Here is a 57,671-nt window from a genome sequence, read left to right on the forward strand (position 1 = left end):
GCGAGCCCGCTTCAGCGAGGCCACCGCGAAGGCGCGAGACGGACCACCCGCAGCCGGGCGTCGTTGCTGGCGCGCTCGCTGCCATGCACCCCGGAATCAGTCGGACGCCATCGAGCTACGCGGCTTCAGCCGGTAGTCGACGAGGGCTTCATGCGCTCCGCTGTTGAAGGCCGGGCTCAACCTCCGACGAAGCGTGACACAAACCAGCGAACCGCCTCCAACACGGACAAGGGGCCGCGAACGCAGCATCCGATTGGCAGCGCTGATTCGACTTGACGCGGGCGCGCTTGGGTTGCTGACTCGCGAATCAGCGGCACATGCGGTGGGGGCGTTTAGGCTCGCAGGACTTTGGCGGTTTCGAATCAGTGCATGTTGGACCCGAACGGACGCGCATTGCCTCGAGATCGTGTTCGCGATCGGACGCGCCGCTCCCCGATGCTCGGGTTGGGACCGCGCAAGACGCTTGGGCCTTCCAGCGTTGCGCGCCGCCAATCTTCATCTCTCCGGGCATGTTGACGTCAGTTCGATCTTCAGCGCCCACCTCACAACGCGTCGACTCCGTCGATGACGACATTGCTTGAGTACGTCGATTGAGCGCCGTTTTCTTCGATGTATGGAAGCCCGCGACCGACGAACACGAGCGTATCCTCGCGTCCGATCTCCGTAGTCGCGTCCAGCGAGGCCAGCGCAGCACGCCGCTGCAACTCGACGAATCACTCAGAGACCCACGCTCCGGCAGGAGCCTGAGGTAGGGCCGCGGCCACCGGCGCGCGCTTCCCGCGCAAGACCGCACACTGAGCCGTAGCTGCGAACACCGACCGGCTGCGACGGGCCGCTTCATCGTCCGTATGTGTCCGCTAACGGCGTCGTTCCGCGATGATGTCAGACGACGGTGCAACTATTGAGGAAACTGAACGGAGCCCTTGATGCACATAGAACGAGTCCAAGTTGAAGCGGAAGGGTTTCTGTCCGGGCTCGACGTAAGTTTCGACGCGGGCCTCAACGTCATTATCGGCGCGCGCGGCACCGGGAAAACGTCACTTCTGGAGGTCATTCGATACTGCCTCGCAGCGGATTCGTTCACGGAGGAGGCCGGGCGCAAAGGCGAGCAACAGGCGCGTGCGGTGCTCGAAGGGGGCGCGGTCACTGTCACTTTCCGTGACGGGGACTCACGGCTCGTGCTGACTCGGTCTAGTTCAGGATCAGTGGTTACCACCGCAACGACATTGCCGACGGTCACGGTCCTCGCGCAAAATGAGGTAGAGGCAGTCGGAAACCAGGCACGCGGGCGCATGCACCTGGTCGATCGCCTGCGCGCGGATAGGACGCTCGCGTCGGCACAGTTGAAGGCGTTGCAGGCAGACGTCCTGTCGTTGTCAAAGGAAGTGGATTCGCTGATCCGAGACCGAGACAGCGCGGTGGCTCTTATCGAGGAACATGCTGGCGTCGCTGGCGAGCTCGAAGCGGCCTTGGAGGTGCAAGCCGCACTCCTCCATGCAGCCGAAACGGACATCTCGGACCAAGAACGCCTTGCTCAACTGCAGACAGCGCTGCGCATTCTGAGCGTGCGAGAGAGTACCGCAGGTGCTGCGACCGAAGCGCTCGAGCAGTTCACAGCGGCTCTCGGGCATCTGAAGGCCGAGGCCGCCGAGTTGGTGCCGCCGTGGCCGCCCGAGTCGGGCGAGGACATCCTCGTGAGCGCGCGCACGGAAACAGACACGATTGTCGACCTCCTCGCGAAGGCCGAATCTGCCGCCGCGCAGCTTCAAACCCAACTCGCCACCGTTGCGAAATCGAACAGCCAGCGGCGGTCCGACGTTCAATGCGGCAAGCCGCGAACTCCGGCAGCGCCTGGACGCGCAACAAGCCGGAGTCGGTGCGGCCGCGCGACGAGTCGCTGAAGTCCAAGAACGCGCAGGACAGTTGACCGCATTGGTGTCTAGGCGAGTGCTACTCGACGACCAAATCGCTCGTGTCTCTGCGAGCCGCGACGCCAAGTATCGTGAACTTGACGATCTGAGAACGCAGGTCTTCGAATCGCGCTCAATGATTGTTGAAGGCATAAATGAGGCGATGTCGCCGACGATACGCGCGACCGTGTCTAGATCCTCACTGAATGCGTCTTACGCCGACGCAATTGTCGGCGCTCTTCGCGGAAGCGGGCTCCACTACAACGCAATATCCGCTTCCGTCGCCGAGAACGTTTCACCACTGGAACTCGTCAACTGGGTTGCATCGGATGATGCCGAGGCTCTCTCGAAAGCCGCCGGCATCACTCGCGACCGCGCGTATGCGGTCCTCGGCGCCCTCCGCCAATCCGGAGTTGCCGAAATCGCCGCAAGCACAATCGAAGACACCGTAGGGTTCGATCTGCTGGATGGAGCCGACTACAAGTCAATTGACCAGCTTTCGGTAGGTCAGCGATGCACCGTGGTCTTGCCGCTTCTATTGAGCAAGCACGGAAGCGAACCGATCCTGATCGATCAGCCCGAAGACCATCTGGACAACGCGTACATCACATCAACTCTGATCAAAACGCTGCGCGAACGGCTAGATGGCGACCAGTTCATATTCACTTCCCACAACGCGAACATCCCCGTCTTAGGCGGCGCCGACCGCGTGGTGGTGATGAAGTCGGACGGGGAATCCGGACACGTCTCGCGTGCAGGTTCACTCGACGAACCCGACATTGTCGACGCCGTTAGCAGCATCATGGAAGGCGGCGCGGCCGCCTTCGCGGCCCGAGCGGAGTTTTATGGTCGCCACAGAACCTGACATCGGAAAAGTCACGGGTCTTCTGCGTTCTCCGAGCGCGATCGATCGGCTCCGCGGAGCACGACTGGTTGCCGAGCTTGCGCCAACCGATGCACTTCCACTAGCTCACGAGGCCAGGCGCACAGAAGGCGACTCATGGGTACGTCGCGCGCTCGACGCCTCGATCGCTAGCCTTGCTGGCATTGATCTGCTCTCGCCCGCGGAATTCGGCGATGTCTCGATCGAAGATGTTCGTGCCGATGCGATCGAGCATGTTACGAAAACCGTTCTCCATGAGCTGCGCACGTTGATCGGCGAGTTGGGCGCAGGTGCGCAGGACGATCTCGGCCTCGACTTCGAAACAACGCCAACCGGACTTGCTATCGTCCGCATTCGGGAGTTCCTCGAGGTGCTGGCACGTCTCAATGAAGCGTCAGCGTCGCCGAGGTCCGACGAATTCGATCTAACTGAGCTCATCGCCTCGTCGGCCGCACATGTGGGCGTGGCCGGACTCGTCGAGGTCATTAGAAGTGAACCGGAGGTCGTGACCGGAGACCCCGGTTTGTTGCGGCTGGCGGTCGACAACGCCGTCAGAAACGCAGTCGAAGCTACCCCTAAAGGTGCGCAACCAGTGACGATTACGTGTGGATCGTCGCCTGCAGAGGCATGGGTCTCGGTGCTCGACAACGGCATCGGGCTACCGCCTGGCGGTCCTGCTGCTGCGTTCACGCCGGGACGCACTTCAAAGTCGAAGTCCACGAACTTCGGCTGGGGGCTCGCTATTGCAGCACGCGCGATTCAGTCCCTGGGGGGAACAATGGTGCTTTCGCCCCGAACCCCCGAGGGGACCGCGTGCAAGATCACCTGGCCGCAAAAGGACGTAATGAACGAGGCATCGTAGCGTGAGAGTTCTACTCGTTGAGGATGAAGATGTCAGCAGGAATCGAGCTCTCGCGTCGATACGCGAAGTCCTTGCGTCGGCTGATGTCGAGGTCAGGGAGAGCCGAGATTCCGCGATTGCAGCGATCAGCACTACGGAGTTCGACCTCGTCGTCTGCGATCTGCGGATCCCCACCACCGACGGCGCGATCAACGTTTCGGAAGACCACGGATTTGCCGTCCACGCCCACGCGCGAGCCTCGGCACCCGGCACACCATTGATCTTCTTGACAGCCTACGCAACGACGCAGAACATTCGGTCCGCGCTGGCGGATGGCGAGGTCGGTCTGCTCTTTGGCTTGGAGCATTCTGGGATCGTCCAACTCGCAAACAAGGAGGACCCCCGCGAGTTCGTTCAAGCATTCCAAAAGGTCGCAGGCCCCTTCACGCAACTCATGGCGAATGATTTCGTGGCCGCACCCTCGGAAACCGCGGCTGAGGTACGTCGGGCTGCCGCAATGTATGGCAGGCAATCGCAGGCTGACCGTGTCGAAGTTGTGCCTCGCGACGGTCTCTCGGGCGCAAGGTCAGCACAGGTGAACTTGACGCACGAAGGACTGCCAAACTCCTCGGCCTTCTTAAAGGTCGGAGCCCATCGCTGGATGGACGACGAGTACAAGCGATACCGGAGCCATGTTGCGCACCGGTTGAGCCCGGGGGCTTTTGCGCCGATGGAGCCACCACTCGTACTCGGCTTGAACAAGCACGCTGCCCTGGTGTCAACACACGCGCCCGACGTCCGGACGATGTTCGAGTTGGCCAGCAGTTCGCCGCAGGCCGCTCGCGCAGCGCTAGTTCAGCTTCGGGAGGCGACTCAACCGTGGGCGCAATCGCGGCAGTCACACACAACAAGTTTGGGGGATCTTCGACGTGAGGTGATCGACGACGAGTCGCTCATCGCAAGTGGCTTGACCCGCGAAGAGTTCGAAGATGTCGAGTCTCGTTGCGTGACATTGACACGGTCAATTTCTCATGGGGACCTTCACGGGGACAACGTGTTGGTCGGCGTTAATGGCAACCCCGTGCTGATCGACTTTGCCTACACTGGCCCGGGCCTCGCCGCATCTGATCCCGTGGCGTTCGAGCTAGGCTTGCTCTTCCACCCGCACAGCCCCCTCGCCGAGAGCGATGCTCTCGACCGAATCATCGAACAATGGTACGAACCGAGTTTTCTCGCGGATTGTCCGATCGATCTACTTCTCCTGGCAGAAGCTCGAGATTGGGCCTCCGCGATCGCGGGCCCCGACGAAGTCGCTGTAACAACGTATCTTCGTGTCGCACGACACCTGAAGTTCGATGTCAGATCGAAGTCACAAGTCCTGCAGCTCTTGCGCGCAACGTTGCGAGTGCTCAGATAGGCCGATGGGCCCAAGTCGACCCGACGACGCAACCGTTGCGCTGCGCTGCCACGCTCTGGCTACTGCCCGGCGCGCTCCAACACGAGCTCGCGCACGCGGGCCGCGTCGGCCTGGCCGCGCATCGCCTTCATGACGGCGCCGATGACGGCACCGGCGGCCTGCACCTTGCCGTCGCGGATCTTCTCCAGCACGTCGGGCTGGGCGGCGAGCGCCTCATCGATCGCGGCGATCAGCGGGCCGTCATCCGAGACGACCTTCAGACCTCGCTTCTCCACCACCTCGGCAGGAGTCCCCTCCCCCGCGATGACACCCTCAATGACCTGGCGCGCGAGCTTGTCGTTCACGACGCCCTCATCGACCAGCGCCACCACACCCGCCACCTGGGTGGGCGAGATCAGGGATGCCGGCTCGGCATCCGCGGCGTTCGCAAGACGGGCGATCTCGCCCGTCCACCACTTGCGGGCCTGCGCCGGGGACGCGCCCGCGGCGACCGTCTCCTCGACCTCGACCAGGAGGCCTGCGTTGTAGACGTCCTGGAACTCGAGCTGCGTGAACCCCCACGAGTCGCGCAGACGGCGACGCTTCGCGGCCGGCGGCTCGGGCAGTGCGGCGCGCAGGCTCTCGATCAGCTCGGCGGACGGCTCCACCGGAAGCAGGTCCGGCTCCGGGAAGTAGCGGTAGTCATCCGCGTCGCTCTTCGGGCGCCCCGCGCTCGTCGTGCCGGTGTCCTCGTGCCAGTGGCGGGTCTCCTGCGTGATCGTGCCGCCCTTGGCGAGAATCGCCGCCTGACGCTGGATCTCGTAGCGCACCGCGCGCTCCACCGAACGGAACGAGTTCACGTTCTTCGTCTCGGTGCGGGTGCCGAGCTTCTCCTGACCGCGCGGGCGCAGGCTCACGTTGGCGTCGCAGCGCAGGTTGCCGCGCTCCATGCGCGCCTCGCTGATGCCGAGGCCGCGCACGATGTCGCGGATCGTCGACACGTACGCCTTGCCCACCTCGGGCGCGCGGTGCTCGGCGCCGAAGATCGGCTTCGTCACGATCTCCACCAGCGGCACGCCGGCCCGGTTGTAGTCGACGAGCGAATACTCGGCGCCCTGGATGCGTCCGGTGCTGCCGCCCATGTGGGTCAGCTTGCCGGCATCCTCCTCCATGTGCGCGCGCTCGATCGGGATGGTGAAGACGGTGCCGTCCTCCAGCTCGATCTCGACGCTGCCCTCCATCGCGATCGGCTCGTCGTACTGGCTGATCTGGTAGTTCTTCGCCAGGTCGGGGTAGAAGTAGTTCTTGCGGCTGAACGTGGACCGCGGCGCGATCTCGCAGCCGAGCGCCAGCCCCAGGCTGATCGAGTACTCGACCGCCGTCTGGTTCACCACCGGCAGGCTGCCCGGAAGCCCCAGGTCGACCGGCGTGATGTACGTGTTCGGGGTCTCGTCGTGGCTGTCTCGACCCGCGGCGGCCGGGTTCGGCGCATCCGAGAACATCTTCGTCTGAGTACCGAGCTCGACATGCACCTCGAAGCCGAGCACCGGCTCGAACATCTCGAGAGCTTTGTCGTAGTCCATGAGGTCGGGCTTGGCCATGCCCCCAGTCTATTTGGCGCGAGTCGACCAAATTGCCGCGGCGATGAACAGCGGCTGGAACGGCAGCCGCGCCAGGCGCTTGGCATCCGTGTCGAGAGTGAAGCCGTCACGGCGGTTCGCCCACTGCGAGATGTTGCCGGGGAAGATCGCCACGAAGAACGCCGCCACCGCCGCGCCCACCCACGGGCGGGCCTGCGCCGGCGCGACCACCAGCGCGCTGCCGAGCGCGATCTCGGCCACCCCGGATGCCACCACCGTCGTGTCAGGGTCGAGCGGAACCCACGGCGGCACCTGCGCCTGGAACTCGCGGCGGGCGAACGTCAGATGCGCGACGCCCGCGAACGCGAGGGCGGAGCCGAGCAGGATGCGGGTGGTGGTGCGAGCGGCGGTCATGTTCCCATCATCGGGATGCGGCTGGGCGGGGGCTGGATGACGCGGGGGTGGATGACGCTGGGGCTGGATGACGCTGGGGCTGGATGACGCTTGGGCTGGATGACGCGGGGGCTACGCTTCCGATGGACGACCTCACCTCGACCGCCCGCCGCACAGGAGTTCCGCGTGACCGACCCGTCGCATCCCGACGCCGCCGCGAGCTCGCTGCGCGCCGTGCGCGCCTTGCGTGCCTTGCCGAAGGCGCACACCCACCTGCACCTCGACGGCGGCTACCCGCTGGCGGCCGTGCAGCGGCTCGCGCGGGCGCAGGGCGGCTCGTTCGAGCGGCCCGCGCGGTTCCGCGACGCGGGCGAGTTCTTCAGCGCTTACGGCACCGTGCCCGCCCTCGTGCGCGACCTCGACGACCTCGCCGCGCTCTGCGTCGCCCTCGTGCATGCCGAAGCGCAGTCCGGGGTGCTCTACCTCGAACCGTCGATCGAGCCGCAGCTCTACAGCCCGCGGCTCGGCGACCTCGACACCGTGACTCGCACCATCGTCGACGCGCTGCAGCGCGGGGCCGCCGACACCGGCATCGAGGTGGGCGCCAACCTGACCGTCAACACCGGGCTGGATGCGCCACTCGCCGAAGAGCTCGCCCTGCTCGCCACCCGGTTCGTCGGCGCCGGGATCACCGCGTTCGGCACCGCCGGACCGGACGACCCGACCGGCCCGCAGCGCTTCGCGCGCGCCGCCGGCATCGCGCGGGATGCGGGACTTCAGGTGGTCATCCACGCCGGGCAGACCGGCGGTCCGGTCAACGGGCCGGCGAGCGTTCGCGCGGCCCTCGACGTGCTCGGCGCCACCCGGATCTCGCACGGCGTGCACGCCATCCACGACTCCGAGCTGCTCGCCCGGCTCGCCGACGAGGGCATCGTGTGCGACGTCTGCCCCACCTCCAACGTCGCCCTCGGCGTCGCCGCATCGCTCGAAACTCACCCCGCGCCCGCGATGCTCGCGGCGGGCGTGCCGATCACCCTCAACGCCGACGACCCGCTCTGGTTCGGCGCCGACATCACCGCCCAGTACAAGGCCGCGCGCCGGGTGTGGGGTGTCGACGATGCGGGGATTGCGGCGATCGCGCGGAACGGGTTGCGGGTGCCGTCGCTCAGTGCGCCGGTGCGGGCGCGGTTCGAGGCTGCGCTTGAGGAGTGGATCGGCTCGGTGGCGGATGAGTCGGTGCGGGGCGAGTCAGTGCGGGGCGAATCAGTGCCGGGCGGGTCAGTGCCGGGCGCCTCCGCCGGACGCCCCTCCCACGAGCGTCGAGGCATGACCGTCAGCTGGGCCGGGATCGCCGCCGACTACGACCGTTCGTTCGGGCGGATGTGCGCGGGCGCGGTGCCGGCGCTGCTGGATGCGGTGGGGGCTGCGGCCGGTCCCGGGGACGCTCTCCTCGACGCGGGATGCGGCACCGGCGTCGCCGCCGCCGAAGCCGTCGCTCGCGGCTTGCAGGTCACCGGCGTGGATGCGGAAGAGAGCATGGTCTCGTTCGCGCGGGAGCGGGTGCCCGGGGCGCGGTTCGAGGTGGGTGAGCTGGCGCGGCTCCCCTACGGGGATGAAACGTTCGCCGCGGTGGTGGCGAACTTTGCGGTGAACCATGCGGGGCATCCGGATCGATGTGTCGCGGAGCTGCGGCGGGTGGCCAGGCCTGGCGCGCCGATCGCGGTCACGGTGTGGCCCTGGCAACCGACCGAGCTGAACCAGCTGTGGGCGGCGATCATCGACGAGACCGGCACGAAGCCTGCGGGCGGGTTCGTGATGCCGGAGGCGAGCGACTTCGCGCGCACCGAAGACGGGGTGTCGGGGCTGCTCGCGGCCGGCGGGTTCGCGGTGCGGGAGGCGCGGCGGGTGTCGTGGGAGTTCACCGTTTCGGCGGACGACCTGTGGGCGGGCGTCGCGGCCGGGCTCGGCACGATCGGGCAGGCGTATGTCGCAACGACGGATGCGGGACGCGCGGCGATCGAGCGGTCGTTTCGGGAGCGGGTGGCCGGCCTGGGGCCGGTGCTGCGGTTTCCAGTCGAGGCGGTGCTCGTGGCAGGGGTTGCGGCGTAGGGGCTGCCTCCCGTCACTACTTCGCCGCTTCGCCACCTCGCCATCTCGCCACCTCGCCACCTCGCCACCTCGCCACCTCGGCACCTCGGCACGATCCCTAGCTAGCCGTCACGGCACGATCCCCCGCCGCGTCGTCTCCTCCACAGGCCCGGTTTCCCGAAGAACTTGTACTAGTACATATCTTCGAATCTTGGAAGAATTGCCGCATGACGACGACCACCTTCCCCGCCTTCGCGGACCCGACGGTGCCCTTCGTCGCCCCCACGCCCTCGTCCTTCGGCGACCTGAGCGACGACGCGGTGGTCGACCTGCAACGCACCCTCGGCGAGCTGCGGCGCCGCGTGGACGCGGTGTCGTCGGCGGTCGCCGGAGAGCTGGCCCGCCGCTCGCGGCACGACCTCGGATTCGAGGGACTCGCACAGCGCCTCGGCGCCCGGACGCCCGAGGCGCTGATCGCACGGGTCACCGGAGCGTCAACGCGCGAGGCCGCGGCGCTCGTCCGGGTCGGTTCTCTGGTCGCCGACGCGGAGCAATTCGAGTCGCGGCCCACCGGCGACGGTGAGAGCCCATCCGGGCTGCTCGGCGACGCGGAGCCGACGGCCGACGGTGGCACGGGCTCGGGCTCGGGCACAGACTCGGACGCGGGTTCGAGTTGGTGCTCCGGCTCAGGCTCGACCCCGACGCCGTGGCTGCATCCGGTGGCCCACGCCGTCAACGCCGGGCGACTCTCGGTCGGCGCGGCCGACGCGATCCGCACCGCGCTTCGCGCGCCGGGTCCCGAAGTGAGCGCAGCGGCACTCGACGACGTCGTGGCCGCGCTGATCGCCGAGGCAGGAACCCTCACCCCCGAACAGCTCGCCGCGCGTGCGCGCGATGCGCGGGCCGCGCTCGACGAGGCGAGCGTGCAAGACCGCGAAAGACAGCTCCGCGAGCGCCGGTACCTGCGGTTCGTGCCGCAGCCCGACGGGATGACACGGGTGCACGGCCTGCTCGACCCTGAGTCGGCGGCGATCGTCGTCGCCTCGGTCGATGCCGCCACGTCTCCCCGGCGCGGCGGTCCGCGCTTCGTCGACAGCGCCTCGATTGCCCGCCGCGCCGGGCGAGATGGCGGCTGGGGGCATTCAGAGCGCTCAGAGCGCTCGGCCGCTGATGCCTCCGCGACTGAGGCGACCGCAAGTGGACCCACCGCCTCTGACCTCACGGCGGCCGAGCGCGCCGAACGGCTCGTTCGCGACCCTCGCGCGACCGACCAGATCGCACTCGACGCGCTCGTCGAACTGATTCGTCTCGGAACGACGGCCGACGACGGCACGGTCCTCGGCGCTCGCACCCCCGCCGTGCGGGTGCTCGTCACCGACGCCGATCTGGCCCGCCGCCGCGGATCCGGACACCTCGAAGGGCAGAGCGCACCGATCTCGATCCCCTCCGTCGAACGCCGCATCTGCGCCGACGGCACGGTGCCGATCCACTTCGACTCCGGCGGCCAGGTCGTCAACGTCGGGCGCGATCAGCGGCTGTTCACCGCCCGACAGCGCATCGGCCTTGCCGCGCGCGATGGCGGATGCCGATTCCCCGGATGCGAGAGACCGCCCACCTGGTGCGAAGCGCATCACATCGTGCCCTGGCATCGAGAACACGGGCGGACGGACATCTCGGACGGTGTTCTGCTGTGCCGGCACCATCACCTGCTCGTGCACGACAACGGCTGGCGCATCACGCGCGACGGAGCGAACTACTCGGCGATCCCGCCACGAACACTCGACCCCGCCCAGCACCCGATCCCGATGCCGTCGCGCAGCCCCGTCGCACGCCGCCTCGCGGGGTGAGGTGCTGCCGCGCACGCTGAGTCGCGATCTCGCTGGTTGAGCCGCCGCGCCGCGGTCTGAGTCTCCGCCGCGCACCATCCAGCCGAGTGAGCTCCCACCTCGCGAGCTGATCTACCGCCCCGCAGGCTGAACCTCCGCCACGCGCCGTGCCGCCGGGTGAGCTGCCACCGCGGGCGGACGTGCGGGTGGCGATCGGGTCGGCCGCCTAAGGCGCGCGCAGATGACGGCCGCGGGCCGCACCGCGGGACTTCGGTCCCTATGCGACAGGGTGAGCGTCCCTCAGAGTGGGCTCATGCTGATTCCCGCCATTGTGCTCATCACCGCCGCGCTCATCTTCTACTCGATCGGAGTCTGGGCCGAGCGGATCCGTCGCGACCTCCGCCCCTGGCACGCCGTGTTCTTCGGACTCGGCCTCGTCAGCGACGTCACCGCGACCCTGATGATGACGCAGATCGCCGCCAGCAGCCCCGACACCGACACCGGCGTCGCGGCCGTGCTCGGCACCGTGATGGCGATCACCGGCACAATCGCGATCCTGCTGATGGCCGTTCACCTGGTCTGGGCGATCGTCGTCCTCGTGCGCAACCGCCCCCACGAGCGCCAGAGCTTCCACAAGTTCTCGGTCGTCGTCTGGGCGATCTGGCTGATCCCGTACCTCGCCGGCGCGATCGGCGCCAACATCGGCTGACCCCGCCTGGGGGCCGGCGGCCGGGCGCGCCCCGAGCGGAATACGCTCGGGCGCTGCTCGACTGCTCGGCTGCTCGGCTGCTCGGCTGCTCGGCTGCTCGGCCGCTAGCCGTTAGCCGTTAGCCCGGCAGCGTGCCCGCGACGACCTGACCGGCCGCGACGACGGCGACGATGTTCGACGTGTGCAGGTCGTCGATGCGCTCCCACGGCCGACCGCGCAGCACCACGAAGTCGGCGGCCGCGCCCTCGCGCAGCGTGCCGACGGTGTCGCCCCAGCCGATGGCGGCGGCAGCCCGCGAGGTCGCCGACTGCAGGGCGCGCTCCGGCGACCAGCCGAAGATCTCGGTCATCCGCCGGATCTCCTCCATCTGATCGCCGAACGCGACGTGAGCACCGTTGGCGTCGGTTCCGAGTACGAAATCGACACCGGATTCGGCCGCGGCCCGCAGCAGCGCGTCGCGCCGCACGACGAGTTCCTGCGCCTTCTCCGCCTGCTCGGCGTTCGCCGCCACACCCTGCGCGATGCGGTTGTTGATCAGCAGCGTCGGGGCGACGGTCACGCCGAGCTCCACCAGCCGGGATGACTGCGCGGGTTCCAGCAGCGTGCCGTGCTCGATCGAGTCGACACCGGCATCCAGCGCGCGGTCGACGCCCGCCGCCGTGTGAGCGTGGGCGGCGACCCGCATGCCGAGGGCGTGCGCTTCGTCGACGATCGCCTCGAGCTCGGCGTCGGTGTGGTTGCGCCATTCCGCCTTGTCGCCCACGGAGAGCACCCCGCCGCTCGTCGCGATCTTGATGCCGTCAGCCCCGGCGCGCGCCCAGTGGCGCACGAGAGCGCGGCAGGCGTCCGGACCGTCGGCGACCGGCTTGCGGTCCGTGACCGCGGGAGGCGTGAACAGGTCGCCGTGACCCGCCGTCATGCTGACCATGCCGTGCGCGAGCACACGCGGTCCGGTGACGAGCCCCGCACGCAGCGCGCGGGCGAGCGAGAACTGAACCTCGTCGGCCGACAGGTCGCGCACCGTCGTCACGCCGCCGCGGAGGGCGCGCTGCGCGTGGGCGAGCCCGTGCAGCACCTGCTCCTCCGGACGCGTCGTGAGCGGCCAGCTGAGGAAGTCGGCGGGCTGATCGGAGGCGTTGCCGACCAGGTGCACATGCGTGTCGATGAGCCCCGGGATGACCGTGAGCGCCGACTCCTCGACTTCCGCGGGCCCCGCGGACGCCTCGACCGCGGTGAGCCGACCCGACTCCCAGCCGACGCGATTCACGCCGCGGTAGGTGGTGCCGTCCCAGAGGTGAACGCCGTCGAGGGCGCCAGTCGTCTCGCGGGCGGTGTCGCGGGTTTTCATGCTGCTCATAGTCATATCCTCTCGTGGCCGGGTCCGGGCCGGCAGTTGACGACGGCGCGGTGTTCCGCGCGGGCAAGGGTGGGGCGCACGGCCAGCGACGAACACACGGCGAACACGGGGCGCACGACCAGCAGCGGACACGTAGCGAAGACGGCGCGCGCGACCAACGACGGACACGCGGCGAACGCGGCGCGCACGACCAGCGACGGACGCGCGGCGAGCAACGGACGTGCGGCGAACGACGGGCGCGAGAGCCCCCGCCCCACGGCGCCGCCACGATCACCCGCGCTGGGTACTCTGGAAGCGCGCCGCACCGTCGGGGCGAACACCCCGACCGCCGGACTGGAGCTCCCCTGATGATCGACGCCTACCGCACCCCCGGGACCGACGTCGCCGCCCACCTGCGCGCCGGAAACGGTCTGGCGCTGCTGCCGTTCGGCGCGCTCGAGATGCACGGCGCGCACCTGCCGCTCGGAACCGACACCGCCGCCGCCCTCGAGGTCGCACGACGTCTGGCCGAGCAGTTCGATGCGGTGCTGCTGCCGCCGGTCCACTACGGCGAGACCTGGCTGACCTCCGGGTATCCCGGCACGGTGTCGCTGGCGCCCGACACCGTCACCGCGATCGCGACCGACATCGGGCGCTCGCTCGCCGCGACCGGCGCGCGCCTGTACGTGATCGTCAACGGCGATTTCGGCAACCGCGCCCCGCTGCACGCCGCCGCCCGCACGCTCACCGACGAGGGCGTCATCCGCGCCGTCGTGCTCGACTACCCGGGCATGGATGCGGCGATCGCCGAGGTGCGCGAGGCCCCGTCGGCGCACCCGATGATCGCGCACGCCGAAGAGGCCGAGACGAGCACGATGCTCGCGCTCGACCCCGAGACGGTGCGCACGGATCGCTACGCCGCCGACTACCCGGAGTTTCCCGACGACTTCGGTCAGCGCCCGATTCGCCTCGACGAGATCTCGACGACCGGCGTCTTCGGCGATCCGAGCCACTCGAGCGCGGCCAAGGGCGAGCACATCCTCGCCGGCACGGTCGCCGGCTGCGCCGCCGAGATCGAACGGCTCCTCGCCGACGACTAGCCGCGCCGGAGCGCCGCGGAGCCGTCCGGTTCGGCAACCGGCGACGGCGCGCGACCCGCTCGCGACGGGGCAGTGACGCCCACGGCCCGCGCGGTCACGTGGCGGCGCGCCGGCCAGGTGGCGTGGGGGCGGGCTGTCCAGGTGGCGTGAGGGCGGGCCGGCCAGGTGGCGTGGGGGCGTGCCGGCACGCGGGCGCACGCGGTCGCCGCCGAACGTCGACCCGCGTCTCGCTGGCCAGGATTCTGGCGCGCTGGCCTGTTGGTGTGAGCGGCCGCCGTCGAACGTGAGTCCGCGCCCCGCCGGGTGGCGCGGTGGCGTGCCGGCAGCGGGCCGAACCCAGTCGCCGCCGGACGTCACGCCTGATAGTCCTGGATGCTCGTGCCGTGGCTGCGGTCGGTTAGGCGCGCGAGCCGCGGCTGCAGCTCGGCGACGATCGCCTCGACGTCGACGGTGAGCAGTTGGCGATCGCGCATCAGCACGCGTCCGTCGACGATCGTCGTCTCGATGTCGTCGCTGCGTCCGCTGTAGACGAGCGCCGCCGCCAGGTCGTGGATCGGCTGCAGACGCGGCGCCCCCAGATCGACGACGAGCAGGTCGGCCCGGTAGCCGGGCGCGACACGACCGACGACCCCGGCGAGCCCGACGGCGGCCGCGCTCTGCGTGGTCGCGTGATCGAGCACCGCACGAGCGGTCAGGTACGAGGGGTCGGCCTCGGTCGCCTTCTGCACGAGCGCGAAGTACGTCATGCTCTCCCAGACGTCGAGCGTGTTGTTCGACGCGGCACCGTCGGTCGCAAGCCCCACAGGCACCCCGGCGGCCGCGAGCAGCCGCGCCGGCGTGGTGGCGAAGCCGTGCTTCAGGTAACCCTTCGGCGCACTGCCGAAGCCGACGCGACCGGCCTCTGCCGCCGCGCGCAGCGCCGGAACATCCTCGGGGACGACCCCGATTCCGTGCGCGATCAGCGTGCGCGCCTCCAGCAGTCCCGAGCGCTCGAGCACCTGGATCGGGGTGAGCCCGGTGCGCTCCAGGCTGTGCCGGGTCTGCTCGCGGCTCTCGGCGGCGTGCACGTGCACGAGCAGGTCGTGCTCGATGGCGGTGCGAGCGGTCGCGGCGAGGTCCTCATCGGCGACCGTGTACGGCGCGTGCGGCGCGAGCGCCGTCGTGATGCGCCCCTCGGCTGCCCCGCGCCACTCGAGCGCGAAGTCGAGCGAGCGCTCCGAGCCCCGCGGGACCGTCGGTCGAGAAGAACGTGTCGCCGAGCACCCCGCGCAGGCCCGTCTCAGCGGTGACCTTCGCGATCCGGTCCATCGAGAAGTAGTGGTCGGCGAACGTCGTCACCCCGGCGCGGATCATCTCGGCCGCTGCCAGCCGGGTGGCGAGCTCGACGTCGTCCGGGGTGAGGTTGACCTCCATCGGCCAGATCAGCTCGTTGAACCAGCGCTCGGCGGGCACGTCTTCGGCGACCCCGCGGAACATCACCATCGGGGCATGGCTGTGGCAGTTGATGAACCCGGGCATGACGAGACGCCCGCGCCCGTCGATGACCTCGGCCTCGGCCTCGGCGCCCGCGGCGATCTCGGCACCGGCCGTCGGCTCGACGGCGACGATCACGCCGTCGCGAACGACGACGTCCTGATGCTCATCGAAGCGGATGCTTCCCTCGGCATGACCCAGGACGGTCGCGTCGCGGATCAGCAGGTCGCGTCCGCCCGCGGGCGCGGCGACGTCGCGCGGACTGAGGCGAGCGGACGCGTCGCTCATCAGGCGAGCGAGGCGAGCGCGAACTCGACCATGGTCTGGAAGGTCTTCTCGCGGTCCTCCGCGCTCATCTCCTCAGTCTTCAGCACGTGGTCGCTGACGGTTCCGAGCATGAGCGCCTCGACGCCTTCCGCCGCCGCCACGGCGTAGAGCGCCGCCGCTTCCATCTCGACCGCGACCGTGCCGTGCGCCGCCAGCTTGATGGCGAGCTCCGGGTCGGGCTGGTAGAAGGCATCCGTCGTGAAGACCGGGCCCACATAGAGCTGCGTGCTCTCGCGCTCACCGAATTCGACGGCCTTGCGCAGCAGCGGGAAGCTCGGCGCGTGGCTGAAGTTCACACCCGGGATGCGCGCCGCGGTCATCGCGGAGTCGGTGTGAGCGGCGGAGGCGGCCACCACATCCCCGAGCTTCAGGTAGTCCTGCGCTCCGCCCATGGTGCCGACGCGCACGATGCGCTTGACGCCGTAGTGGCGGATCAGCTCGGTCGCGTAGATCGTCATCGACGGCATGCCCATACCGGAGGCCATGACCGAGATCGGGCGCCCCTGGTAGGTGCCGGTGTAGCCGACGATGCCGCGCACCTCGGTGACCAGGCGCGGGTTCTCGAAGTACTGCTCGGCGATCAGGGTCGCGCGGCGCGGGTCGCCCGGCATGAGGACGTCGGGGGCGAAGTCGCCGTCGGCAGCGCCGATGTGAGGAGTAGGCATGGGGTGTTCCTTTCGATGGGGCGCTCAGGCGAGCTGAGTGGGGGCGAAGCGCGCCAGCACGGCGCGCTCGGCAACACTGACGAGGCTGTAGAAGACGAGCGAGACCGCGGTGAGCACGGCCGCGCCGGCCCACAGTCCGGTGTAGTCGGAGTACACGCGCGAGACGACGATGTAGTAGCCGAGACCGTCCCCGGTCGCCAGCCATTCGGCGAGGGTCGCGGCGAGCACGGCGGTCGGCGCGGCGATGCGCGCGGAGGCGAAGATCGCGGGCAGGGTCGCCGGCAGCTGCAGGCGCCACAGGGTGCTGAGCCGCGACGAGTCGTAGCTGCGCAGCAGCAGCATCGCGTCGCGCGGCACGCGGTCGAGGCCCGAGCGCGTGTTGGCCAGGGTCGGGAAGAAGGTGACGATCGCGGTGATCACGACCACTCCCCCGAGCCCGCGGCCGAAGGCGAGGATCAGCACCGGGATCAGAGCGATGATGGGCACCGAGCGCAGGGCGACCGCGACGGGCGTGAACACCGTCTCGACAAGCGGGAAGAGCGCGAACAGGATCGCGGCCCCGACTCCGAGCACCAGCCCGGCGATGTAGCCGACGCCCGCGTGCAGCAGCGTCTCGCCGAGAGCGGTGAGGAGCACGTCGCGGTTCGCGGCCGCCTCGGGGATCGTGACGAGGTAGTTGAAGACGTCGACCGGGGTCTTGCCGACGAAATTGGAGACGTCGAAGACGATCAGGTAGAGCCACCAGGCCGACAGCACGACGACGATCGAGCCGAGCACCCACGCGACCGCGTTCACGAGTCGGCGAACGGGCGTGCCGGTCACGGGCTTCGCCACAGCCGTCGATGCCGTGAGACTCGTCGACCACGGCACCAGCACCCGACCGAGCATGCCCAGCAGGGCATACGGCACGGCGGCCATGAGCGTCGCCACGACGGCGACCGCGTAGACCTGGGCCTGGTTGAGCATCTGCAGGCCGTTGATCAGCACCACGCCGAGTCCGCTGCTGGAGCCGATGAACTCGCCGAAGATCGCGCCGAGCGTCGCGGCCGCGGCACCGATCTGAAGGCCGGTGATGACCGCCGGAACCGAGGACGGCAGGCGCACGAAGCGGAGCGCCGCGAACAGGCCGCCGCCCCAGGCGCGCACCATGGTGAGCGAGCCGCCCTCGGCCGAGCGCAGCCCGAGCATGGTGCCGACGAGCGTGGTGAAGAACACCGCGAGCGCCGCCAGGATGACCTTGGCGAGGTCGGGCTCGAAGCTGAGCTGCAGCAGCGGCATCACCGCGACGAGCGGAAGCACGTGGATGGTGAGCGCGAGACGCAGGAACAGGTTCTCGGCCGCGCGGAACTGCACGAACAGGATTCCGGCCACGATCGCGGCAAGATTGCCGAACAGCCAGCCGCGCACCGCCACCCACGCCGTGGTGGCGAAGTTGCGCAGATACAGCTCGGGGCGCTCGAAGAACTCGGCGACGATCTCGGTCGGCGGCGCGAGCACGCCGAGGCGCGCGAGCCCCATGCGGGCGGCCGCCTCCCACACCACGAGCAGCGCGAGACTGATCAGGGCGGTCGCGGCCCAGCGCGGGAACGGCGCTCGGCGGCCGGTCGGTCGCGGCGAGCGGCGCGCCGAACCCGCGATGCCGGCGGCAGCGGGATCCGTCGTCGCCGGCTCGGCCACGTCGCGGGGCCTGCTCGAGCTCACGCCGCGCTCCCCGCAGAGTCGTTCGAGGCGCCGTGCAGCATCACGCTGAGCTGATCGCACACCTCGTGGAACTCGGGGCTGGTGAGCAGTTCGCGGCGACGCGGCCGCGGGAAGTCGATCTCGACCTCGCCGACGATCCGGCCGGGGCGCGGCGACATGACGACGACGCGGTCGGCGAGGAACGCGGCCTCGGAGATCGAGTGGGTGACGAGCAGCGTCGTGGCCGAGGTGGCCGTCCAGAGCCGCTGCAGCTCCTCGTTGAGGCGCTGCCGGGTGATCTCGTCGAGCGCGCCGAAGGGCTCGTCGAGCAGAAGGATGTCGGGCGAGGTGGACAGCGCGCGAGCGATCGCGACGCGCTGGCGCATGCCGCCGGAGAGCTGACCCGGGCGGGCATCCGCGAAGTCGTCCAGCCCGATGAGCGAGATGAGCGCATCCACGCGGGCGGAGGAGATCGGGGTGCCCATCACCTGTCCGGGCAGCCGGATGTTGTCGCGGACCGAGCGCCACGGCAGCAGCGAGGGGTCCTGCAGGGCGAGCCCCAGGCGGTGCGAGGTGCGGATCGCGTGCGGCGTCTCGCCGTGGATCGTCGCGGTGCCGGAGGACTCCTGCTCGAGATCGGCGAGGATCCGCAGGATGGTCGACTTGCCGCAGCCGGAGGGGCCGAGGAGCACCGTGAAGGACCCCCGCGGAACGGAGAGCGAGACGTCGTCGAGTGCGAGCACATCCGACTTTCGACTCGTGAATCGCTTGCTGAGCTGGGTCAGCTCGAAGCCGCTCTCGTTCACGCGGGGGTCCTCCTCGGTTCAGGGGTGTGATTCGGTGGTCGTCGGGCGACGACCTGTCAAGCCGGACGACTCGACGGGGTCAGGCGGCGCGCCGGGTCGACGCGCCGCCTCGACGCGACTACTCGATGGTCGACGCGCCGTCGTAGATCTCTTCCAGCAGCGAGGTGTCGAAGACGCTGTCGTCCATCTCGATGCCGAGCGCGTGCACGGTCTCGACGTTCGATGCGATGTCCTCGGCGCCCATCCAGAGCAGACCGTTCGCCTCGGTCACCGGAGTGATGAGGATGTCGTACTGGCGGATCGCCTGCTTGGTCTGCGCCTCGATCGTGAGGCCGGTGTCGGCACCGTACTCGTTGACCGCGAGCTCGACCGCGAGGGTCGGGTCGGCGACGAAGTCCTGCCAGCCCTTGATCTCGGCGGTGAGGAAGCCGATGATCGCGTCGCGCTTGGTCTCGAGCGTGTCGCGGGTGACGACGTACACCTGCGCGTAGATGTTCAGGTTGTAGTCGGCCAGCAGCATGGTCTCGGGGACGAGGCCCGCCTCTTCGACCGCGATCGGCTGCTCGGTGTAGAACACGTACTGCGCGTCGACCTCACCGCTGAGCAGCGGCGAGACGTCGAAGCCGATCGGCACGATCTCGGTGGCGGAGACGTCGATGCCGTTCACGTCGACGAAGGCGTCGTGGGTGGCGGTGTCGCCGAGCGGCACGCCGATGCGGGCGCCGGCGATGTCGTCGGGCTCGGTGACGGGGTTGCTGTCGAGCGAGAGGAGCGCCAGCGGGCTCTTCTGGAATCCGGCCGCGACGATCACGAGGTCGGCGCCGGCCGCGTTGGCACGCGCCACGAAGTCGGTGTTGGTCACGGCGATGTCGGCCGCGCCGGACTCGAGCAGGGCCATGCCGTCGACCTCGGGGCCGCCGGGCAGGATCTCGAGGTCGACACCCTCCGCCTCGAAGTAGCCCTCCTCGGCGGCGACGTAGGTGCCGCCGAACTGGACCATGGGAATCCAGGAGGTCTGGTAGCTGAGCGAGGTGAGCTCGGCGTCGTCATCGGTCGCGGTCGCGCAGCCCGCAAGCAGGGCAGTGGCGGAGACGACGGCGGCGGCGGCGAGCCCGGCGCGCCGAAGTCGGGAAGAGGTGCGGTGTGTCATGCGTACGGTCCTTGTCATCGGGGACATTGTCAGGGGTGTGATGCAAAACGTGTTGCGTGGTTCTTGCGCCGAACCTATGTCGCCGCCGTGTCGACCAGATTTCTCAATGTTTCCGGCGCGTAAAATGAGCCTCGCTGATACAAAACCGTTTTGCAAATTGGGCAAGTCTCGCCTCGCGCTGCGGTAATCTCGCAGCGTGGAGAGCCCGACCCCGAGACGCTGGACGATGCAGCAGATCGCTGACGCCGCCGGCGTCAGCACCACCACCGTGTCGCACACGATCTCGGGCAAGCGCCCGGTGAACCCCGAGACGGCGGCACGCGTGCGGCAGCTGATTGAGCAGTTCGAGTACGTTCCCAACTCGGGCGCCGTGCGACTGCAGTCCGGCCGAAGCGGCGTGATCGCTCTCGCCGTGCCGGACATCGCCCACTGGTATTTCGGGCGCATCGCGCGCGGCGTCGAACTCGCCGCGGATGCCGCCGACTACGGCCTGATCGTCTGCTCCACCGTCAACGCGGATCCGCGCCGCGAGAAGCGCTACGTGAACCTGCTGCGAACGCGCGCCGCCGACGGCCTCGTCTACACCTCAAGCCGCTCGAACACCGACATAGACGACCTGGTGCGGCACGCGCGGACGGCTCCGCTGGTCTTCGCCGACGAAGCCGTGCCCTCGCTCAGCGAGGTGCCCTCGGTGAGCTCGACCCTCGCCGAGGGAGCGCGCACCGCCGCGGCCCACCTGGCGGCACTCGGACACACCCGTGCGGTCGTCATCGCCGGCTACCCGAGCCTCGCCTCCACGGTCGAGCGTCGCGACGCGTTCCGCGAGTTCTTCCCCCGCGCCCTGACCCTCTACGGCGACTTCGAGCACGAGTCCGGCTACGCGATCGTGTCGGACCTGCTGGCCAACGGGGTCACGTTCACCTGCATCTTCGCCCACAACGACCTGATGGCCCTCGGGGCGATCCGTCGCCTGCGCGAGGAGGGGCTGCGCGTGCCGGAGGACGTCTCGGTCGTCGGGTTCGACGATGTGGACGTGGCCTCGCTCGTCTCCCCCGGCCTCACCACGGTGCGCAAGGACCTCGTCGAGACCGGCCGTCAGGCGGGCAAGCTGCTGATCGCCCAGCTCGAGGGCGAGCCCGAGGTGGAGTCGGTCGTGCTGCCGGTGGAGCTCATCGTGCGCGAGACGACGGCGCCCGTCGCCGGGTAGCCGCGGCTCCCAGCGCACCCGACCGCTCCCGCGGCGGGGATCAGCCATCGACCCGTGCGCCGACCGCGCTCGCGGACCCGCTAGCCGAGGCTCGGCGCGCGACTCAGCAGCGGCGCACCCCAGCTCTCGACGAGCGACTGCTCGAGCGCCGCGCCGACCGTGTAGAGGCGGGCGTCCTGCCGTGCCGGCGCCATGAACTGGATGCCGACCGGCAGCCCGTCCTCGGGCGCGAGCCCGGCCGGGATCGAGATCCCGGGCACGCCGGCCAGGTTCGCCGGAATCGTCGTCAGGTCGTTCAGGTACATGGCGAGCGGGTCGTCGAGCTTCTCACCCAGTTTGAACGCGGTGGTCGGCGCCGACGGCGTCGCCAGCACGTCGCACTGCTCGAAGGCGGCGTCGAAGTCGCGCTGGATCAGCGTGCGCACCTTCTGCGCGCTGCCGTAGTACGCGTCGTAGTAGCCGGCGCTCAGCGCGTAGGTGCCGAGGATCACGCGGCGCTTCACCTCGGGGCCGAAGCCCGCCTCGCGCGTCGCCGCCATCACGTCCTCGACGGTGCCTCCGGGCACCTCGACGCGCATGCCGAAACGGACCGAGTCGAACTTGGCGAGGTTGCTCGACGCCTCCGCCGGGAGGATCAGGTAGTACGCCGAGATCGCGTACTCGAAGCTCGGAGCGCTCACCTCGACGAGTTCGGCGCCCTGCGCCTCGAGCGCCGCGAGCGACTCGTGGAAGCGCTGCAGCACACCCGACTGGAAGCCCTGCGACTCCTGCGACATCTCCTTCAAGACGCCGATCTTCAGGCCCTTGACGGCGCCCTCGCGGTGTCCGGCGCGCGCCGCGTCGGCGAACGAGGGCCAGGCATCCGGAATCGACGTCGAGTCGCGCGGGTCGTGCCCGCCGATCACGTCGTGCAGCAGTCCGGCGTCGAGCACGGTGCGGGTCACGGGACCCACCTGGTCGAGCGAGGAGGCAAGCGCGATCGCGCCGTAGCGCGACACTCCGCCGTAGGTGGGCTTCATGCCGACGGTTCCCGTCACGGCGCCCGGCTGACGGATCGATCCGCCGGTGTCGGAGCCGAGCGCGAGCGGAGCCTCGAAGGCGGCGACGGCCGCGGCCGAGCCGCCGCCGGAGCCGCCGGGGATCCGGTCGAGATCCCAGGGGTTGCGCGTCGGCCCGTAGGCGGAGTGCTCGGTCGAGGAGCCCATCGCGAACTCGTCCATGTTGGTCTTGCCGAGCGGCACCAGTCCGGCGGCGCGCAGGCGCGCGACGACCGTGGCGTCGTACGGCGGAACCCAGCCCTCAAGGATCTTGGAGCCCGCGGTGGAGGGCATGTCGAGGGTGCAGAGCACGTCCTTGATCGCCACCGGCACGCCAGCGAGCTCGGGCAGCGTCTCCCCCGCGGCACGGCGCGCGTCGATCGCGGCGGCCGTCTCGAGCGCGGCGTCGTTCACGTGCAGGTAGGAGTGCACGTCGCCCTCGACGGCGGCGATCCGGTCGAGGTGGGCCTGGGTGGCGTCGACGCTCGACACCTCACCGGATGCCAGCATCCCCGCGAGCTCGGCGGCGGTCGCGCGCGTCAGATCGGCGGCGCTCACTGCTCTTCTCCCAGGATCGCGCTGACCTTGAACCGGGATCCGTCGTGCGCGGGTGCCCCGGAGAGAGCCTGCTCGGTCGTGAGCGTCTCGCCGACGACGTCGGGACGCGTGACCATGCCGAGCGCGATCGGGTGGCTCGTGGCGGGCACGTCGGGCGTGGCGACCTCGCTGACCTTGGCCACCGAGTCGACGATCGCACCGAGCTCTTCGGTCAGGTGACCGATCTCGTCTTCGGTCAAGCCGATCCGGGCGAGGTGGGCCAGATGGCGCACCACCTCGGGGGTAATTTCAGACACAGACAACTCCGGACGATCAACGGCGGATGCGCTTTGCGGGACGCCTCCAGTCTATTCGGGCGCGGGGCGCGCCTCGCGCCGCCGGCCGCGCCTCACCGGCGCCCGACCGGGCTCAGAGCGAGCCGACCTGCTTTCCGACCGCGTACTCGGTTCCATCGGAGCCGGCCGCGATCACCAGATCGGTGCGGTCGATGCCGATGAGGGCGAGATTGCGGAACGACTCACCGCCCGGGGTGAAGTAGTCGTTGTGGCTGAAGGCGCTGCCGAGCGCCTCGCCGGTGATCGGGTCGGTCGCGCCGTCGACGGCGAAGTGGTTCGCCCCGTACGCCTCGCTCGCGGGCTGACTTCCGAAGACTCCGGTCGACGGGATCGGGTCCCAGGGCGCCACGCCGACCCACACGTTCGCGTTGCGCACGTGGAGCTCGCTGACGGTCTTCGCCGGGCTTCCCGGCGAGCCGAGCAGCGCCAGTGCGTCCACCGTGACGTCGTTCTCCTCGAGCGCGAGCAGCGCCGCCGTCGAACCGTAGGAGTGCGCGAACACCGAGACGAACGCGCCGGTCGGCCGCAGTGCGTCGAAGCCCTGAAGCGCCGAGGTGAGCGTGTCGCGGCCTTCGCGGGCCAGATCCATGGAGGCCACGTTGAGCAGCGACGGGGTGCGGTAGCCGATCCAGGAGATCGTGGCGGCCTCCTGCACAGGCCCGGCTCCCTCGACGAAGGCGTCGACCGAGCCCTCGGCAGCGGTGCTCCCCGAGTCGGCGAGGCGCGACAGCCACTCGTTCTGCTCGACGGCCAGCGCATCCGCCATCTCGGTCCAGGCCACCAGCTGCGCGTCGACGCCGAAGAACATGCCGGGGACGAGGTAGCTGACGTAGTCGGCGCTCTCGAGCGAGCCGATGCCGATCGCGGCCCGGCCGTCGTCCATCGTGTCGAGGAGGATGAGCGTGCGCGGCAGCCCCGAGTCGCCGGGTTCGAGCGCGGCGACGATCTGCTCGAGCATGTGAAGACGGGTCTCCAGCTCGGCGGCCTCCGCGCGACCGGGCTGCTCGGCGAGGCGCGTCTCGATCTCGTCGACGGCCGCGCTCAGCCGCGCGCGGTTCGCGGTGTCGCGCGCCGCGTATTCGATGCCGTCGAGCCCTCCGACCAGCTCGGGGGCGACGTCGATGAGCGCCGCGCGCTCCGTCTCGGCGGTCGACTCCCACCAGAGCACCACCTCGCTCGCGCGCGGGGGCGCGGCGAGCATCTCGGCGATGACCGTCGGGTTCTCGGCGACGAACAGCTCAAGCTCGACCTTGGGGAGTGCGGACAGCTGGCTCAGCAGGGCCACCCCGCGCAGGTTGGCGATCGAGGTCGACTGCCCGACCCCGACGACCGCGCGCGGTCCGATGAACGGGTCCGGCGAGCCGATCCACGGCGAATCGGATCCGACGCCGGCCGCGGTGGGCGCGGCGCCGGTCAGCATCGACTCGAATGCGAGCCGGTCGGCCGACGAGGCGGCGGGGGCGACCGCGGAGGTGACGGCGGATGCCGGGGAGGCGGCAGCGGCACGGTCGAGCATGCCGAATGCCTCGGCGACGCCGGTAACGGCCGCCGAGGTAGTGAGGATTGCGGTGATCTCCACCAGCAAGACGGTTGTCCCCTCGCCCCAGCGTGCGGTCGGGTCCCTAGAAATCTTCTATGACCGCACGGGTGCATTCTATGGTCCGAATGCACCCCGAATGGGGGCCGAATGTGTCCGATTTGTGAATTTGTTCGATATACCCGCGTTTGTACCCCAAACGGGGGGCAGAAAACCGTGTCTTGCCTGGGAATCCCTGGTCAGACTGCCCCACGCGACACGCCGTCGGGCGCCCGGTGTCCTCCGAAAGGAGGAGGGACTCCTCGGCTACGGGGCCTCGTCGAGCGCCGCGGGGCCGCCTTCGACCAGCAGCGCGAACTGGGCGGCATCCAGGACGCGGATGCCCAGCTCCTCCGCCTTCTGCAGCTTCGAGCCGGCGCCCGGCCCGGCCGCCACGAAATCGGTCTTCTTGCTCACGCTCGAGGCGGCCTTGCCTCCGGCGCGAATGATCGCCTCCTGCGCCCCCTCGCGGGTGAATCCGTCGAGCGATCCCGTCGCGACCACCGTGAGACCGGCCAGCGGCCCGTCGGCCGACGCGGCATTTCCGGGGCCCGGATGCCCGGGCACCGCGAACGGCACACCCGCGGCCGCCCAGCGCTCCACGATCTCGCGGTGCCAGTCGACCTCGAACCAGGCGAGCACGGCCTCGGCGATGATGTCGCCCACGCCGTCGACCGCCGCGAGCTCCTCGCGCGAGGCCGCCCGGATCGCGTCGAGCGAGCCGAACCACCCGGCCAGCGCGCGCGCCGCGACCGGCCCGACGTGCCGGATGTTGAGCGAGACGAGGAAGCGCCAGAGGTCCTTCGACTTCGCCGCCTGGATGTTGGCGAGCATCTCGCCCGCGACCTTCGACGGCACGTACTCGGCGTCGCCGAACCAGTCGTCGCCGCTGGCGCTCGGGTCGAACTCGGGGTCGGCGCTCTTGCCGCCTTTCTTGCGCTGACGCCGGAACGGGGTGTCGGTCTTGACTCGGATCACGACCCCGTCGGCGGTCGTGATGTCGCGGCCCGGCTCCCCCGGGTCCACCTGCTTGGGCAGGCCCGTCTCGGAGTCGCGCACGATGACCTCGATCGGGAAGATGTCATCGATCCGCAGGTCGAAGAGCCCCGCCTCGGTGGGCAGCGGCGGCGCGGACGGGTGCAGCGGCTGGGTGAGCGCGGCGGCCGCGACCTCGCCCATCGCCTCGATGTCGAGGCCGCCGCGGCTGGCGATGTGCTCGACCCGACCGCGCACCTGCGCCGGGCAGGTGCGGGCGTTCGGGCAGCGCAGGTCGACGTCGCCCTCCTTCGCCGGGGCGAGCGGCGTGCCGCACTCCGGGCAGTTCGCGGGCATGACGAACTCGCGCTCGGTGCCGTCGCGCAGTTCGACCACCGGGCCGAGCACCTCGGGGATGACGTCGCCGGCCTTGCGCAGCACGACCGTGTCGCCGATCAGCACGCCCTTGAGCTTGACCACGTCCTGGTTGTGAAGGGTCGCCTGGCGCACCTCGCTGCCCGCGACCCGCACCTTCTCCATGACCGCGTACGGCGTCGCGCGGCCGGTGCGCCCGACGCTGACGACGATGTCGAGCAGCTTCGTGTTGACCTGCTCCGGCGGGTACTTGTAGGCGATCGCCCAGCGCGGCGCCCGGCTGGTCGCCCCCAGCTCGTCGTGCAGCGCGAGCTCGTCGACCTTGACGACGATGCCGTCGATCTCGTGCTCGACCGGGTGCTCCTTCGTGCCCTGCCGGTGCTCGCCGTAGTGCGCGATGAAGTCGGCCGCGGCCTCGGCCGTGTCCCGCACCTCGAAGTGACGGCTCGTCGGCAGCCCCCAGCGCGCGAGCAGCGCGTACACCTCGCTCTGGCTGCCCACCGCGCTGCCGTCATCGGCCCGCGGGTCCGGCCAGGCGCCGATGCCGTGCACGAGAAGCTCCAGGCGGGCGATGCGGGCGCGCATCCGCTCGAGCGCCTCCGCGCTCTTGCCCTCCTCCTTCTGCCGCAGGCTCCCCGAGGCGGCGTTGCGCGGATTGGCGAACACGCGCTCCCCCGCCTCGACCTGGGCCGCGTTGAGCTGCTCGAACGCCTCGACCGGGAAGAACACCTCGCCGCGCACCTCGACGAGCGGCGGCGGGCTGTCGGTGTCGAGCCGGGTCGGGATGCTCGCGATGTAGCGCACGTTCTCGGTGACGTCTTCGCCGACGACGCCGTCGCCACGGGTGGCGGCGCTCACCAGCCGCCCGTTCTGGTAGCGCAGGTTAAGCGCGAGCCCGTCGATCTTCAGCTCGCAGAGGTACCGGATGCCGCGACCGGCGAGACGCTCGACGCGCGCCGCCCACTCGAGGAACTCCTCGCGGCTGAACACGTTGTCGAGGCTCAGCATGCGCTCGGCGTGGGTGACCGGGTCGAACAGCGAGGTCTGGGCCCGACCGCCGACCGTCTGGGTGGGGCTGTCCTGCCCCTGCAGCTCGGGGAAGGCGTGCTCGATCGCCTCGAGCCGGTGCATGAGCGCGTCGTACTCGGCGTCGCTCGCGACGGCCGCATCGTGCGCGTAGTAGTCCTCCCGCAGCGCCAGGATGCGCTCCGTGAGTTCGGCGGCCTCGTCGCGCGCCGCCTCCAGGCTCAGACTCTCGACGTCGGTCGTTTCCAGCTCGTCTGCCACGCTCACAGCCTAGATCCGAGGGCCGACGCTCGCGCGGTCCCTGCCCTAGGAAGCGGGGGCGCCCGCGCCGACCGGCACCGCGCTCACGGTGCGATCGATCGTGCACTGCCCGAGCACGCGGGTGCCGACGTAGAGCACCGCCGTCTGCCCGGGGGCGACGCCGTCGAGCGGCTCGAGCACCCGCACCACCAGCTCATCGGCAGCATCGCCGTCGCGGCGCACGACGCGCGCCTCGGCCGCGACCGGGTCGCCGTGCGCGCGCACCTGCACCTGGCAGTCGAACCAGCTCTCCGCATCCGCCGGCGGCTGCCCCGCCCAGGTGTGCTTGACGCCGGCGAGCTCCGAGATCGCAAGCGCCTCCTTCGGGCCGACCACGACCTCGTTGGTCTTCGGGCGCACCTCGAGTACGAAGCGGGGACGGCCGTCCGGGCTCGGGTAGCCGATGTTGAGGCCCTTGCGCTGGCCGACCGTGAAGGCCGCCGCGCCCGCGTGCGTTCCCAGGCGGTTGCCCTCGCGGTCGAGGATGTCGCCGTCCTCGGCGCCGACCTTGTCGGCGAGCCAGCCCCGGGTGTCGCCGTCGGGGATGAAGCAGATGTCGTGGCTGTCGGGCTTGTTGGCGACGGTCAGCCCGCGCTGAGCGGCCTCCGCGCGCACCTCGTCCTTCGACGGGGTCGCCCCCAGCGGGAACCATGAGTGGGCGAGCTGCTCGGCGGTCAGCACCCCGAGCACGTAGGACTGGTCCTTCGCCCAGGTGGCGGCGCGGTGCAGCTCGCGGTGGCCCTCGGCGTCCTCCCGGATGTCGGCGTAGTGCCCGGTGACGACCGCATCGAAGCCGAGCGCGAGCGCCTTCTCGAGCACCGCGGCGAACTTGATGCGCTCGTTGCAGCGCATGCAGGGGTTCGGGGTGCGGCCGGCCTGATACTCGGCGATGAAGTCGTCGACGACGTCCTCGGCGAAGCGCTCCGAGAAGTCCCAGACGTAGAAGGGGATGCCCAGCAGGTTGGCGGCGCGACGCGCGTCGAGCGCGTCCTCGACGGTGCAGCATCCGCGGGAGCCGGTCCGCAGCGTGCCGCGCTGCCGGCTGAGCGCGAGGTGCACGCCGACGACCTCGTGCCCGGCGTCGACCGCGCGCGCGGCCGCCACGGCGCTGTCGACGCCGCCGCTCATCGCCGCAAGAACCTTCATGCCCCCAGGGTACGGGAGCCGGGCCGGACGCACCGGGTGAGCCCGGCCGGGGCGGGGCGGTGCCGGTGCCGGTGCGGTGCCGCGGCGAGCGCCGCGGGGTCGGCGCGAGCGAGGTGGCCGGGGCGAACTCAGCGCGGCGGGCGGCCGGGGCGAACTCAGCGCGGCGGCCCGCCGAGGCGCGGGGCGCGCCCCGCGAGCCCCGCCTCGCGCGCCTGCGCGACCACGCGAGGAAGAACGGCGAGCACCCGATCGATGTCGGCGTCGGTGGTCTCCTCGCCGAGGGTGAAGCGCAGCGCGCCGCGCGCGGTCGACTCATCGAAGCCCATCGCGAGCACGACGTGCGAGGGCTCGGGAACGCCCGCCTGGCACGCCGAGCCGGTCGACACCTGGATGCCTTCGAGGTCGAGCAGGAACAGCAGCGAGTCGCCCTCGCAGCCCTCGAAGGTGAGGTGGGCGTTGCCCGGCAGCCGGCTCGCGGGATCCGCGTCGCCGCGCAGCGCGGCCCCGGGAACGGTGTCGAGGATGCCCGCGACCAGCCGATCGCGTCGCGACGCCAGCGCGGCGGCGCGCGAGCCGAGATCGGCGGTGGCGAGCTCGGCGGCGAGTCCGAAGGCGGCCGCACCCGCGGCGTCCTGGGTGCCCGAACGGGCCCGCTGCTGGTTGCCGCCGTGCTGCAGCGGCTCGAGCACGGTGGAGCGAGCGACGTAGAGGGCGCCGATGCCGACCGGTCCGCCGATCTTGTGCGCCGAGACGCTCACGGCCGCGGCCGGCACCGCGCGCACGTCGATCGGCACCTGCCCGAAGGCGGCGATGGCGTCGAGATGCACCGGCACGCTGTGCGCCGCGGCGAGCGCCACGATCTCCTCCACCGGCTGCAGCGTGCCGACCTCATTGTTGGCCCACAGCGCCGTGACGAGCGCGATCGTCTCGGGGTCGCGCGCGAGCGCCGCCTCCAGCGCATCCAGTCGGATGCGGCCGACCTCGTCGACCGGGATCCACTCGAGCTCGGCGCCCTCGTGCTGCTCGAGCCACTGCACGCTGTCGAGGGTGGCGTGGTGCTCGGCCCGCGTGGTCAGGATGCGCCGGCGCGGCGCGCGCGCCCAGTAGAGGCCCTTGACGCCCAGATTGACGGCCTCGGTGCCGCCCCCGGTGAACACGATCTCGACCGCATCCGCGCCGATCGCCGCGGCGACGCGCTCGCGCCCGTGCTCCAGCACATCGCGGGCGTGCTGCCCCGCCGCGTGGATCGACGACGGGTTCCCGACCTCGCCGAGCGCGTCCAGGAGCACGGCCCGCACCTCGGGCGGCATGGGAGCGGTTGCCGCGTGGTCAAGATAGATGCCCATGGGTCCTAACCTAGAACGCATGTCACCCCACGAGACCCCGGCGCCCCTGGGTGTGCGGCGCGCCGACGGCGGCGGCGAGCTTCGGGTCTGGAGCGCGAATGCGACCGCGTTGGAGCTGTGCCTGTTCGACGCGACCGATCGCGACTGGGTGACCTCGACCGTGCCGATGGTGCGCGATGAGGACGGCGTCTGGAGCGCGACGAGCCCCGAGCTGACGACGGGCACCTACTACTCGGTGCGGGCGACGGGACCGAGCGGCCCGCGTCACGCCTTCGACGCCGGGCGCGACCTGATCGACCCGTACGCGCGGGGACTCGCGCGCAGCACGCGGGGCGAATGGCGCTCGTTCGTGACCGACGAGGACTTCGACTGGGGCGGCGTGGCGAAGCCCCGCGTGCCGATGGACCACACCGTGATCTACGAGGCGCACGTCAAGGGCCTCACCAAGCTGAACCCGGAGCTCCCGGAGGAGCTGCGCGGCACCTACGCGGGCCTCGCCCACGACAGCACGATCGCCTACCTGAAGGATCTCGGCGTCACCGCCGTCGAACTGCTGCCGGTGCACCAGTCGGTGAGCGAAGAGCGCCTGCAGAAGATGGGCCTGGTCAACTACTGGGGCTACAACACCCTCAACTTCTTCACCCCGCACGCCGGCTACGCCTCGCGCTCGGCGCAGACCGGCGGCGCGGGTGCGGTGCTGCGCGAGTTCAAGGGCATGGTGCGCCGACTGCACGAGGCCGGCCTCGAGGTCATCCTCGACGTCGTCTACAACCACACCGCCGAGGAGGGCCCGGGCGGCCCGACCTCGAGCTTCCGCGGTCTCGACAACTCCAGCTACTACCGGCAGGACGAGCGCGGTCACTACATCGACGTCACCGGATGCGGCAACACCCTCGACTTCTCGAACCCGGTCGCGCAGCGCCTGGTGCTGGATTCGCTGCGCTACTGGGCGAACGACGTCCAGGTCGACGGCTTCCGCTTCGACCTCGCCGCGACCCTGGGCCGCGACGGCGACGTCGAGTTCCAGCGCGACCACCCGCTGCTGGCCGCGATCATCGACGACCCGGCGCTGCGCGACGTGAAGATGATCGCCGAACCGTGGGATGTGGGGCTGGGCGGCTGGCAGGTCGGCAACTTCCCCGACGGCTACTCGGAGTGGAACGACGGCTACCGCGACCGGATGCGCAACTTCTGGCTGCGCGACATCGCCGCCGCGCGCCACACCGACGGCCTCCCGAGCGAGGGCATCGGCTCTCTCGCCCGCCGCCTCGCCGGATCGAATCACGTCTTCTCGATCGAGCGCGGTCCGCTCGCGAGCGTCAACTTCATCACCGCGCACGACGGCTTCACCGCCGCCGACCTGGTCGCCTACAACGACAAGCACAACCTGGGCAACGGCGAAGACAACCGCGACGGCTCGAACGACAACAAGTCCTTCAACCACGGCGTCGAGGGCCGCACGAGCGATCCGGAGATCCTGCGCACGCGCCGCCGCGCGATCCGCAATCTGCTCGGCACCCTGCTGCTGAGCGCGGGCGTGCCGATGATCACCGCGGGCGACGAGTTCGGGCGCACCCAGCGCGGCAACAACAACGCCTATTGCCACGACAGCGAGCTGACCTGGATGGCCTGGGATCGAGAGCCCTGGCAGCAGGAGCTCCATGCCGTGGTGCGCGAGCTGACGCGACTGCGACGCGAGAACCCGGCGCTGCGCCCGGTGCGCTTCGGCCGCTGGGGCGAGACCACGCCGAGCGCCTCGCAGATGGACTGGTACAACAAGCAGGGCCTCGCGATGAGCGAGGCGGACTGGGACTCCCCCGCCGAGCGCACCCTGCAGTACCTGGCGGCGTCCACCCCCGAGCACGAGTCGTCGAATCGCATCCTGCTGGTCGTGCACGGTCTCGAGACCGACGTGACGGTCACCCTGCCCGAGCACGACGGGGTGAGCGGCTACACGCTGCTCTGGGACTCCGTCCACGAGGACGTCGCCGATCGCGCGGAGGAGTTCGTGCCCGGCCACGACCTCGAGGTCGGCCCCACCTCGATGAAGCTGTTCCGCGCGCACGACTGACGGCGGATGCGCCGACGCCGAGGGCGCTGACAGGCGCCGGCGCCGCGCGCTCGGTACCCTCGAAGCATGACTGACGGCCCCGGGACCACCGGCGCGGGCTGGTACCCGGACCCCGACCGGGCCGGCCACGATCGCTGGTGGGACGGCCATGCCTGGACGAGCAAGCGCCGCCCCCACGACGCGCCGCACCTGACCCCCACGGTGATCGCGGCGCCGACCCGCTCGCCCCGCCCGAACCCGTACGCGCGCTCGAGCGGCTCGAGCGCCGGAGCCGGCACCTCGACCCGGTCGCCGTGGGGCGCGCGCACGCGTCCGCGCAGCACGACCTGGGGCGGCGCGTCGGGGGCCGGCTTCGGCGGCCAGGCCGCCACCGCCAACCCGAACCAGCTCGCCACCGTCGGCTTCGTGATGTCGCTGGTCGGCATCGTGATGAGCGTCTTCGGTCTGCTGAGCCTGGCGGGGGCCATCGTGTCGCTGCTGGCGCTTCCTCGAGCGCGTCGACTCGCCGCCGCGGGTTCGGCGCGCACCGGCCGCGGCATCGCGATCGCGGGCGTCGTGATCGGCGGTCTCAGCTTCTTCGGGTGGATGCTCATCTGGCTCGTCGTCGGCCTGACGACGCTGCTGCCGACCACCATCGGCGCGAGCTGAGGACCGGCATGAGCACTCCCGCCACCGTGGCACTGCGCGCCGCCGGCATCGAGTTCCGCGAGCACCCGTACACGCACGATCCCGCCTCGCGCGACTTCGGGACCGAGGCCGCCGAGCAGCTCGGACTCGATTCGGATCTGGTGTTCAAGACCCTTCTCGCCGAGGTCGACGGGCGTCTCGCCGTCGCCGTGGTGCCGGTCAGCGGCAAGCTCGACCTGAAGGCGCTCGCCGCCGCGCTCGGCGGGAAGAAGGCGGTGATGGCGGATCCCGCGCTCGCCGAGCGCAAGACCGGCTACCTGGTCGGCGGGATCAGCCCGGTGGGCCAGAAGACCGCCCTGCCGACCGTCCTCGACGAGACGGTGGAGCTGTTCGACACGATCTTCGTCAGCGGCGGGCGCCGCGGCTTCGACATCGAGCTCGCCCCCGCCGACCTGCAGCGGATCACGAACGCCCTGATCGCCGACATCGCGCGCTGAGCGTCTGCGCCGATCGCCTGCGCCCGCCGTCCACGCCGATCGCCCGCGCTGCGAACTCGGACTGAGAACTCGGGTTGAGTGCCTGCGCTGGCCGCCCGTCGCCCGGCGCGCCGCCTAGCTCGCCGGCGAGCTCGCCGCCGAGCTCGCCGGGCGGTGGAACCGCAGCGTGACGAGCTGGAACGGTCGCAGCGCGAGCGCCACCGCACCCTCCGCAGCCGCACCCCCCGCAGCTGGGCTGACCGCCCGCGCGTCGAGGGTCCGCTCGAGGAGGTCGGTCTCGCTGACCTCGGCCCAGTCGAAGCCGGTGCGCAGCTCTCCGCGCGCCTGGCCGCCGTGCGCCTCGTAGAGCCGCACGATCACGTCGCCGGAGCGGTCCTCGGCGAGCTTGACCGCCTCGACGACAATCGCCGGCGAGCTCACCGAGACGAGCGGGGCGACGGGAGCCGCCCCGCGGACGGTGCGCAGCGGCAGGTTGATGCGATAGCCCTCTTCGACGGCATCCGGGATGCCCGCGCCCACCGACACCGCGACCCGGAACTCGTGTCGCCCCTGATCGGCGCCCGGGTCGGGGAACAGCGGCGCCCGCAGCAGCGACACGCGCGCCACCGTGGCCGTCGCTCCGCTGCCCGTCCCGCCGCTGGCCGTCCCGCCGTTGGTCGCGGCCCCGGTCGGCGCCTCGGCGCGGCGGATGTCGTGGCCGTAGCTGGCGTCGTTGCTGATCGCGACGCCGTAGCCCGGCTCCCCCACGTGCACCCAGCGGTGCGCCGCGGTCTCGAACCGCGCCGCATCCCAGGACGTGTTGGCGTGGGTGGGGCGGTGGACGTGGCCGAACTGGATCTCGGACGCCGCCCGGTCGGCGTGCACGTCGAGCGGGAAGGCGAGTTTGAGCAGCTTCTGGGTCTCGTGCCAGTCGACCACGGTGTCGATCTCGAGCGTCGTCGAGTCGCCGAGCAGGCGCAGCTCCTGCACCACGCTCGAGCTCCCGAAGGAGCGCGCGACGCGAACGCCCCGGCCATCCTCGGTGACGTCGATCGCGTCCGCCTCGGTCAGGTCGCGCCCGCCGCGTCGATAGCTCTCGTCGATGTCCCAGGCGTCCCACTGGTTGGGGGTGTCGCGGAACAGCTGCAGCAGGTTCGCGGCCGCGCCCGCGGGGATGACCTCGCGCTCGGCGTCGAGGTCGAGGATCGAACGTCACGAGTCCGCGCGAGTCCACGCGAACGCGCACGCGTCCGTTGTCGAGCACGTGCTCGTCTCCCACGCGTGTCGCGGCGCCGGAATCGGCGACGACCGCCGCGGCGGCACCGTGCGCGGGCACGCCGTCGCGCGCGAACGGCCCGGCGTTGAAGGTCAGCGGCACATCGCCCTGTCCCGCGAGCGCGGCGATCGAGCGCGCGATGATCGCCTCGAGCACGCGCGCGACCTCCGCGTAGTTCCGCTCGGCCTCCTCGTGCACCCAGGCGATGGAGGAGCCGGGGAGGATGTCGTGGAACTGCTGCAGCAGCACCGTGTGCCACGCGGACTCGAGCTCGTCGTAGGGGTAGTCGAGGCCGCCGAGGGAGGCCGCGGTCGCCCACAGCTCCGCCTCGCGCAGCAGGTGCTCGCTGCGCCGGTTGCCCCGCTTCGTCCGCGCCTGCGAGGTGTAGGTGCCGCGGTGGAACTCCAGGTAGAGCTCGCCCGACCAGACCGGCGCCTCCGCGTATTCGGCCTCGGCCGCGGCGAAGAACTCCCGTGGCGTCGCGATGCTCACCCGGGGCGAGCCCTCGAGGTCGCCGGTGCGGGCGATCGCCGCGAGCATCTCGCGGGTCGGGCCGCCGCCGCCGTCGCCCCAGCCGTAGGGAAGCAGCGACATCGTGCCGACGCCCTTCTCCGCGTACTGGCGCGAGGCCTTGGCGAGCTCGGCGCCGGAGATGTCCGAGTTGTAGGTGTCGACCGGCGGGAAGTGCGTGAACACCCGTGTTCCGTCGATGCCCTCCCACCAGAACGTGTGGTGGGGCATCCGGTTGGTCTCGTTCCACGAGATCTTCTGCGTCAGGAACCACCGCGAGCCCGCGGCCGCGACGATCTGCGGCAGGGATGCGGAGTAGCCGAACGAGTCCGGCAGCCAGACCTCGCGCGGCTCGACGCCGAGCTGCTCCATGAAGTACCGCTTGCCGGCCACGAACTGGCGCGCCATCGCCTCGCCGCCCGGCAGGTTGGTATCGGACTCGACCCACATGCCGCCGACCGGGATGAAGCGGCCGGCCGCCACCTGCGCCTTCAGCCGCTCGAACAGCTCCGGGTAGTGCTCCTGCACCCAGGCGTACTGCTGCGCACTGGAGGCGACGAAGCTGAAGCTCGGATCCTCCTCCATCAGCGAGAGCGCGTTCGAGAACGTCCGGGCCGCCTTGCGCACGGTCTCGCGCACCGGCCACAGCCAGGCCGAGTCCAGATGCGAATGCCCGACCGCGGAGAGCCGGTGCGCGCTCGCGTAGGCGGGGCGCGCGAGCACCGCGGCCACGGCCGCACGCCCCGCGGCAGCCGTGCCGGCGACGTCGTGCGGGTCGACCGCGTCGACCATCCGGTCGAGCGCGTGCAGGATCTCGGCGCGCCGGGGAAGTTCGGCGGGAAGCTCGCGCATCAGCCCGGTCAGCGTCCAGACGTCTTGGATCAGCTCCCAGACGGTCACATCGAGCAGTGCGAGCTCGAGGCTCTGCAGCACGTACGCGTGCCCCGGCCCGGCCGTCGACTTGTCGCCCAAGGGGGTCGGCGCGAACGTGAAATCGCCGGCGACGTTCGGGTTCGCCGCGGCCTCGAGATAGACGTCGATCGGAGCGCCGGCCGGACCGGCCGGGAGGTAGCTGTTGAGCGGCTCGATCGCCTTGATGATCGAGCCGTCCGGCCGGTAGGCCATCCCCTCGGCCTGGAATCCGGGCGTGGTGCGGTCGTAGCCGAGGTCGACGACGATCTCGGCTCGCGTGCCGTCGGCGGTCCACGCCGCGGGCACCTCCCCCGTGGCGTGGAACCAGGCGGTGCTCCACGGTCGTCCCCACGACGACCCGACGGCGAACGCGCGGAACTCCTGCTCGCGCGCCTCGGCGAACGGCACCGGCTCGTCGGGCACCTCCCAGGCCGAGATCGTCAGCGGAGCGCGTTCGCGGTAGAGCGCCGGGATCAGCCGCTCCCGGGTGAAGCGCTCGATTCGCGCCTCGACGAGGCCTCGGTTGTCATGCATGGGTGCTCCCGGTGGTGGGCGTCAGGGTCGGGCGGCGGACGTGTCGGTGCATCTCTCAGCCCTTCACCGCGCCGGCGAGGGCGAAGGATCCGCCGATGCCGCGCGCGACCAGAACGTAGAGGAAGATCACGGGCACCGCGTAGATCAGCGAGAACGCGGCGAGTTGGCCGTAGGCGACCGTGCCGTACTGCCCGAAGAAGCTGTAGATGCTGATCGCGGCGGGCTGCTTGCTCGGCGAGAGCAGCAGGACGAAGGGCACGAAGAAGTTGCCCCAGGCCGCGAAGAACACGTAGATCGAGATCACCGCGATGCCGGGACGCATCAGCGGGACCACGATCGTGCGCAGGGCGCGCATCGCCGAGGCGCCATCCATCCAGGCCGCCTCCTCGAGTTCGATCGGAACCGAGTCCATGAAGTTCTTGGCCATGTAGATCGCCACCGGCAGCGACGAGGCGGCGAGGAACGCCACGGTTCCCGCCATCGAGTCCAGAAGATGCAGCGCGACGAACAGCGCGTACACCGGCACCATGATCGCGGTGATCGGAAGGCAGGTGCCGAACAGCACGACATACATGAACGACCGGGTGAAGCGGGCCTGGTAGCGCGACAGCGGGTAGGCCGCCAGCAGCGCCAGCACCACCGTCAGCACGGCCGTGGAGACGGAGATGATGAGGCTGTTCCACATCGGCAGGAAGGTGCGCTCGGGCGTCAGCACGGCCGTGAAGTTGTCGAGCGTGAGCTCGGTCGGCAGCCGCGTCTGATAGGTGCTCGCGCCGTCGAACGCGGCGAAGAGGAGCCAGGCCAGCGGGAGCGCGAAGCAGAGCGCGACGAGCAGCAGCGAGGCGTTCGCGACGAAGGCGACCGTCCGCTTCGACGGCGAGGCGACGGAGCGCGGCCGAGGACCGGACGTCGGGCGGCGGCGCTCGGCGGGAGGGCGCACGGCGGCGGGGGCGCTCATGCGGTGCGCTCCCTCGGGGCTCGCAGCGCCCGGATGTAGACGACCGAGAAGATCGCCCCGACGACGAGCATCACGGTCGCGATGGCCGTGCCGTAGCCGATGTTGCCGAAGCGGAACGCCTCCTTGAACGCGTAGAGGGGCAGGGTCGTGCTGGCGCTGCCCGGACCGCCCGCCGTCATCACCCAGATCAGCGTGAAGACCGAGAGCGTCTGCAGGGTGATCAGCATGAGGGTGGTCGTGATCGTCTGCCGGATCATCGGCAGCGTCACGTGCAGCAGGCGCTTCGCCCCGTTCGCGCCGTCGAGCATCGCCGCCTCGATGATGTCCGGCGGCACGTCGTCGAGGGCGGCCTGGTAGATCATCATCGAGAACGCCGTCCCCCGCCAGATGTTGGCGACGATGACCGCGATCATCGGGAAGCCGAACAGCCAGTTCGGACCTTCCAGCCCCAGCAGGGCGAGGATCTGGTTGAGGGTTCCGTCCTGGCTGAAGAACGCGTAGGCGACGAACGCCGCGACGAGCTCCGGCAGGATCCACGCCGCCACGATCACCGTCGCGACGACCGCGCCGAGCCGGGCGCTCGCGCGCGTCATGATCACCGCCAGCCCGAGGCCCAGGATCGTCTGGGCGAGCACCGCCGACACCAGGGTGAAGAGCACGGTCAGCCCGACGGACTGCGGGAAGACGGGGTCCGAGAGCAGCCGCGCGTAGTTCTCGAGTCCGACCCACTGCGGATCGGCCGCGGCGCGGCCGGTGAGCGCCGCGTCGGTCAGCGAGCCGTAGAGGGACCACACGATCGGGCCCAGCAGGAAGACGCCCATCAGGATCACTGCGGGCACGAGCGGAAGCGTCCGCACCGCTCTGCGCCGGAGTGCCACCGTCACGATTCGGCTCTTTCTGATCGCTCGCGGGCGGTCGCTCGGATGACCGTGGCGACCTATCCCTGGTTGATGACGCGGTCGGCGGCCACGATCGATTCGACCGCGGCGTCGTACGCCGCCGCCGCCTCGGCGGGCGTCGCGGTGCCGGTGATGACGGCCTCGGTCGCCTTCTGGAGCTCGACCGAGATCTGAGCGTACTCGGCGGTCGCGGGGCGGAAGTGCGTCACCGTCACCAGGTCGGTGACGTCCTGGACGAAGGGGTTGGCCGCGGTGTAGCTGGGGTCCGCGGCGACGTCGGCGCGCACCGCGATCTGCGAGTTCTCGTTGACGTAGGCCAGCGAGTTCTCGAAGTTCAGCGCCATGGTGAGGAACTCGAAGGCCAGGTCGGGGTGCTCGGTCTGCGCGCCGATCGCGAGCGTCCAGCCGCCCGACATGCTGACGCCGCCGGGGGCCTGCCCGTGCTGCGTCGGGAACGCGACCGCCGCCATCTCCTCGGCGTACTCGGGCCACTCGAACGAGCCGCCCTCGATCCAGAACGACGGCGTGTAGGAGCCCTCGACCGTGGCCCCGAGTGTGCCGGCGGGGAACATGGTTCCGAACACCTCCTGCCAGATGTTCCCGTCGAGCGCCTCGGCGACGCTCAGCGCGTAGCCCTCGTCGTAGAGCGTCTCGATGAACTCGAGGGAGTCGATGAAGCCGGCGGAGCCGACCACCCAGCGGGAGCTCGCCCGGTCGTAGAGCGCATCGGAGCCGAGCTCGGTGCCGTAGAGCAGCTGGTAGAAGCCCTGCATGTTGGAGCCTTCGCCCGTGGCCGTGCCCGCGTACAGGTTGAACGGCACGACGTCCGGCTGGCTGGCCTTGATCGCGGCGGCGGCATCCAGGATGTCCTGCCAGGACGTCGGCTCCCACGGCACGGCGATTCCGGCGGCCTCGAAGACCGAGGTTCGGTACCAGATGGCCCGCGTGTCGGTTCCGAGTGACACCGCGTAGATGCTGCCGTCGTCGCCCGCGCCGGCCGCCTTGGCGGCGTCATCGAACTGGGCCCAGTCGTCCCACCCCGCGACGTGCGCGTCGAGGTTCAGCAGGAATCCCGCGTCGACGTCGGCCCGCAGCGCCATCGTGTCCTCGTAGAAGACGTCGGGCGCGGTCTCCGCGGAGCGGTGCGAGAGCGCGAGCTTGGTGGTGTAGTCGCTGTCGGTTCCGGCCACCGGGAGCAGCTCGACCGTGACGCCCTCGTGCGCGGCCTCGAACTCGGTCTTGACGTTGGTGAAGAGCGTGTCCAGGGCCGTGAAGGCGTCGGTCTTGATGTAGGTGACCTTGAGGACCGCGGTGCCGTCGTCGGCGGTGGGCGTGCAGCCGGCGACCCCGAGCAGGGAGCCGATCGCGAGCGCCGCGGCGCCGAGTCGTGTGGTGGTTCGCATGGTGCTCCTTCGCTCCACGGTGGACGATGCCGCGCCGATCATGCGAGCATCAGCGCCTTCGGGTTCGGGGCGAGCCCCTGGTTGAGCACCAGGCACGCCGCCCCCACGGCGGCGACATCCTCGCCGATGCCGGTGCCCATCACGGCGACATCATGAACGCTGCGGGCGGCGAGGCGCTCGCCCAGCAGGTCCGGAACGCTGCGCATGTAGTGCTCCGAGAGCCGCTCCCAGAACGGCCCGCCGAAGACGACGTGGTCGACGTCGAGGAGGTTCGCGATCACGGCGATCGCGGTGGTCATCCGCACCGCCGAGCGGTCGAGGATCTGCCGCGCGATCGCGTCACCCGCCGCGGAGGCCTCGCACAGCTGAGTGAACCGCGCATCGACGGTGTTGTTGTCCAGGCCGCCGGTCGCCGGCGGGAAGACCCCGGCCTGCTCCGCCTCCAGCACCAGAGCCTGCGGCATGCAGGCGACCAGGACGCAGCCGCGCAGGCCGCAGAAGCACTCCGGTCCGTCCGGGTCGGTGACGATGTGGCCGATCTCGCCCGCGTTGTCGGAGCTGCCCCGCACCACGTCATCGTGCACGACGAGGCCGGCGCCGATTCCGGTGCCCATGTAGAAGAAGATGAAGCTGCCGGAGCCGCTGGGGCCGCCCGCCCACATCTCGGCGATGGCGGCGGCCGTGACGTCCTTGTCGAGGATGACGGGAAGCCCGGTGCCGCGGGCGAGCGCGTCGCGCAGCGGGACATCGCGCCACCCGGCGAGGTGGGGCGGATTGACGACGACGCCGTTCACGGTGTCGATCGGGCCGGGAGCGGCGATCCCGACCCCCGCGATCCGCTCGCGTTCGACGCCCGAGATCGCGACGAGCTCATCCAGCTCCGCGACGAGGCTCGCGATGATCACGGCCGGGTCGCTCGAGGTCGGCGTGGGTCGGCGCGACCGGGCCACGATGGAGCCGGTCAGGTCGAGCATGACGAAGGTCGTGACGGTCGGGTCGAGGTGGACTCCGAGCGCGAACCGCCCGGTCGGGTTCAGCCGCAGCATGGTGCGCGGCTTTCCCGGGCCGCTGATCGCCTTGCCGGCCTCCTCGATGAGGCCCCGCTCCAGCAGTCGTCGGCAGATGTTCGAGATGGTCTGGGCGGAGAGCCCGGTGGAGGCGGCGAGCTCGACGCGGCTCAGCCCCGTGCGGGCCCGCCGGATCGCGTCGAGGATGACCGACTGGTTGAAGTCCCCCATCGCCGGGAGGTTCGTTCCGCGGCGTGAGGCGGCGGGGTGCGAGTTCTGGTTGCGCGCGCTTGGCACTTCATCCACCCCTCGGGAATCGCGTCGATGTCGCCACAGCGGGACATCCGGAGCTGGTTGTGCGCCAGCCTAGGACAATTTCTCCATTCATTGGGGAAAATCGCGCGATCCGGGCGAATCCCCTGCACAGAGCGAGGGAGCGCTCCCTCGCTCGCCACGATACAAGGCTTCACCCCGCCGACACGCCTAGGCGACCGCCACCACGCCGAGCTCCGCGGGAGTCGCCAGCAGAGCGTGGCGCGGCACCACGCGCACCGTGTAGCCGAAGCTGCCCGCGCGCTCGAGGGCGATCCGCCCCGTCCAGATCGACGGCGCGCCGGGCGCCGCCGACTCGAGCGTCAGCGCCAGCCGCGAGGTATCGCTCAGCTCATCGCCCTCCTGGGCGCGCCCGGAGATGAGCTCGACCTTCACGTCGTCGGTGCTCAGCTCGCCGAGCGCGACCGCCGCCCGCACCTGCAGGGTCTCGCCCACGTGCGGATTCGACTCGACCCCGCCCGACTCGACGTGCACCACCGAGACCCCCGGCCAGGCGGCGCGCACGCGCCGCTTCCACGCGGCGAGCTCGGCGGCCGGACCGAACCCGTCCGCGCTCACCGCGCGCTCGGCACGCGCGGCGGGCAGATAGTACGACTCGACGTACTCGCGCACCATCCGGTCCGCCGACAGCGCCGGCGAGAGCGTCGCGAGGGTGTGGCGGATGTCGCCGACCCACTTCGTCGGCACGTCCTCGGGGCCGCGATCGTAGAACCGCGGCGCGATCTGGTGCTCGAGCAGGTCGTAGAGCGCCGCCGCCTCGAGCGCGTCGCGCTCGGCCGCATCCCCCGTGCTGTCCGCCGAGGGGATCGCCCAGCCGTTGTCGCCGTCGTAGAACTCGTTCCACCAGCCGTCGAGAATCGACAGGTTGAGCACCCCGTTGAGCGCCGCCTTCATCCCGGAGGTGCCGCACGCCTCCAGCGGCCGCAGCGGGTTGTTCAGCCAGACGTCGCACCCCGGGTAGAGCAGCTGCGCCATCCCGATGTCGTAGTTGGGCAGGAACACGATGCGCCCCTGCACCGCCGGATCCTGAGAGAACTCGACCAGCTGCTGGATCAGCCGCTTGCCCTCGTCGTCGGCCGGATGGGATTTGCCCGCGATGACCAGCTGAATCGGGCGCTCCGGGTGAGTCAGCAGCGCCCGCAGCCGCTCCGGATCGTGCAGCATCAGCGTCAGCCGCTTGTAGGTGGGAACCCGGCGCGCGAACCCGACCGTGAGCACCTCGGGACTCAGCAGCGTGTCGTGCCAGCTCGGCCCGTCGGCGCCGGGATGGAGCTCGGCCCACTCGGCCGCGACCCGACGCCGGGCGTCCGCCACGAGCTGCGCGCGCAGCTGATTGCGCAGCTCCCAGAGCTCGGCGTCGCTGACGGCCGGACCCGCCCAGTCGCACGCGGTCGTGTCGGCGGTTCCGAGCCGCGACTCGGCGAGCGCGCGCACCGCCGGGTCCGTCCAGGTGGGCGCGTGCACGCCGTTGGTGACCGAGCCGATCGGCACGTCGGCCGCATCGAAGTCGGGCCAGAGCGCCCCGAACATTCCGCGGCTGACGGCCCCGTGCAGCTGGGAGACGCCGTTCGCCCGCTGCGCGAGCCGCAGCCCCATGACCGCCATGTTGAAGGTGCCGGGCGCCGCACCGTTCTCCTCGGCGCCGAGCGCGAGCACCGCGGCGGGGTCGACGCCGGGAAGCAGCTCGCTCGACAGATAGCGGGCCAGCAGCCCCGCGTCGAAGCGGTCGATTCCGGCGGGCACCGGAGTGTGAGTGGTGAAGACCGTGCCGGCACGGGCCGCTTCGAGCGCGGCGTCGAAGGTCAGACCCTCGCCGATGAGGTCGCTGATGCGCTCCAGCCCTTGGAAGCCCGCGTGCCCTTCGTTCATGTGGAACACCTCGGGCAGGGGCGCGCCGGTGATCTCCGCGTAGCGCTTGATCGCCCGGACTCCCCCGATGCCGAGCAGCAGCTCCTGCAGCAGCCGGTGCTCGCCGCCGCCGCCGTAGAGCCGGTCGGTGACCCCGCGCAGCTCGGGCTCGTTCTCGGCGGTGTCGGTGTCCAGCAGCAGCAGGGTCACCCGCCCCACCGCGAGGCGCCAGATCCTCGCGTTGAGCACGCGCCCCTCCGGCAGCGCGAGCGTGACCGTCGCGGCCGTCCCGTCCGGTCGGCGCATGAGCGTCATCGGCAGCCCGTCGGGGTCGGAGACCGGGTAGGACTCCTGCTGCCAGCCGTCGCGTGAGATCGACTGGCGGAAGTAGCCGGCCCGGTAGAACAGGCCGACGCCGAGAATCGGCACCCCGAGGTCGGAGGCGGACTTGAGATGGTCGCCCGCCAGAATGCCGAGACCTCCGGAGTACTGCGGGAGCGCCGCCGCGATGCCGAACTCGGGCGAGAAGTAGGCGATCGACGCGGGCAGATCGTCGCCGAGGGACTGGTACCAGCGGGGCGCGGTCAGGTAGTCGCGAAGCTCCTGGGCGAGGCCCCGCGCGCGGGAGACGAACGCCTCGTCGGCGGCCAGCTCGTCGAGCCGTTCGCGGCCGACCGCGCCGAGCAGGGCGACCGGATCCTTCCGCGAGCTCTCCCACACGTCCGGCGCGATGTCGCGGAACAGCGCCTGCGTGGGCCGATGCCACGACCAGCGCAGATTGGCGGCGAGCTCGTCGAGCGCGCCGAGCGACTCGGGAACGACGGTGCGAACGGTAAACCGACGGATGGCCTTCACGGCGTCACTCTAGGTGAGCGACATGTCGGCCCGGTTACGCCTCAGTTCCGCCGAGATGGACCGTCCGCCGCCGACGCGGAACCTGCCCCCCGCAGGCGTCGACGGCGGACGGTCGTGGCCGCCCCCCGGGCGATCGAATAGCCGGCGTAGCCGAACAGCCCCAGCGCGAGCACCGTGACGATGACCTCGCGCTGCTCCCCGTTCACGAGCGTGTTGACCCAGCCGAGGTACGGGATGCTGTACCAGACCGTCCCTCGGATCTGCACCTCGCGCACCGGCTCCGGGTCGGCCACCGAGTTCGCGTCGCCCTGCGTGGTGAAGCGGATCTCGCCGCCGGAGTGGGAGATCGCGACCACGCGGTGCGTCACCAGCTCGGGCTCGCCGGAGCGCAGCTGGTAGGTGAGCGCGTCGCCGATCCGGATGTCGTCGACCGGGGTGGGTCGCACGATCACGAGCGTGCCGGCCGGGTAGGTCGGGTTCATCGATCCGGTCAGGATCGTCATCGGCGTCGAGCCGGTGACCGCCGGCACCCCGACGGCGACGACGCCGAGCAGGAGGACGAGCGCGAAGAACCCGGCGCTCAGCCCGAGCACGATGAGCGAGCCGAGGCTGCGCTCGCCGAGCGGGATGCGCTCGGGCGCGGGCCGGGGCGCGACGCTGCGCGGCGAGCCCGTCGTCGCGGGACGTTCCAGAGTTGCGGTCATGACGATGCCTCCTCGGTGCGGCGGCGGCGCCGCCGAATGACGATCCACAGCAGGATCCCGGCGAACGTGCCCCCGGCGATGACGATGAACTGGGCGAACCAGTCGGCCATGGTGTTCAGCGCCACCGTCGACCACGGCAGGCCGCGACCCTCCCGGGGCGCCCGCGGCACGGTGGGGCCATCGGCGACGACGTCGACCCCGGCCTCGATCGCGGTGCCGTTCGGGGTGCCAGCCGCGCCGTCGGCCGTCTCATCCGGCACGACGGGGATGACCAGGTCCGGTTCCGCCCCGCACGCGGAGTCGGCGCGCGCGTCCCCGGTCAGCGTCACCGCGAGGTCGAACGTCGCGCTCGCGCCCTGCCCGACGAGGTTCTCCAGGTCGCCCAGTCGAAGCTCGATCAGCACCGGCACGGTCGCGCCCGCCAGAAGCGGGATCCCCGTGACCAGGGCGACGCAGTCCGCCGCGGAGCTCAGGCGCGGCGCGGATCCGGAGACGGTCCCCGCCGTCGCCTGGACGCGAAGCTCGCGCGCGAAGTCGAGGTCGCTCCACCGGGCGCCGCGCAGCTCGATCGACAGCACTCCGCCCGAATCGGACGCGTTGCGCACGCTGAACTCGGCCTCGGCCTGCGTGTGCGGCACGAGGGTCGGCACCTCGGCGAACAGCGCTCCGTCGACGTCGGCGACGAACTCGCCGCCGTCGATGCTGATCTCCAGCTGCGCCTCGGCCAGGGCCGCGCTCGCCGGCGCGGGAGCCAGCGGCGTGAGCACGACGGCGACGGCGACGGCGAAGGCGAAGGCGAAAGCCGCGATCATGCCGCGCGGGAACGCGCGGCGCGGGCTGCGAGACGGCAGGGTGAGCGGCATCATGTTCACCCGCACGCCACGCGACCGGCGGCGGCGTCGCTGAGCATCGTCCCGGCGCCCGTGGCCGTCCAGGCACCCGAGTCGATCGAGTGCTGCACCTCGACCCGGTGGGTGCCGTCGGGGAGCTCGGGCAGAAGGTCGGCGGCCGCGAAGCGCACGGCCGGTTCGGCCAGGGTCCCGCCGCGGTAGAGCGTCGTGGCGGCCCCGTCGAGGAGCACGCGGTACGCGATGCTGCTCGGCGCTGCGGTCGGATTCGACCACGAGAAGCGCACCTCGCTCGTCGACGGAGCACTGCAGGTGAAGCTCGACGCGGTGTCGACGGCCGGAGGCGTCGGTGTCGCGATCGGCTCCGGGGTCGGCTTCGGCGTCGGCTCGGGTGTCGGCTCCGGCGTCGGCGCTGCGGTCGGTGCTGCGGTCGGCTCCGCGGTCGGCTCGGCGGTCGGCTCTGCGGTCGGGCTCGATTTCGAGGTATCGCTCGGCGCCGACGACCGGGACAGGCTGATGAGCTCGATGTAGCGCTGCGAGCCGGAACTTCTGGGCGGTGACGCTCGAGTCGCAGGTCGCCAGGTGCAGCAGCGATCCCGCGATGGGCGAGGTCGTGGTCACCTGGAGGCACAGGCCTGGCGCGTCATGCACCTCGAGCTGCACGGAGCCGTCGAGGAGGGCGATGAAGTTGAATTCGGCGACCTTGTGGGTCTTGTCGTCGAGCTTGAGCGCCTGGCCCGCCTTCGCGGTGGAGAACGCCCACGCCTGCGTGGTGTCCGATTTCCCCACGACGTTGAAGTACCCCGGGGTCGTCGTGGCGAACTGCCAGAGCTCCTGCGGCTGCGTCGCCGCCCCGAGGTCCGCGCAGGACTGGATGGACGGCTGCGCGGGATTGAGCGCCTCGATGCAGCGCGTGGAGTCGAGCTCCGTCCACAGCCAGTACCAGCCGGTCGGGTCGACCGTCGCCGGCGACAGCAGCACCGTCTGGCTGAATGCGGTGGGCGTGGCGCTCGCGGTCCAGGTTCCCATCTGGATGCTCGCCGCGACGCTTCCCGCGACCGTGCTGCCGGCGTTCGCGACGATGCCGAGGGACGTCATCGAGGTGCGCGTGCACACCGTGACGCTCGCCCCCGCGGCGAGCGTCGTGCTGAAGGTGACGCCGCCCGCCAGAGTGCCGGTGGTCGACGACGTGAACGAGGCGCCGGTCGAACAGGTTGCGGCGATCCCCACCTGGACGGCGACCGCGGAGCGCAGCGCGGTCGGTCCCGACGTCACCGCGACCGTGACGGAGACCGTTCCGGCGCGCGAGCCCGTGTTGGTGAGCGACACCGAGCCGACGGCGGCGGTCGCGGTCGGCGTGTAGGTGTGGTCGAGGCTCGATCCGGAGAGCCAGGTCTGGGCGAGCCCCAGAGAGGCGGTCGAGGCCGTCAATGACGTCTGCTGCTGAACCGTCCAGACCGCCGACGCCCCGGTCGTGCCCGCGGCGAGCAGCCCCACGACGGCGAGCGCGACGATCGCGGCGCGGCCCCGCAGCGCTCGGATTCGGCGGCCGATCACGACTGGACTCCGCGAACGGTGAGCGTGAAGCCGGTGCTGGCTCCCGGCGAGGCGCTCGACGGGATGGTGACCTGCACGCAGAGCGTGGTGCTCGCTCCGGCGGCGAGCGCCCCGAGCGCCGTGGGCGCCGACTGGGCGGTGGCTCCGCCGAGCGCGGCGCCGCACGCCCCGCGCGCCACGCGGACCTCGACGCCGGTGGCCGGCGTCGCACTCGCATCGAGTGTCAGGTCGACGGTTCCGGTGTTGGTGACCGAGATGGATTGGCGGACCGATTCACCGGCGAGCAGATTGCTCCAGCCGGCGGAGCTGAGCGAACCGCTCAGCGACAGCGCCGCGCTGCCGGAGGTGACGACCCCGGAGGCAACGGGTTCGGCGTCGGTCCAGGCCGCGAGCGTTCCCTCGGCGCGGCCGACGCCGCTCAGGGTCGCGACGCCGACGATGAGGGTGGCGGCCCACAGCATGCGCATCGTCGCCCGGCGCGACGATTCCTGTCCGGGAACCGGGCAGGAGTAGGGGCGCGGTGTGTACATCGGGATCACCACCTTGGAGGAGCGGGGTGGTGGGGAGCCGGGGAGCCGACTCCCCACCACAGTTGGTGCCGTGCGATCGGGTCAGACCTGGGTCAGCTCGATCTCGATGTCGGCGAGGTCGAGCGACGAGTCCATGCCGCCGGTCTCCGCCCACGGGAAGGTGACGACGATCTGGACCGTCAGCGTGTAGGTGTCCGGGCTCAGCGTGTAGACGCCCGCGGTCGCGGTGACCGGGTTGGAGCCGGAGTCGAGCAGCGTGAAGGTCTCGGCGACGTCCACGCCGGTGATGCCGACCGTGAGGTCGTCGATGTTGGTGGTGAGCTCGGCCTCGAGGTTGTCGCCGACGGCCTCGATCTCGAAGGTCTCGGTGTAGGTGATGACGTCGCCCGGCACGATGTTCGTGATGGTCTCGTCCCACGCGCCGTCCGCGTTCGAGGCGAGCGCGAGCGTTCCGGAGTTGACCGTGCCGCCGTTCAGCGACTCGGTGTCGCTCCAGAAGGCCAGCGAGCCGGCGCCGCCCAGGAGGAGCGCGAGTCCCGCCGCAGCGGCGATGCCGCCCTTGACGAAGCTGTTCATTTCGGGTTCCTTTCGGGTTCGATCCGACTGAGTCCGGCCGGAGCACGGGTCAGGACTCGTGGCCCGGAAGCCGGGCGACACCGCGCTAGGGTCGCGGCGCCGCCCGGTACTCGAGACGTTTCGGTTTTCGGTTGATGCGCCGTCCAGCGAAACCGAACAACGCTCGAGGTTTCCCCCCACTCAGAACGCTAGACCCGGCACGCACTCGGATCTGTCCCCCGACCAGCCCCCACTGTGGGGGACCCGAGAGCGGGGGGCAACAGATCGTTCCATGAGTCTCTGACCAGGCATTTTCATGAAATCGCGGGCGAGCAATCGGGGTACACGGGATATTTTCGAGGGATAGACAACTATGACCACCCCGCGCGCCACGCCCGCCGCTCGTGAATCCTGCACCGTGATTCCCAAGGCTCCGGCACTACGGTGGGAAACGTGGCAACAGCGGCGTCAACTCCGTCCCCCGGGCACCCCCGCGCGCGCATCGGACGCATCCCGATTCGCGACCTCACGCCCGCGCAGCCGGAAGAGCGCTGGCCCGCCAAGTCGTTCCGCGGCGAGGTCGTCCCCTTCGAGGCGACCGCGTTCCGCGAGGGCCACGGCGAGCTCGGCGTCGAACTCGTGCTCGTCGACCCGGAGGGCCGCCAGCAGACCCATCGGATGCGCAGCCTCGCCCCCGGAACCGACCGCTGGCGCGCCGAGGTGCGCCTCGATGCCGAAGGAACCTGGCTCTGGCGCGTGAAGGCGTGGACCGACGACTGGGCCACCTGGCTGCACAACGCCGAGATCAAGGTCGCGGCGGGCCAGGATCTGGAACTGGTCTTCGCGATGGGCGCGGAGCTGCTCGCCGGCCGCACCGCCAAGGCGTGCGTCGAGGCGCGCGCGGCGCTCCTGGACACCAGCCTCGCCCCGGAGGAGCGCCTCGCCGCCGCGCGCGAGCCGCGCCTGACGCGCCTCATCCGCACGCGCCCGATCGCCTGGCTCTCCAGCGTCTCCGAGCAGAAGCCGCTGCACGTCGAGCGCGATCGTGCCGCCGTCGGATCCTGGTACGAGTTCTTCCCGCGCTCCGAAGGAGCGACGCGGCGGGACGACGGCTCCTGGACGAGCGGCACCTTCCGCACCGCCTCCGCCCGGCTCGCCGGGGTGGCGGCGATGGGCTTCGACGTCGTGTACCTCCCGCCGATCCACCCGATCGGCGTCGCCCACCGCAAGGGGCCGAACAACTCGACCACGGCCGGCCCGAACGACCCGGGCAGCCCGTGGGCGATCGGCGGTCCGCTCGCCGACGGCACGCCCGGCGGCCACGACGCGATCCACCCCGACCTCGGCACCGCGAAGGACTTCGCCGCCTTCGTCGCCGAGGCCGACCGGCTCGGTCTCGAGATCGCACTCGACCTGGCCCTGCAGTGCTCCCCCGATCACCCCTGGGTGACCGAGCACCCCGACTGGTTCACGACCCGGCCCGACGGCTCGATCGCGTACGCCGAGAACCCGCCCAAGAAGTACCAGGACATCTACCCGATCAACTTCGACAACGATCCCGAGGGCATCCGGGAGGAGGTGCTGCGGATCGTCGAGCTCTGGATCTCGCGCGGCGTGAAGATCTTCCGCGTCGACAACCCGCACACCAAGCCGCTGGACTTCTGGGAGTGGCTGCTCGCCGAGGTCGCGCGCGAGCACCCCGAGGTCGTCTTCCTCGCCGAGGCCTTCACCCGGCCGGCGATGCTGCACTCGCTCGCGGGCGCCGGCTTCCACCAGTCGTACACGTACTTCACCTGGCGCAACACCAAGGCGGAGCTCGAGGAGTTCCTCGCCGGCCTGGCGGGTCGCAGCGCCGACTATCTGCGCCCCAACCTCTTCGTCAACACCCCCGACATCCTCACCGAGTACCTGCAGTTCGGCGGGCCCGCCGCCTACCGCGTGCGCGCCGCGATCGCCGCCACCGGCGCGCCGACCTGGGGCATCTACGCGGGCTACGAGCTCTTCGAGGATGTCGCCCGCCCGGGCAGCGAAGAGAACATCGACAACGAGAAGTACGAGTACAAGGCGCGCGACTGGGCGCGCGCGGCTGCCACCGGCCGGACGCTCGCCCCCTACCTGACGCGGCTCAACGAGATCCGCGCGGCGCATCCGGCGCTGCGGCAGCTCCGCAACCTGCGGATCCACTGGAGCGACGACGACGCCGTGCTCGTCTACACGAAGCACCTCGCCGCCGAGTTCACCGGCGACAGGAAGCCGGACGGGCTGATCATCGTCGCGAACGTCGACCCGCACTCGGTGCGCGAGACCACCGTGCACCTGGACCTGCGGCAGCTCGGGCTGGCTCCCGACGCCCAGTTCGAGGTGCGCGACCTGATCTCGGGCGAGCGCTGGGCGTGGGGCGCCGACAACTACGTGCGACTCGACGCGTTCCGCGAGCCGGTGCACATTCTCGCGGTCGACTACTCGAAGGTGCGCTGATGGAGACCCTCCCCCCGCTCGACGCGGCGCTCATTGCCGAACTCGCCACCGGTCAGCACCCGCGGCCGCACGACTGGCTCGGTCAGCATCCGGCGGGCGACGGCCACGTCATCCGCGCCGTGCGCCCGCTCGCCGAGACCGTCACCGCCATCCGCGCGGACGGCTCGCGCATCGCTCTCGCGCACGCCTCGACGGGACTCTGGCAGGGCTTCGCCCCCGGCGCCGGGCAGGCCTACCGGCTCGAGACGACCTACCGCGACGGCCCGACCTGGACCGCGGATGACCCGTATCGCTTCGTGCCGAGCGTCGGGGACATCGACCTCTACCTCTGGGGCGAGGGGCGCCACGAGCAGCTCTGGCACTGGCTGGGGGCCCACGTCAAGGAGCACGAGGGCGTCGCCGGCACGAGCTTCTCGGTCTGGGCGCCGCACGCCCGCGCCGTGCGCATCGTGGGCGACTTCAACCACTGGAGCGGCGAGCAGCACGCCCTGCGTCGACTCGACGACAACGGGGTCTGGGAGCTGTTCGTCCCGGCGCTCGATCCGGGGACGACCTACAAGTTCGAGCTGCTGACCGCGCGCGGCGAATGGGTCAAGCGGGCCGACCCGATGGCGCGCTACACCGAGCGCCCGCCCGCCACCGCCTCCGTCGTCGGCCACAGCCAGTACGCCTGGCGCGACGCCACCTGGCTGGCCCAGCGCGCCGCGCACGACGCGCACAACGCCGCGATGAGCATCTACGAGCTGCACCTCGGCTCCTGGCGCCCCGGACTCGGCTACCGCGAGCTCGCCGATCAGCTGATCGAGTACGTGCACGAACTGGGTTTCACCCACGTCGAGTTCCTCCCGGTCGCCGAGCACCCGTTCGGCGGATCGTGGGGCTACCAGGTCACCGGCTACTACGCCCCGACCAGCCGCTTCGGGCATCCCGACGACTTCCGCTACCTGGTCGACCGACTGCACCAGGCCTCGATCGGCGTCATCGTCGACTGGGTGCCGGCGCACTTCCCGAAGGACGAGTGGGCGCTCGCGAACTTCGACGGCGAGCCGCTCTACGAGCACTCGGACCCGCGCATCGGCGAGCACCCGGACTGGGGCACGCTCGTCTTCAACTTCGGCGACTCGCAGGTGCGCAACTTCCTCGTCGCGAACGCGCTGTACTGGCTCGAGGAGTTCCACATCGACGGGCTTCGTGTCGACGCGGTCGCCTCGATGCTCTACCTGGACTACTCGCGCGAGCCCGGCCAGTGGGTGCCGAACATCCACGGCGGGCGCGAGAACCTCGAAGCGATCTCGTTCCTGCAGGAGGTCAACGCGACCGCCTACCGGCGCAACCCCGGCGTGGTCATGATCGCCGAGGAGTCGACCTCGTGGCCCGGCGTCACGAAGCCGACCGAGAGCGGCGGGCTCGGCTTCGGCCTGAAGTGGAACATGGGGTGGATGCACGACTCGCTGCAGTACATGCACGAGGACCCGATGTGGCGCTCGCACCACCACAACGACATCACCTTCAGCTTCCTCTACGCGTTCAGCGAGAGCTTCCTGCTGCCGATCAGCCACGACGAGGTCGTGCACGGCAAGGGCTCGCTGCTGTCGAAGATGCCCGGCGATCAGTGGCAGAAGCTCGCCAACGTGCGCGCCTACCTCGCCTTCATGTGGGCGCACCCCGGCAAGCAGCTGCTGTTCATGGGCAGCGAGTTCGGGCAGCCCTCGGAGTGGAGCGAGCAGCGCGGGCTCGACTGGTGGATTCTCGACCAGCCCGCCCACCAGGGCCTGGCGCGCCTCGTGGGCCAGCTCAATCGCGTCTACCGCGAGAACGCGGCCCTGTGGTCGGTCGACAACGAGGCCGCGGGCTTCGAGTGGATCGCGAACGATCCGGAGCACAACATCGTCGCCTTCCTCCGTCGCGGACGCGAGGGCGAGACGATGGCGTGCCTGGTGAACTTCGGCGGCAACCCGGTCGGCCCCTACCGGGTCGGGCTGCCGACGGCGGGCCGCTGGGACGAGGTGCTCAACACCGACGCGCTCGAGTTCGGCGGCTCCGGCGTGGGCAACTTCGGCGGCGTCGACGCGGGCGACACCCCGCGGCACGGCCGACCGGCCTCCGTCGAGCTGACGCTGCCGCCGCTCGCGGCGGTGTGGCTGCGGCTCGCGCCCGCCTCCGCGTAGCGCGGCGGGCCCCGGCGAGGACCCCGCCGAGTAGAGCCCGCCGAGTGGAGCCCGCCTAGTAGAGCAGTCCGGTGAGGTGACGCCGCGCCACAGCGACGCGCTCGTCGTCGGAGCCGGCGATCTCGAAGTACTCGAGCAAGCGCGTTCGCACCGCGGCCTTGCCGTCGGCGTCCAGTGCGGGGAAAAGCTCGAGCAGTCGCGCGAACGCGTCCTCCAGGTGGCCCCCGCTCACGTCGAGGTCGGCGACGGCGAGCTGCGCGGCCACGCTCTGCGGGGCGTGGGCCGCGGCGGAGCGGATCGTCTCCGCGTCGGCGCCCTTCAGCCGAAGCAGCAGCGAGGCCTGCGCGCGACCCGCGATCGCGTCGGCATCGCGCGGGTTCTGCGTGAGCGCCTTCTCGTACGCGGCGACGGCGGCCGCGAAGTCGCCCTCCGAGATCGCGTCGAACGCCTCCTGGTGCAGGGGCGGCAGCGGCGACTCCTCGGGCGCGGCAGGCTCGCCGCCGTCGGCGTCGCCCTGCTCGCCCGCGCCGTTCACCGGCACCTGGCCGGTGACGCCGTTCTGCGCCGCGAGCTGCAGCAGCTCGTCGAGCACCTGGCGCACCTCGGTCTCGGGCGGCATGCCGAGGAACAGGTTGACGGGGCGTCCGCCGACGACCGCGGCGACCGCGGGCACCTCGCGGATCTGGAAGGCCTGCGCGAGCTGCGGGTTCGCCTGGCCGTCGACCACGGCGAGCACCAGGCGTCCGCCGTAGGACTCGATGATCGCGCCGAGCGCCGGCTCGAGCCCGGGAGCGATGAACTCGACGACGACCGGGACCGTCGACGACAGCTCCAGCACACGCGTGAAGTTGGCGTCGTTGGCGGGAACGACCAGCGGCGAGCCGGGCGTCGCCGCCCCGTTCGCGGGAGTCGTCGGCGAGGCCGCGTCGGTCGGGGCGCCGGCCGGCTTCGCTGACGCGCGCTGCACGAGCGAGGACAGGTCGACGGCGCCGCGGAGGCTGGGTCCGGGAGGTACGGAAGTCACGTCTCTACTTTGCCACGCGGCGCAGGCCGTCGCCGCGCCTAGTCGACCTCGGTCGCGCTGATCAGGCCCTGCGAGTATCCGAGGAGCTGGATGAGCGCACCCTCCTCGGCGACCGGCGGCACGTAGAACAGCAGCTGGACGCCGTAGCGCGCCTCGACGCCCTTCGTCGTCTGCGAGAGCCCGAGCAGCGCCTTCACCCGATCGCGCGGGTTGATCGCGGCGCCCGCCTCCACGGGGGTCACCTTCTCGACCTCGACGAGCTCGACCGCGACCAGCAGTCCGGCGTCGTTGGTGCCGAAGGCGATCGGATCCTCGTCGCCGGCGACGTTGCTGAACGTCACCTTCGCCGTGGCCGGAAGCGAGGTCTTGACGCTCTCCTTGTACTCGGCGCCGATCTGCTCGCGCAGGGTGTCGGTCTCCGCGTCGAAGAACACGGCGTATTCGCTCTCGTCGCCGTTCAGCAGGATGTCGCCGTAGGCCGCCGCGAGCTCGCTCGGCTGCAGCACGCCGAGGGCGACGTCGGTTCCGACCCGGGGGGCGCCGATCGCCGTCGCCGCCATGTCGGGCAGCGTCGTGCTCGGGCCGAGGGAGATCACGTAGTGCGCCTTGTAGTTGTCGCGCGGGGTCTCCTGGATGAGCATCACGGCCACCGGGGCGACAGTGGCGTTCTCGTCCTTGATGACGGCGAAGACGGTGCGCGGCCAGGTGTCGATCTGCTGCGGGAGGATCACCTCGACCGGGCCCTGCGGCAGCACCGGCACGGCGGTCTGGGACGAGTCGCTGCTCAGGATCTCGTAGTTCGCCGCGCGCAGCTCGAGCGCGGGGCCGGCGAGACGCGTCTCGGCGAGGTCCTCATCGCCTTCCGCGTCGGCCTCGGCGACCGTCGTCTCGATGCGCTCCATGATGCGCTCGAGCTGAGGACGGGTGACCGCGGGAGCGGGGAGGTCCTCGGTTCCCGCGGCGCCGGGCGTCGGGCTGGCGGTCGGGGTCTCGACGGGGAACAGCTCGGGAGTGCCCGAGAACGTGCAGCCGCCGAGCGCGAGCGCCGCGACGACCGCGACACCGGAGGCGGCGAAGAGCCGGCGGCGACCACGCGGCGGTGCCGCCTCGATGGCCTTGCGCTGCTTCGCCGGCCGCAGCTGCGGCGGCTTCGGCGGCTTGGGAAGCTTCGGCTGCTTGCGCCGCGGGCCGCGGGCGCGGCGCGCGTGCAGCAGCGCCCAGACGAACGCGGCCAGGCCCGCCAGGAGGGCCAGCCCGCCGCCGACGATCAGCGGTCCGGACCACGGCGCGCTGTTGTCCAGCGGCCAGGTGATCGAGATCGAGCTCGGAGCCGGCGTCTCGCCGTCGCCGACGATCAGGATCGAGGCATCCGCGGGCACGTTGATCTTGCGGGTGAGCTCCTCGACGCCGCTGAACTCCTGCACCCAGAGATCCGAGCCGGACGGCGCCGGAACGGCGGTCTCGAGGCCCGCCTGGACGCTCGATCCGAGGGTCTGCGTCTCGGTGTCCCACTCCAGCAGGTTGTAGGAGGCATCGCCGACCCACGCGAGGACGTCGGCGGTGCGACCGTAGGCGAGGAAGACGGTCTCGCTGCCGGAGGCATCGATCGTCTGCGTGCCGGGAAGCGCGTTGAGGATGGAGCCGTCGATGACGGTGACGGGCGCGGTGCCGCTGGTGGTGGTCTCGACCGTCACGTGGTCGGGACCGGCCAGGACGGTGCGCTGCGCGATGCCCAGGCCGATGCCGACAAAGGCAACGACGAACAGGACGATCGCCACGACGAAACGCACGGATGACTCCTCTCAGGCCGCGGGGACCTCACGCCGCCGGGTGAGACTTCGTGATCCAGACACGAAATCCGTGGCGCAAGACTGCGGACAAGACATTTCAGAGTAGCCGACGGGTCTCACCACAACCCGGGGAAAGCTGGACGAAGTCCGAAAGAACGCCGTACAGCGCAGCCCCGGCGCGCGGTGCGCGGGTGAGCGTCACGCCCTAGACTCGGGAACGATCTTCCCCTCCTGGGGCCCTTTTCCCTGAGACCCCGTTCGCGCCCGAGTGCGCGAACCGGGACCACACCAATCGAGGAGCAAGCGCAGTGGCGGTAGACGACGCGGGATTCGGCACCGAACTCCGGGGCTACAAGAAGGACGAAGTCGACCAGGCTCTCGGCGAGCTTCGGCGCGACCTGATCAAGGCGAACCAGGCCAAGACGGACCTGAGCAAGGACGTCAAGCGACTGCAGGCGGTCACCGACGACCTGCAGGCGGAGCTCGACGAGGTCGGCCGGCCGACCTACGCCGGTCTCGGGACGCGCCTGGAGAGCACCCTTCGCGTCGCCGAGGAGCAGGCCACCCGGCTGATCGCCCAGGCCGATATCGATGTCGAGCGTCTGCGCGCCACCGCCGCCGAGGAGGTGCAGGCGCTGCGCGCCGAGGCCGCCGAGCAGGCGCAGCGTCTGGTGGAGACGGCACGCACCGACGCCGCCCACATCGTCGACAACGCCCGTGCCGAGGCGACGAGCACCGCCGAGCGCGCTGCCGCCGAGGCCGAGACCACGATCCAGGATGCGCTGCGCGAAGCGGCCGCCACCCGCGGCGCCGTCGCGACCGAGACCGCCGAGGCGCGCGCCGCCGCCAAGCGCGACGCCGCGGCACTGCGTGCCGAGGGCGAGCGGGAGATCGCCGAGCTCAAGGTCGTCGCCCAGCGCGAGGTCGCCGAGGCTCGCGAGGCCGCGGCCGCGCTGGCCCGCGACACCGAGCGCAGCCGCGCCGAGTTCGAGGCCGAGAGCCTCCGCCGACGCGAGGACCTCGAGCGAGAGCTCGAAGAGGCGCGCACCAACCTCGAGCGCGACATGGCGCAGGCCCGCGCCTCCCTCGAGGCCGACACCGAGGCCGCCAACGCCGCGCTCGCGGCCGAGACCGAGCAGAGCCGCGCCGAGCTCGCGGCGGCCACCGAGAAGGCCACGGCCGAGCTCGAGGCGAGCACCGCGGCCACCCGCGCACGCCTCGCGGCCGAGCTGTCGACCGCCCGCAGCGAGCTCGAGCACGAGGTGACGTCGCGCCGGGCCGAGCTCGAGAACGAGATCACGACGCGTCGCGCCGAGCTGGAGAGCGAGCTCGAGACCGCGCGCACCTCGCTCGCGACCGAGCTCGACGCCGCGCGCTCGGCCCAGGAGTCGGAGCTCACCGGGGCGCGCTCCGCGTGGGAAGCCGAGGTCCGCGGAGCACGCGAGTCCCTCGCCGCCGAGCTGTCGGGGCTGCGCTCCGCGACCGAGAACGAGCTCGCGCAGCAGCGCGCCGCGGTCGCCGCCGACCTGGAGAAGCAGCGCACCGACCTGGCCCGCGACGTCGCCGCCCAGCGCGCCGAGCTCGCGCAAGAGGTCGAGTCCACCCGCGCCCGCATCGCCCACGACACGCAGGAGCTCGCCGCAAGCCTGGTGACCACGGCCGAGCAGGCGCGCGCCGACCTCGAGGTGGAGATCACGGCCCGCCGTGACGCCGCCGAGAAGGAGTACCAGCTCAAGCACCAGGAGGCCGCCGCCGCCACGCAGCGCTACCTCGACGAGGCGCAGGCGCAGCTCACCGAGGCCACCGAGCGCGCCGCCGCGAAGCGCGCCGAGGCGGATGCCCTCGAGGCGAACGCGAAGGCCTCCGCATCGGAGGCCGCCGAGCGGGCCCGCACCCAGGCCGCCGAGGTGCTCGACAACGCCGAGAAGCGCGCCGCCGCTCTCGTCTCCGATGCCGAGGCCCGCGCTGCGGAGCTCGTCGGGGACGCCGAGAAGCGACTCGAGCAGCTGCGGCTGGAGCGCGAGTCGATCGCGAGCTACGTCGAGGGCCTGCGCGGAGTGCTCGCCACCACGGCTCCGGTCGCGCAGGAGAACAGCGACTTCCCGACCGAACGCGATGACGACCCGATCGACGGCGGCGAGAACGCCGCGATCTCGGAACACGAGCACAGCGCCTAAGTCGGCGCGTCGCCCGAGTTCGGTACTCTTCGCTCAACGGCTGCAACCGCCGGGGGCGCCCGCCACGCGCTGGCGCCCCGGCGATGC

Annotated in this window: 44 protein-coding genes and 1 pseudogene; 17 read left to right on the forward strand and 28 right to left on the reverse strand. The window is 70.8% G+C overall.

Annotated features, from left to right (window positions below; translation table 11 throughout):
* Nucleotides 1–926: 926 nt before the first annotated feature.
* From AC0L6Y_RS07730 to AC0L6Y_RS07745, 4 genes are read left to right on the forward strand one after another with little or no spacing between them, the layout of a single operon-like run.
* Nucleotides 927–1,901 carry an AAA family ATPase gene (locus AC0L6Y_RS07730; protein WP_473550415.1) on the forward strand — a complete coding sequence of 325 codons (975 nt, stop codon included), beginning with the start codon at nucleotides 927–929 and terminating at the stop codon, nucleotides 1,899–1,901.
* Between the two features lie 46 nt (nucleotides 1,902–1,947).
* Nucleotides 1,948–2,775 carry a hypothetical protein gene (locus AC0L6Y_RS07735; RefSeq protein ID WP_473550419.1) on the forward strand — a complete coding sequence of 276 codons (828 nt, stop codon included), beginning with the start codon at nucleotides 1,948–1,950 and terminating at the stop codon, nucleotides 2,773–2,775.
* The gene (locus tag AC0L6Y_RS07740) at nucleotides 2,756–3,655 is read left to right on the forward strand and encodes a sensor histidine kinase (RefSeq protein WP_473550421.1); all 900 of its coding nucleotides are present in this window, start codon (nucleotides 2,756–2,758) and stop codon (nucleotides 3,653–3,655) included. Before AC0L6Y_RS07735 ends, AC0L6Y_RS07740 begins: the two co-directional genes overlap by 20 nt.
* A gap of 1 nt (nucleotide 3,656) precedes the next feature.
* The gene (locus AC0L6Y_RS07745) at nucleotides 3,657–5,051 is read left to right on the forward strand and encodes a response regulator (protein ID WP_473550424.1); all 1,395 of its coding nucleotides are present in this window, start codon (nucleotides 3,657–3,659) and stop codon (nucleotides 5,049–5,051) included.
* Between the two features lie 59 nt (nucleotides 5,052–5,110).
* Here the strand turns inward: AC0L6Y_RS07745 and gatB are convergent, their stop codons facing one another.
* On the reverse strand, nucleotides 5,111–6,631 hold the full coding sequence (gene gatB, locus AC0L6Y_RS07750) for an Asp-tRNA(Asn)/Glu-tRNA(Gln) amidotransferase subunit GatB (RefSeq protein WP_473550427.1): 1,521 nt from the start codon (nucleotides 6,629–6,631) through the stop codon (nucleotides 5,111–5,113).
* Between the two features lie 9 nt (nucleotides 6,632–6,640).
* The gene (locus AC0L6Y_RS07755) at nucleotides 6,641–7,024 is read right to left on the reverse strand and encodes a DoxX family protein (RefSeq protein WP_473550430.1); all 384 of its coding nucleotides are present in this window, start codon (nucleotides 7,022–7,024) and stop codon (nucleotides 6,641–6,643) included.
* A gap of 165 nt (nucleotides 7,025–7,189) precedes the next feature.
* Here AC0L6Y_RS07755 and add point away from each other — a divergent pair, with 165 nt between their 5' ends.
* The 3 genes from add (at nucleotide 7,190) to AC0L6Y_RS07770 (ending at nucleotide 11,626) form a co-directional block, all read left to right on the forward strand.
* Nucleotides 7,190–9,112: an adenosine deaminase gene (gene add, locus AC0L6Y_RS07760; RefSeq protein WP_473550433.1), complete on the forward strand. Its 1,923-nt coding sequence runs from the start codon at nucleotides 7,190–7,192 to the stop codon at nucleotides 9,110–9,112.
* A gap of 206 nt (nucleotides 9,113–9,318) precedes the next feature.
* A complete protein-coding gene (locus tag AC0L6Y_RS07765) occupies nucleotides 9,319–10,938 on the forward strand; it encodes an HNH endonuclease signature motif containing protein (RefSeq protein ID WP_473550437.1) in 1,620 nt (539 codons plus the stop codon).
* A gap of 292 nt (nucleotides 10,939–11,230) precedes the next feature.
* A complete protein-coding gene (locus tag AC0L6Y_RS07770; RefSeq protein WP_473550440.1) occupies nucleotides 11,231–11,626 on the forward strand; it encodes an HsmA family protein in 396 nt (131 codons plus the stop codon).
* Between the two features lie 118 nt (nucleotides 11,627–11,744).
* Here the strand turns inward: AC0L6Y_RS07770 and AC0L6Y_RS07775 are convergent, their stop codons facing one another.
* Nucleotides 11,745–12,983: a metal-dependent hydrolase family protein gene (locus AC0L6Y_RS07775; protein ID WP_473550443.1), complete on the reverse strand. Its 1,239-nt coding sequence runs from the start codon at nucleotides 12,981–12,983 to the stop codon at nucleotides 11,745–11,747.
* A gap of 347 nt (nucleotides 12,984–13,330) precedes the next feature.
* Between AC0L6Y_RS07775 and AC0L6Y_RS07780 the strand changes: the two genes are divergently transcribed.
* Complete coding sequence (locus tag AC0L6Y_RS07780) at nucleotides 13,331–14,062, forward strand: creatininase family protein (RefSeq protein ID WP_473550446.1); 732 nt, start codon at nucleotides 13,331–13,333, stop codon at nucleotides 14,060–14,062.
* 353 nt (nucleotides 14,063–14,415) lie between these two features.
* Here AC0L6Y_RS07780 and AC0L6Y_RS07785 read toward each other — a convergent pair whose 3' ends face one another.
* The 6 genes from AC0L6Y_RS07785 to AC0L6Y_RS07810 form a co-directional block, all read right to left on the reverse strand.
* Nucleotides 14,416–15,228: an amidohydrolase family protein gene (locus AC0L6Y_RS07785; RefSeq protein ID WP_473558375.1), complete on the reverse strand. Its 813-nt coding sequence runs from the start codon at nucleotides 15,226–15,228 to the stop codon at nucleotides 14,416–14,418.
* Nucleotides 15,182–15,823, reverse strand: coding sequence for an amidohydrolase family protein (locus tag AC0L6Y_RS07790; protein WP_473550449.1), 642 nt, complete (start codon nucleotides 15,821–15,823; stop codon nucleotides 15,182–15,184). The genes AC0L6Y_RS07785 and AC0L6Y_RS07790 overlap by 47 nt, the downstream gene beginning before the upstream one ends.
* The gene (gene deoD, locus AC0L6Y_RS07795) at nucleotides 15,823–16,527 is read right to left on the reverse strand and encodes a purine-nucleoside phosphorylase (RefSeq protein WP_473550452.1); all 705 of its coding nucleotides are present in this window, start codon (nucleotides 16,525–16,527) and stop codon (nucleotides 15,823–15,825) included. The genes AC0L6Y_RS07790 and deoD overlap by 1 nt, the downstream gene beginning before the upstream one ends.
* A 24-nt stretch (nucleotides 16,528–16,551) precedes the next feature.
* Nucleotides 16,552–18,228, reverse strand: coding sequence for an ABC transporter permease (locus tag AC0L6Y_RS07800; protein ID WP_473550456.1), 1,677 nt, complete (start codon nucleotides 18,226–18,228; stop codon nucleotides 16,552–16,554).
* Nucleotides 18,225–19,013: an ABC transporter ATP-binding protein gene (locus AC0L6Y_RS07805; RefSeq protein WP_473550459.1), complete on the reverse strand. Its 789-nt coding sequence runs from the start codon at nucleotides 19,011–19,013 to the stop codon at nucleotides 18,225–18,227. The genes AC0L6Y_RS07800 and AC0L6Y_RS07805 overlap by 4 nt, the downstream gene beginning before the upstream one ends.
* 118 nt (nucleotides 19,014–19,131) lie before the next feature.
* Entirely contained in the window at nucleotides 19,132–20,163 is a 1,032-nt protein-coding gene (locus AC0L6Y_RS07810; protein ID WP_473550463.1) for an ABC transporter substrate-binding protein, read from the reverse strand.
* Nucleotides 20,164–20,359: 196 nt separating this feature from the next.
* Between AC0L6Y_RS07810 and AC0L6Y_RS07815 the strand changes: the two genes are divergently transcribed.
* Nucleotides 20,360–21,370 (forward strand): LacI family DNA-binding transcriptional regulator, encoded by a 1,011-nt coding sequence (locus AC0L6Y_RS07815; protein WP_473550466.1) that lies wholly within the window; start codon nucleotides 20,360–20,362, stop codon nucleotides 21,368–21,370.
* Nucleotides 21,371–21,450: 80 nt separating this feature from the next.
* Here the strand turns inward: AC0L6Y_RS07815 and gatA are convergent, their stop codons facing one another.
* From gatA to AC0L6Y_RS07845, 6 genes are all read right to left on the reverse strand, one after another.
* Nucleotides 21,451–22,917 (reverse strand): Asp-tRNA(Asn)/Glu-tRNA(Gln) amidotransferase subunit GatA, encoded by a 1,467-nt coding sequence (gene gatA, locus AC0L6Y_RS07820; RefSeq protein WP_473558377.1) that lies wholly within the window; start codon nucleotides 22,915–22,917, stop codon nucleotides 21,451–21,453.
* Nucleotides 22,918–22,961: 44 nt separating this feature from the next.
* The gene (gene gatC, locus AC0L6Y_RS07825; protein ID WP_473550469.1) at nucleotides 22,962–23,261 is read right to left on the reverse strand and encodes an Asp-tRNA(Asn)/Glu-tRNA(Gln) amidotransferase subunit GatC; all 300 of its coding nucleotides are present in this window, start codon (nucleotides 23,259–23,261) and stop codon (nucleotides 22,962–22,964) included.
* Between the two features lie 112 nt (nucleotides 23,262–23,373).
* Nucleotides 23,374–24,879 carry an alpha/beta hydrolase gene (locus AC0L6Y_RS07830; RefSeq protein ID WP_473550472.1) on the reverse strand — a complete coding sequence of 502 codons (1,506 nt, stop codon included), beginning with the start codon at nucleotides 24,877–24,879 and terminating at the stop codon, nucleotides 23,374–23,376.
* A gap of 264 nt (nucleotides 24,880–25,143) precedes the next feature.
* On the reverse strand, nucleotides 25,144–27,519 hold the full coding sequence (gene ligA / locus AC0L6Y_RS07835) for an NAD-dependent DNA ligase LigA (protein WP_473550475.1): 2,376 nt from the start codon (nucleotides 27,517–27,519) through the stop codon (nucleotides 25,144–25,146).
* Between the two features lie 39 nt (nucleotides 27,520–27,558).
* The gene (gene mnmA / locus AC0L6Y_RS07840) at nucleotides 27,559–28,698 is read right to left on the reverse strand and encodes a tRNA 2-thiouridine(34) synthase MnmA (protein ID WP_473550477.1); all 1,140 of its coding nucleotides are present in this window, start codon (nucleotides 28,696–28,698) and stop codon (nucleotides 27,559–27,561) included.
* Between the two features lie 155 nt (nucleotides 28,699–28,853).
* On the reverse strand, nucleotides 28,854–30,044 hold the full coding sequence (locus AC0L6Y_RS07845) for a cysteine desulfurase family protein (RefSeq protein WP_473550480.1): 1,191 nt from the start codon (nucleotides 30,042–30,044) through the stop codon (nucleotides 28,854–28,856).
* Nucleotides 30,045–30,063: 19 nt separating this feature from the next.
* Here AC0L6Y_RS07845 and glgX point away from each other — a divergent pair, with 19 nt between their 5' ends.
* The 3 genes from glgX to ybaK all read left to right on the forward strand — a co-directional run bounded on the left by glgX (nucleotide 30,064) and on the right by ybaK (nucleotide 33,239).
* A complete protein-coding gene (gene glgX / locus AC0L6Y_RS07850; RefSeq protein WP_473550483.1) occupies nucleotides 30,064–32,115 on the forward strand; it encodes a glycogen debranching protein GlgX in 2,052 nt (683 codons plus the stop codon).
* 66 nt (nucleotides 32,116–32,181) lie between these two features.
* The gene (locus AC0L6Y_RS07855; RefSeq protein ID WP_473550486.1) at nucleotides 32,182–32,763 is read left to right on the forward strand and encodes a DUF2510 domain-containing protein; all 582 of its coding nucleotides are present in this window, start codon (nucleotides 32,182–32,184) and stop codon (nucleotides 32,761–32,763) included.
* Between the two features lie 8 nt (nucleotides 32,764–32,771).
* Nucleotides 32,772–33,239, forward strand: a complete 468-nt coding sequence (ybaK, locus tag AC0L6Y_RS07860; RefSeq protein ID WP_473550488.1) for a Cys-tRNA(Pro) deacylase — start codon at nucleotides 32,772–32,774, stop codon at nucleotides 33,237–33,239.
* 114 nt (nucleotides 33,240–33,353) lie between these two features.
* On the opposite strand, the pseudogene AC0L6Y_RS07865 reads toward ybaK, so the two are convergent.
* From AC0L6Y_RS07865 to AC0L6Y_RS07905, 9 genes and pseudogenes are all read right to left on the reverse strand, one after another.
* Nucleotides 33,354–36,450, reverse strand: a pseudogene (locus AC0L6Y_RS07865) (alpha-mannosidase).
* Nucleotides 36,451–36,505: 55 nt separating this feature from the next.
* Nucleotides 36,506–37,408: a carbohydrate ABC transporter permease gene (locus AC0L6Y_RS07870; protein WP_473550491.1), complete on the reverse strand. Its 903-nt coding sequence runs from the start codon at nucleotides 37,406–37,408 to the stop codon at nucleotides 36,506–36,508.
* Nucleotides 37,405–38,229 carry a carbohydrate ABC transporter permease gene (locus AC0L6Y_RS07875; RefSeq protein WP_473558379.1) on the reverse strand — a complete coding sequence of 275 codons (825 nt, stop codon included), beginning with the start codon at nucleotides 38,227–38,229 and terminating at the stop codon, nucleotides 37,405–37,407. Before AC0L6Y_RS07875 ends, AC0L6Y_RS07870 begins: the two co-directional genes overlap by 4 nt.
* A 116-nt stretch (nucleotides 38,230–38,345) precedes the next feature.
* Complete coding sequence (locus AC0L6Y_RS07880) at nucleotides 38,346–39,710, reverse strand: extracellular solute-binding protein (RefSeq protein ID WP_473550494.1); 1,365 nt, start codon at nucleotides 39,708–39,710, stop codon at nucleotides 38,346–38,348.
* A gap of 38 nt (nucleotides 39,711–39,748) precedes the next feature.
* Nucleotides 39,749–41,014, reverse strand: coding sequence for an ROK family transcriptional regulator (locus tag AC0L6Y_RS07885; protein ID WP_473550496.1), 1,266 nt, complete (start codon nucleotides 41,012–41,014; stop codon nucleotides 39,749–39,751).
* 186 nt (nucleotides 41,015–41,200) lie between these two features.
* Nucleotides 41,201–43,753, reverse strand: a complete 2,553-nt coding sequence (gene glgP, locus AC0L6Y_RS07890; protein ID WP_473550498.1) for an alpha-glucan family phosphorylase — start codon at nucleotides 43,751–43,753, stop codon at nucleotides 41,201–41,203.
* A 41-nt stretch (nucleotides 43,754–43,794) separates the two neighbouring features.
* Nucleotides 43,795–44,457 carry a signal peptidase I gene (locus AC0L6Y_RS07895; RefSeq protein ID WP_473550501.1) on the reverse strand — a complete coding sequence of 221 codons (663 nt, stop codon included), beginning with the start codon at nucleotides 44,455–44,457 and terminating at the stop codon, nucleotides 43,795–43,797.
* Nucleotides 44,454–45,323, reverse strand: a complete 870-nt coding sequence (locus AC0L6Y_RS07900; protein ID WP_473550503.1) for a hypothetical protein — start codon at nucleotides 45,321–45,323, stop codon at nucleotides 44,454–44,456. Before AC0L6Y_RS07900 ends, AC0L6Y_RS07895 begins: the two co-directional genes overlap by 4 nt.
* A 2-nt stretch (nucleotides 45,324–45,325) precedes the next feature.
* A complete protein-coding gene (locus AC0L6Y_RS07905; protein WP_473550506.1) occupies nucleotides 45,326–45,538 on the reverse strand; it encodes a hypothetical protein in 213 nt (70 codons plus the stop codon).
* 10 nt (nucleotides 45,539–45,548) lie between these two features.
* On the opposite strand from AC0L6Y_RS07905, the gene AC0L6Y_RS07910 reads away from it, so the two are divergent.
* Nucleotides 45,549–45,836, forward strand: a complete 288-nt coding sequence (locus AC0L6Y_RS07910; RefSeq protein WP_473550508.1) for a hypothetical protein — start codon at nucleotides 45,549–45,551, stop codon at nucleotides 45,834–45,836.
* 151 nt (nucleotides 45,837–45,987) lie between these two features.
* Nucleotides 45,988–46,668, forward strand: a complete 681-nt coding sequence (locus tag AC0L6Y_RS07915; RefSeq protein ID WP_473550510.1) for a hypothetical protein — start codon at nucleotides 45,988–45,990, stop codon at nucleotides 46,666–46,668.
* A 190-nt stretch (nucleotides 46,669–46,858) separates the two neighbouring features.
* Here AC0L6Y_RS07915 and AC0L6Y_RS07920 read toward each other — a convergent pair whose 3' ends face one another.
* Both AC0L6Y_RS07920 and AC0L6Y_RS07925 read right to left on the reverse strand, forming a co-directional pair.
* Nucleotides 46,859–47,392, reverse strand: coding sequence for a hypothetical protein (locus AC0L6Y_RS07920; RefSeq protein WP_473550514.1), 534 nt, complete (start codon nucleotides 47,390–47,392; stop codon nucleotides 46,859–46,861).
* Between the two features lie 81 nt (nucleotides 47,393–47,473).
* Nucleotides 47,474–47,968 (reverse strand): alternate-type signal peptide domain-containing protein, encoded by a 495-nt coding sequence (locus AC0L6Y_RS07925; protein ID WP_473550517.1) that lies wholly within the window; start codon nucleotides 47,966–47,968, stop codon nucleotides 47,474–47,476.
* 432 nt (nucleotides 47,969–48,400) lie between these two features.
* Between AC0L6Y_RS07925 and AC0L6Y_RS07930 the strand changes: the two genes are divergently transcribed.
* Both AC0L6Y_RS07930 and glgB read left to right on the forward strand, forming a co-directional pair.
* Nucleotides 48,401–50,425, forward strand: coding sequence for an alpha-1,4-glucan--maltose-1-phosphate maltosyltransferase (locus AC0L6Y_RS07930; RefSeq protein ID WP_473550519.1), 2,025 nt, complete (start codon nucleotides 48,401–48,403; stop codon nucleotides 50,423–50,425).
* The gene (glgB, locus tag AC0L6Y_RS07935) at nucleotides 50,425–52,593 is read left to right on the forward strand and encodes a 1,4-alpha-glucan branching protein GlgB (protein WP_473550522.1); all 2,169 of its coding nucleotides are present in this window, start codon (nucleotides 50,425–50,427) and stop codon (nucleotides 52,591–52,593) included. The genes AC0L6Y_RS07930 and glgB overlap by 1 nt, the downstream gene beginning before the upstream one ends.
* Nucleotides 52,594–52,648: 55 nt before the next feature.
* Here glgB and AC0L6Y_RS07940 read toward each other — a convergent pair whose 3' ends face one another.
* Both AC0L6Y_RS07940 and AC0L6Y_RS07945 read right to left on the reverse strand, forming a co-directional pair.
* Nucleotides 52,649–53,617 carry a co-chaperone YbbN gene (locus tag AC0L6Y_RS07940; RefSeq protein WP_473550525.1) on the reverse strand — a complete coding sequence of 323 codons (969 nt, stop codon included), beginning with the start codon at nucleotides 53,615–53,617 and terminating at the stop codon, nucleotides 52,649–52,651.
* A gap of 38 nt (nucleotides 53,618–53,655) precedes the next feature.
* The gene (locus AC0L6Y_RS07945) at nucleotides 53,656–55,407 is read right to left on the reverse strand and encodes a DUF8094 domain-containing protein (RefSeq protein ID WP_473550528.1); all 1,752 of its coding nucleotides are present in this window, start codon (nucleotides 55,405–55,407) and stop codon (nucleotides 53,656–53,658) included.
* A 308-nt stretch (nucleotides 55,408–55,715) separates the two neighbouring features.
* Here AC0L6Y_RS07945 and AC0L6Y_RS07950 point away from each other — a divergent pair, with 308 nt between their 5' ends.
* A complete protein-coding gene (locus AC0L6Y_RS07950) occupies nucleotides 55,716–57,584 on the forward strand; it encodes a DivIVA domain-containing protein (protein WP_473550530.1) in 1,869 nt (622 codons plus the stop codon).
* Nucleotides 57,585–57,671 lie beyond the last annotated feature (87 nt).

This window comes from Pseudolysinimonas sp. 10J20-29 (assembly GCF_055809595.1).

Excerpts from the sequence above, each read along its gene's own strand:
- AC0L6Y_RS07780 (WP_473550446.1), top strand. The coding sequence starts at position 13,331 with ATGATCGACGCCTACCGCACCCCCGGGACCGACGTCGCCGCCCACCTG.
- gatB (WP_473550427.1), bottom strand. The coding sequence starts at position 6,631 with ATGGCCAAGCCCGACCTCATGGACTACGACAAAGCTCTCGAGATGTTC.
- AC0L6Y_RS07875 (WP_473558379.1), bottom strand. The coding sequence starts at position 38,229 with ATGGGCGTCTTCCTGCTGGGCCCGATCGTGTGGTCCCTCTACGGCTCG.
- AC0L6Y_RS07755 (WP_473550430.1), bottom strand. The coding sequence starts at position 7,024 with ATGACCGCCGCTCGCACCACCACCCGCATCCTGCTCGGCTCCGCCCTC.
- glgX (WP_473550483.1), top strand. The coding sequence starts at position 30,064 with ATGTCACCCCACGAGACCCCGGCGCCCCTGGGTGTGCGGCGCGCCGAC.
- AC0L6Y_RS07765 (WP_473550437.1), top strand. The coding sequence starts at position 9,319 with ATGACGACGACCACCTTCCCCGCCTTCGCGGACCCGACGGTGCCCTTC.
- AC0L6Y_RS07810 (WP_473550463.1), bottom strand. The coding sequence starts at position 20,163 with ATGACACACCGCACCTCTTCCCGACTTCGGCGCGCCGGGCTCGCCGCC.
- AC0L6Y_RS07775 (WP_473550443.1), bottom strand. The coding sequence starts at position 12,983 with ATGAGCAGCATGAAAACCCGCGACACCGCCCGCGAGACGACTGGCGCC.
- deoD (WP_473550452.1), bottom strand. The coding sequence starts at position 16,527 with ATGCCTACTCCTCACATCGGCGCTGCCGACGGCGACTTCGCCCCCGAC.
- AC0L6Y_RS07900 (WP_473550503.1), bottom strand. The coding sequence starts at position 45,323 with ATGATGCCGCTCACCCTGCCGTCTCGCAGCCCGCGCCGCGCGTTCCCG.
- AC0L6Y_RS07925 (WP_473550517.1), bottom strand. The coding sequence starts at position 47,968 with ATGAACAGCTTCGTCAAGGGCGGCATCGCCGCTGCGGCGGGACTCGCG.
- AC0L6Y_RS07770 (WP_473550440.1), top strand. The coding sequence starts at position 11,231 with ATGCTGATTCCCGCCATTGTGCTCATCACCGCCGCGCTCATCTTCTAC.
- AC0L6Y_RS07855 (WP_473550486.1), top strand. The coding sequence starts at position 32,182 with ATGACTGACGGCCCCGGGACCACCGGCGCGGGCTGGTACCCGGACCCC.
- AC0L6Y_RS07895 (WP_473550501.1), bottom strand. The coding sequence starts at position 44,457 with ATGACCGCAACTCTGGAACGTCCCGCGACGACGGGCTCGCCGCGCAGC.
- AC0L6Y_RS07845 (WP_473550480.1), bottom strand. The coding sequence starts at position 30,044 with ATGGGCATCTATCTTGACCACGCGGCAACCGCTCCCATGCCGCCCGAG.
- AC0L6Y_RS07910 (WP_473550508.1), top strand. The coding sequence starts at position 45,549 with ATGCTGCTCGGCGCTGCGGTCGGATTCGACCACGAGAAGCGCACCTCG.
- glgB (WP_473550522.1), top strand. The coding sequence starts at position 50,425 with ATGGAGACCCTCCCCCCGCTCGACGCGGCGCTCATTGCCGAACTCGCC.
- AC0L6Y_RS07730 (WP_473550415.1), top strand. The coding sequence starts at position 927 with ATGCACATAGAACGAGTCCAAGTTGAAGCGGAAGGGTTTCTGTCCGGG.
- ybaK (WP_473550488.1), top strand. The coding sequence starts at position 32,772 with ATGAGCACTCCCGCCACCGTGGCACTGCGCGCCGCCGGCATCGAGTTC.
- AC0L6Y_RS07870 (WP_473550491.1), bottom strand. The coding sequence starts at position 37,408 with ATGAGCGCCCCCGCCGCCGTGCGCCCTCCCGCCGAGCGCCGCCGCCCG.
- mnmA (WP_473550477.1), bottom strand. The coding sequence starts at position 28,698 with ATGAAGGTTCTTGCGGCGATGAGCGGCGGCGTCGACAGCGCCGTGGCG.
- AC0L6Y_RS07790 (WP_473550449.1), bottom strand. The coding sequence starts at position 15,823 with ATGAGCGACGCGTCCGCTCGCCTCAGTCCGCGCGACGTCGCCGCGCCC.
- AC0L6Y_RS07740 (WP_473550421.1), top strand. The coding sequence starts at position 2,756 with ATGGTCGCCACAGAACCTGACATCGGAAAAGTCACGGGTCTTCTGCGT.
- AC0L6Y_RS07880 (WP_473550494.1), bottom strand. The coding sequence starts at position 39,710 with ATGCGAACCACCACACGACTCGGCGCCGCGGCGCTCGCGATCGGCTCC.
- AC0L6Y_RS07915 (WP_473550510.1), top strand. The coding sequence starts at position 45,988 with ATGAAGTTGAATTCGGCGACCTTGTGGGTCTTGTCGTCGAGCTTGAGC.
- AC0L6Y_RS07920 (WP_473550514.1), bottom strand. The coding sequence starts at position 47,392 with ATGTACACACCGCGCCCCTACTCCTGCCCGGTTCCCGGACAGGAATCG.
- gatA (WP_473558377.1), bottom strand. The coding sequence starts at position 22,917 with ATGCTGGCATCCGGTGAGGTGTCGAGCGTCGACGCCACCCAGGCCCAC.